Source organism: Ectobacillus sp. OTK (assembly GCF_059698935.1).
This window is the reverse complement of record NZ_AP048547.1, coordinates 2,817,217-2,874,887: the sequence shown is the minus strand read 5'-3', so window position 1 is coordinate 2,874,887 and position 57,671 is coordinate 2,817,217. Positions and strand designations below refer to the sequence as shown.

Genomic DNA, 57,671 nt, shown 5'->3' with positions numbered 1-57,671 from the left:
ATCCACAATATGGGAGAAAAATTCCTTTTATTTAAATCGAAAGTAAATAAATTTTTTATTCATTTCGTAGAAAACGTCTACTTACGACAAATTCGTGAAAACTTTACTTCCAAGTATTCATTTTTTCCATTACAATCATAGTGGATTCTTTTTAACTAAGGAGGGTAGTAAGAAAAAATGAACGAAATAACAAATCCGATTTTTATATTTATTGCAACTATTTTAACCTTTATGGCTTCATATACTTCTCTTGATTTACTTACTTTGATGAGATCCTCTGATCGAAATAAACACTTTTTATTTATCGGCGGAGCTTTTACTATGGTAACGGGCATTTGGATTATGAGTTTCTTTGGAACTCTTTCTATAGATACGAATCAGTTGCACCACTATAATACATTGCTTATTGTTATAGCTGTTGCAGTAGGAATCCTATTCACGTTAACGGCTTTTTATTTTGTATTCAGACAAAATATCACTGTGTTTAATATATTCACAGGAAGCACACTCATGACGCTTGCAACTGTATTCATCCATCTAACTATGATGTATGGAATGCATATGAGCATGAAATATGAACCAGTCATTTTTGTGATTTCAGTTCTGATGATTTGGGCAGCTTTCAGCTTTTCTTTATGGATGTTGTTCTGCTCTAGAACAAGCAGGGTTTTGTTTAAACCTATAAGCGCAGTCATTATTGCTGGATCTATTATGGAAAGCTATTTTCTATTCGCGAAATCCTCCAAGCTCTTCACGAGAGGAAGCGAAGAAATCGTCCATACATCTTATGAGACGCTTCTTATATATGTAACCTTGTCTGTATCCTTGCTCGTTCTTGCAAACTTAATTGGAACAAGCGTCATTGCAAGTAAACGTCTTGCGGCTAGCGATACAAATCTCACTGATATCAAAGATGCATTAAATGAATCATCCATTGTCGCAATGACTGATCCAAAAGGAACAATCACTTATATTAACGACAAGTTTATAGAGATTTCTAAATATACGAAAGAAGAATTGATAGGACAGAATCATTCTATCCTAAATTCTGGTTATCACTCAAAAGAGTTTTTCAGAAATCTTTGGAAAACAATTGGCCAAGGAGAGGTTTGGCGAGGTGAAATTCAAAACAGAGCAAAAGATGGAACCTATTATTGGGTAGATACAACGATTGTCCCATTCTTGAATGATAAAGGCAAACCATATCAATACGTATCGATTCGGACTGATATTACAAATCGAAAAAATGCAGAAAACCGCTTGAAGGAAACACTTAAAGAACTAAGTGATATTAAATTTGCGTTAGATCAATCTTCTATCGTAGCCTTTACAAATGAAAAGGGCATTATAACAAGTGTAAATGATAAGTTTTGTGAAATATCCAAGTATAGCCGTGAAGAGGTCGTAGGACAAGATCATCGTATTTTGAATTCCGGTTATCATCCAAAAAGCTTTTTTAAAGAAATGTGGAGAACGATTGGACAAGGACGGGTATGGAAAGGTGAAATCAAAAATAAAGCAAAAGACGGTACGTATTATTGGGTAGATACAACAATTGTTCCATTTTTGAATGAAGCTGGCAAACCATATCAATACCTAGCAATTCGAAATGATATTACAGAAAGAAAAGATGCAGAAACAATGCTGCGCGTACAGGATAAGTTAGCGGCTGTCGGGAAAATGGCAGCTGGTATTGCCCATGAAATTCGCAATCCGCTCACCTCAATGAAAGGATATGCTGAATTTTTGCAGCTTGATGAGGAAAGTGAAGAACGACGAGAATACCTGGATATTATTCTTGATGAAGTAGATCGCGTAAATTCGATTGTAGAGGACTTCCTTGTACTCGCAAAGCCGAAAATAGTTCAATTAAAGGAACAAAACATTGTTCCTGTGATTCAAAACGTCGTATCTTTGCTGGAGTTTGAAGCAAGAAAGAAGAATGTACGTATCCATTTTGACAGCGATCAAGAGCTAATTCAAGTTGAATGTGATGAGGATCGCTTAAAGCAAGTCTTTTTAAACTTCATTAAAAATGGAATTGAAGCAATGCCGAATGGCGGGGATATTTTTGTTAAGACAATTGTTGACGACAATCAAGTGCAAATCTCCATTCAAGATACAGGCGTCGGTATTCCAAAGGATAAGTTAGCCAAAATTGGGGAGCCTTTCTTTACAACAAAGAAAAACGGGAACGGTCTTGGTTTAATGGTTAGCTTTAAAATTATTGAGAGTCATCACGGCAAAGTGTATATTGAAAGCGAACTGAATAAAGGCACAACGTTTAGTATTATATTGCCATCTAAAACTGCGTAACACAGGAGTATTCTTACTCCTGTTTTTTTGTGTATAGGAGTCCAATATTGTAAAGCATACTAAGTGACGTACAACTAATGAAACGGAGGAAGCACACATGCAAGGTGAATTTCAAAGTTCCACGGAGCAATCCCTATATCAGTACAAGGAAGGATTAGGAGAATTTACGCAAAAAGTGCCTCATATTGCACAAGCATTCAATGCATTTACGGAGGCATGCTTCCAAGAAGGCACATTATCTCAACGTGAAAAACAGCTTATTGCTTTAGGGATTAGCTTATCCTTACAAGATGAATATTGTACCATCTACCATACAAAAGGCTGCATAGACCAAGGCTGCTCAGAAGAACAAATCCTAGAAGCATGCGGTGTTGCAGCTGCATTCGCAGGCGGAGCTGCAGTGAGCCAGACTGTTACGCTTGTACAAGAATGCATGAGGGAATTAAAAAAGCAGCAGAAACACTAAGAATCAAAGCTCCTTCAGTTTGGTGAAGGAGCTTTGATTCAGAGAAATGAGGTGCTATTTTGAACATTGATGCGGTAGCAAAGCAATACATTAAGAAGAAAGTAAAGGCTTTTTTAGTATTACAGGATGGTAAAATTACGAAGGAGTACTATAAGCAAGCAGAAGATGCGAATCAACTCCATAAAATCAATTCTATTACGAAAAGCATTACAGCTACACTGATTGGAATAGCGATAGATAAAGGATATATTCTAAACATTGAAACACCATTGACTCACTTTTTTCCTGATCTTCCTGAAAACAAAAGAAATCTGACCCTATATCATTTATTAACAATGACAACAGGAGAAAAATGGGAGGAGTTCGGAAATGGAGTGAAGTTTCCATCTTTTTTTGTAAAATCAAAAAACTGGATTCGATATGCGCTAAAGCGCCCTTTAATTGAACAACCAGGTACAAAAATGAATTATAATTCCGGTTCCTCTCATCTGCTCAGTGCTATTTTACAAAACGTAACAGGAATGTCGACAAGACAATTTGCCCAGCAACACTTATTTGATCCTTTAGGAATCACGCAATACGAGTGGGAGCAAGATCCTCAAGGAGTTTACATAGGAGGCTTCAGCATGAAAATGAAGACAAAGGACATGCTGAAGCTCGGCCGTCTATTTTTGCAAAACGGCAACTGGGAAGGGAAGCAAATTATATCCTCTGATTGGATCCATCAATCTACAATGCCATATTTTACAACATACGAACACATTGGATCATATGGCTTTCATTGGTGGGTTCTGGACCGCAGTAACTTTGATGTACCAGTTAATTTGTACTTTGCAATGGGATACGGAGGGCAATATATTATTGTTATTCCTGATTTTAAGCTCACAGCTGCCATTAACAGCTATATGCCGAGAAGCGGCCTGATTCCGCTACGTATTTTTATTGAGAGCTTAAAACAATAAACTAAGAGCTGCATGCGGGGTGGATAAAATTACCTTTTTATCAGATTTATATTCAATATTAAAGATATAACGTCTTGAAGATCTTGAAGAGAAGATCACCTGTTACAATATGACATTGTTTGATAACATTTTAAGAAAAAAACATGTCCGGCAATGCTAAGTTCAAAAACTGAAGTCAAACCTGAATTTTTGAAGATTAGAATGATGATAAATCAATGCATTTAAAAAATGGGGTTATTAGAAATATCTTTAAATTTCTTTTTCGTCTCAATATTTGAAGTTTACTTTTATTTTGAAACAATATTACTTTCACTTTTATAACTTCCGATAATATATATTATGTAAACTAGAAACGAACATAATCAGTGCAAGGGCTTCCCTCTTCAAGTTGATATAAAATGGGAAGGTCTAGCATAAAAGAGATCAATGTCTTCTACTCCAATGTTTGCACATGTATTTTTTATTTCTTCTTTTTTATTTTATGGACTGACGCATTTGCTTGATCAGATGACATGATTGGCATTGCGGATGTTACTACTAATATCGAGGAGAGATGTCCCGTTATGACCCCTCTCCTTTGTTCTTTCATAAATAGATGGTATTCTCCCCGACTGTTGAACAGACTCCCTAGGACATTAAACCAATATTTATATATTTTTCTCTGTCCCTTCGGCAAGCCTCCTTCTTTTTTTGTCTATTTCATCGTATCTTTGCATATTTGCTTGGATTTCTTTCAAACAAGAATCTGCAAAGATAAACATCTCGTCAATCTCCGCTTTGTATTCTTTAATGATGTCAATAAATATTTCTTCACTTTGAAATACAAGTGACTCAACATCTTCCCTTTGTACTTTTTCTAGATTATCTGGATCTACGCCTGAAACAAGTGCTTTTAATTTAATACCTCCAATCTCTGTTCTGTCTTTTTGTTCTATAACTTCACAATAGATTTTATATGTATTAAGGGTATTAACAAACTCTATGCGAAGTAATTCGTTAATACGTCTGTCCAACTTATCTGCAAATACTCTTAATTCGTATGTTTTTAAATATACCCTAGCAAGGATGTTAGTTTCATCTTTAAAATCTTCAAAGAGTCTTAAAATCGCAGCATTAATTGTATTTACGAGAACTTTACCCAAGTAAAGTTGATAGAGACTTAACTTCTCTTCAAACGAATCTTTTTCGAATAAACAATTATTTGTAATATAGATAGGGGTTCTCCCTTCACACTCACCACCATAACTTCTATAATGGTCTGAGAAAAAGCTAACTATATCCTTTAAATCCTGGTTTTTAATATTCCTCAATATCTCTTTTGCACCGCTATCTGTATATTGTGGAACTTTTACCTTGGTATGATAAAAATAGCTTAATGCCTCTCCTAGCTTATCTAATTCCTCGTTATAATGAGCATAATGTGACCACCGATAGTTAAATTCTAACAATGTTTTTGCATTGACAAGCAGCTCATTCATAGAGTTTAGCGCGCCCAAACTTCGGGGGATTTTCTGTAAGTATAGTTCCTTTTCTTCTCTATATGAGGTTTCACTTGCAATGTCAGTTGCATCTTTTGCGAATTGCGTTGCATTTTCTGAAACCTCATATATTTTCTTACTAAAGAAATATGTAACAAATAGGGAACCAACAGCCACAAATAGCCCTCCTATTGCAGTTCCTAAAGCTATAAAAGCCACCCATGCCTCACCATTTGGTTTTTTATTTATAGCTTGCTCTGTATTCTTTTGTTCTACAAGATCTTGCTTAGTTTGTTGTTCTTCAAATAACAAACTATCCACTTTTTTTGTTAAACTTCCACCATCAACTTTGACAAATAAGTATATGAGGAATGATCCTAACGTCAAAAATGTCATAATAGTGGACAGGAGAAGGATCATTTTTATTTTATTACTATTCCACCAAGTATTTTTTTCTGAACTTATTCCTGGCATATAAACCACCAACCTTATATATTTTTTGGTCTAATTACCCTTTATACATAGCAAAATAAATTATAGCCTTTTATAAGTAATTATACGGCTATATCAGAGAACTCTAGAAGTGACTGGCGAAATGTAAAAGCCCACTCCTTTTTGGAGCGGGATGTGCGATAACACTGGAAATGGAAAACCTTTAAATTCCCCTGCTTCAACTGTGGGATTTACTCTTATTTTTCTAAATATCGGTATTTGAAAGTTACTATACGAGGGTTCCGAGATAATCTATAATCCCATTGTATGCTTATGTAGTGTACGTTCGAAAAAGATATAAGACGCTCTGTAAAGGCTAAACTAAGCATAGCCCACAATAATAATGTTACCAAATAAATAACCTTATATAGTTGTTGTATGACTGTGAAACACTTATTTATGAAGAGATTGATATATTTGCTGTATAGATCTGCCTATGTTCGTACTTCTGTCAATATAAAAAGAGAGGAGTATGATTTTGGCTCATGTGGTTGCTAACCTTATAGTAAAAAGCATGAGATAAAAACGTAGTGTTTAAACTGCCGTATTAACATACGCAATATCCCGATTCAAGCTATCAGGGTCAACTACCTTGAAATTCGGAAACCGCTCTTTGATTTTATTTTGCCAGTTTGGATGTCCATCGATAATCACAACGCTTTTTTCTAACAGCAAATGTGTCATCTCTTCAATAGAAATAGAATTTGTATCTATCTCTGTTTGTTAGACGAATGATCGCAGAGCTTCTGTCTGTTCAGCTTTTTGTACCTTCTCTTGTGCCTCTTGATAGGTTGCTTTCCTTTCTTGCCTCCGCTTCACTCTCCTTTGCCTGTTACGGCCTCGCTTTTAATATCTTTCCATTTCCACAATAGACTAGGGTCCTTGATAAACTCTATGCCTGATGGAACTACTAATAAGGTAAGTACCCCAGCAAAAAAACCTATCATTCCACTTCTAAATGATCCTCCCTGTTTTTTCTTCTCGTTTCTGACAAAATTATTCCTCCAATACCACTTTTTATTAACATTATAACATTTGAATTAATAGTTGTAATGTTTTTTTGAAGATTAGAATAATTATATAAAATGTCTTATATTCTCGTAGCCACTTAGATATAGAAGATGGTGGTTTTGCCGAAGGACTTTAAAACGGGGTCAAATTTGTACTCCTGAAAAATGTGAAGAAGCTGCTTCATGAACTCTAAGGAGCCGCCTACTATATTTACAAAGTGCTTACTTTCGTAAATATACCCATCACCATTAAAATATCCTCTTACAAAATGAGACATATATATTGATCTGGTCAATAAAACAGTCCGTGTATTGGGAAAAGAAAAAAAGGAGTGCCGCCTCCTTCCCCTTCACTCTATGATTATTCTTCCCCTCGCTCACTATAAAGATTTTTTGCTAGCGCACCAGAAGCATCCAGCGAACCCGGTATTTACAAACAAGAATGGCAATAAGCTAGATCCACAGGAACTGCTTAAAATCTTTAAAGAAACGCTTAAGAAAGCCAGACCTCCACCTAAACACTTCTGTCCGCGACATTTCTGCTGCAGGAGAATCGCGAAAACGTGGATTTTGAACAAAAGAAACGTGCGATTGATTCTTTTTCCTTCTAAATAAGAAATAGATACATGTTGTTGCTTTTTTAATATATCTATTTAAGGTCAAAGTGCGAAAAATAACGGGTTTATACTAAGAATTTATTATATCAAAAAACATAATCCCTCCCTCCTTTTGCTTTATAATCGCATTCCTCAAAAACACGTAGTTGACAAACATGGGTAATCTTCAACTGCTAGTACATCATGTTGGTAATATGAGAAAAAATGATTATATGTAAAAATATAAAAATCTCCGTTGATATTCAAGGATTAATACTTTTGCCTTTTGTTCAATTAAAAGAAATTAGACTAATAAAATGAAAAAGTTCACTTTATTAGTCTAATTTCTTTTTCAATTCCTACCATTTTGTTTTTCTATAAACAATGAATACTTAAAGGCTTATTTCAAGTGAATAGGTATTCGATTTTAATAATTTGAGGGAACACCACCAACCAAATTGTTGCTATCCACGATACAGTCTCTAGAATCATCCCATGAAGCCGATTAAATGCCTCTTGTCACTTAGAGTCTACAAGATGATAAATCTTTGCATATATAGCTTCAAGTTCCTTGGTCTTTTTTTCTTTCCTCTCCAATGCAACTTTCAACTCTCTCTCTATTATTTTAGCAGATTCAACTATTTGCTTTGTAATCTTCGCTAAAGCTTCACTTGAATAAAAAATTACGTCCAATTCCTTTATAATCTTTGCTAAAGATTCGCTTGAATAACCTCTTACGTCGAATTCCTTTTCATTCATAATTGTTTCGTATAAAGAAGAAATCTTTTTACATTGTACCTTTATATCAATGTAAGCACGTACGGTGTCATTTGAAAGACTTACTTCACCAATATTACATATATCATCAACAAGAAAATCAATTGTTTGCTTTACCTCTCTTAAATAATAATCATTACTTGATGATGAATCTTTTGTGGATTCTAAAGTTTCTCCTACTATTCCAGTGAGATAGTTTAATTTCTTACTTAGCTCAACAATAGGAGTTGTCTTATTTTTTATTTCTTTAATTTCAGTTATTAACATTTCATATTTAAGTTGAAGTCCTAATGTTGATATAGACTGTTTGGCAGCGTTTCGGCCTGATATATATGCTCCTAACCAAGCTCCCGCAAAGGTTGCTATTATTGTGCCTATACCTATACATAGTGTAATCCAATCCGTTGTTTTCATGGAAGTCCTCCTTGTTTGTTACTTGATAGTAAGTTATGGTGTTTCGCTCTAAATTAGATATTTATTCCTTCCTTTTCAATACCAAATTCTCTCCCCCGTCACTCGTATAGGACTTCCTCAACTTCATAACCAGGTTCTGCTAGCTTGTCCCATAATACATGGGTGCGAAGAATACATTGCTCTCTTTTTTTCTGTCCAGCCATGACGTTTCCTCAGCGTTATAGCAATTCTTTAAGATCATGAATATCTCCTTTATACAAATTTATCATATCCATAGCGTATTCCGGCACAAAATCGCCATTTTAACGTAGCCCTTTTTTTGTAATAATTATTTATATCCACACAGCTTGTCTTGTTTATTAATAAACTGTATTAGTAGCGAAAGCTTAAGAAATTACAAAGGAGTTATTAGAATTGGCTGCTCGTACAGTTGCTGTGTATGCTTTTTTTGTCAATGGCGCTCACCCTGATACAAATATTAGTAGAATAAAACAAGACATTAGTAACGCTAATAGTACATGGAAAGGTTGTATAAAATTCGTTCTAGAAGGTATATATTTTAGCGAAAGTAAACTAATAGTAAATGCTGGTTCAATCCCGTCTGATAAGGTCTTTAAAAATAGACAAGTTGATTCCTTAATTAAATATGCTAGAAAGGCTGCCGGTCATAAAATTGGAATATATGTTTTTTATGTGAACGGAGATTATTTGGCTGAAGGCAGAGGCAGGAAAGTTGTAGGTGCTGGCGGGACAGAATTAACGTATGTTGAAAGTGATACGAATTATGAATTGTTTGGACATATTTTACTAACCGACAAGGCTGCTGGCCGTTATACATTCGCACATGAATGTGGACATGTTTTATTTAAGCGTTATAGTGTAACACGAAATATGTTTATACATGATGATCCCTCAGGCCCTTATATTAATTTTCAAACAGGAAAAAGAGATCCCGCTCATAATAATGATCCAAAAAACTTAATGTTTCCTATATCCCCCTCTGTTAATCCAATCGTCACATCGCAGCAATGCCAAATAGCTAAGCAGAGTAAGATAGTCAGAAATAATATTGATAAAGATTATGGTTTTAGAAAGATTAAATTTTTTTAAAAGCAACACTTCTTATATCGCTCTTCAAGCAGCAATATATTGTTTTTATTTAGCCCATAGAGGATCCTGCTGTAGTGAACGTGTCAACTCCTTCTCCTCCTCCCTTTCGGATCCGGTATCGTTGACACGACTGCCATTTAATATTTCTTAAAAACTATATTTGCCGGACATCTCCTTACGCTTTCAAACGTAACATGAATTCCAATTTTTTTGTTCCATACTCTCTTGTTTTAACTGCACCGATTTAGCCTTATCCGGCATACATATTCTCTTCTTCCCATCGAGCTAGTTCCACGACTGGATAATCTCTTTTATCTCTTTCTTTTTTATAATATTGACTGCATAATAAGTCAATGTATTGGATAGTTTCATCTTCCGTACCGGATGATGAGAAACGCCATGTAACGATGCCATGATTTCAATGTCAATTTCCGTAAATGCAACTAAAATAATGACGTTAGCTCCAGCTGCTTTCCACGTTCCTCTTGTACCAATGACAACCGGCAATGGATTCGGATGTTCCTCTATATATTTTTGTACCCATTGTTGTTCTGTTAATGGATTCAATCTATCACTTCCTGCTAAATTCTTTCTATTTTCATTATAGAAAGAATTATCTGATCTTAAACTATACTGTATGTTATACTGCTTACAATAGACGTTTGTTCTATTAGGATGACGTTTTTATTAGCCAATTAGAATTCCTCAAAAAAACAGTACATATATTAAGAAAAATATTTGGAGGAACTTTTATGATTATTGTGAGTGCTTGTATGGCTGGACTAGCAGTTCGTTATGACGGGAATCATTCCCGTGTAGAGGCAATTGAACGATTAGTCCGTGAAGGAAAAGCCGTATTGGTTTGTCCCGAACAGTTAGGCGGTTTCCCCACTCCCAGACATCCAGCAGAAATTCAAAATGGAGACGGTTATGATGTATTAGATGGAAAAGCAAAAGTTATCAACATTCAAGGAGAAGATGTGACCGAAGATTTTATTAAAGGTGCTCAACAATCCTTAAAAATCGCACAATCGGTAGGAGCTACCAAAGCTGTCTTAAAAGAAAATAGCCCATCTTGCGGAAGTCATTTGATTTATGCGGGAAAGTTTAATGGAGAGAAAGTCAAAGGAGTGGGTGTCACAACAGCCCTTTTTGAACGAAACGGAATTCAAGTGTTATCGGAAGATGATTTTGAGAAATTTCTTGGAAAATAGAGAAGAAAGTACAATTGGTTAGAAACGTTCTTTGCAAATATGAATCAGGGGAATTACTGATTTATTTCCTCGGCAAGCGCACATTTGGACAAATTATAACATCATTCTCATACGGATAAGTTAAATGGATATACTAGGTACACAGCCATTCGGCTGAATCTAACAACGAGGTGAATGATCATGGCAAACCGTAACAAATTGGTGGTTCCTGGTGCTGCATCTGCGTTAGATCAAATGAAGGCTGAAATCGCGCAAGAGTTTGGTGTTCAATTGGGTGCTGATGCGACAGCTCGTGCCAACGGTTCAGTTGGAGGCGAAATGACCAAGCGTTTAGTTGCAATGGCGGAACAGCAATTGCGCGGTTAACGGAAACAGGCTCTTCTTATCAGGAGAGCCTGTTTTTATGATAAACCATATAGAAGTTCAAAATCTGATCAAACTACTGTTGTTCGTTTGTATAGCTTTTTGTAGATTTTATAATTAAAAAGGATGGTTTTCTTATTTCATTTTTTAGCTTAGGCATAGCCTCTATCCCTGCTTTTATAGCAACTGGTTCTACGAGTTGTTCAAGTTGAAATCCGTTTATTATTAAGTGGTTTATGAGAGTGGAGAATGTACGATGATATTTTATTACTCCATCGATATACCAAAATTGTTTACGCTCCCCTTCTTCTTGATAGTTATCTATCGGAAAATACAGTTTGTCTCCATTCTCATCTTTTACCCAACCATCCATTTTCTTTCTTGCTGTAACAATAGGATGTTCCGTAGAAAAAATAAATGTTCCCCCCTTTTTCAAACAACTATTTATCTTTTTTATCACATTGCTATAATCCTTTATATAGTGAAGGGCAAGAGAGCTGATAACTACATCAAAATAATCCATAGGTAGTTCTAATTCTTCTATAGAACTGTTTATATAGCTGATTTCAGCATATGAATTATGTTGTCTTGCAACATCAATCATATTTTTAGAAATATCTATTCCAACTACCTCTATTGCCCCTTTTGTTACACAGTACCTTGTGAACTCACCCATACCACACCCTAAGTCTAATACCTTTTTATTTGTTAAATCCGGTAAGGTTTCTTTTAATGCTGGTTGTTCAACAAAATTATTGTAATTAATCCCTGAGTCACGTAATTTCCTATATCTTTCAAAAAAAGTAGGATTATCATAGATGTTTTGTTTCATCTCCAAACTCCTCTCTGTGGCATTAGAATAATTGAAGTATTCTCCTTTTGAACTTTCTATCTACATCATAATTTTGGCATGCTATACAAAAAAGAAATAGACTTATATTCCTCTTTTAGGTATGATTTAGATTAAATCATACCTAAAATCAATATCTCAAATTAAATATGAATTTTGTAAAATAAATGATTACATACATAAAAAAAAGGGAATTTCTCATAACGAGAAATTCCCTTTTTTTATACACATTTAAAACTTTTCTTTTCTAAAAGGGTATAAAGACGCCGAAATACCTAAACGAAAATAATCAAGTTTTAATCTTTGGCCAAAAAGTTCTTAAGTGTTTTCCTTCCCTCCATACTACCAAGTCATAATCCTCATCGTTTATTGTTATTGAAATAGTACTACCTTCTTTATTACTCTCATAAAGCATTGCAACAGTACCAATTGCCAGTAAACCTATAGGACTTAATCCAACGAAGAAACTGCCGGTCTCTTTATACAAGCGCATTCCTCTTTCATTTTCTTCGTCTTTAGCATCATATATATAGCGTATAGTAATAACTTCTGCTTTGCGACTTCGTTCTGAAAGATTAACCTCTACATGGTCAAGGAATATAATAGAATCTTCTACTTCATCTCGTGTATACGGGCCGTCGTGCAAATAGTAATGATACCAAAAATGATGGCCACCTAGCTTTTTTAGCTCTCTAGGTTGTCCATTACGCCTACATGGATTAGGATCATTACCACTACCTTCTTCGCCTACAAATACATGTTCAAAACCACAAGTACTATTATTATGAAAAGTTTCAAACCATATTGTATTTAGCTTTTCAATCCATTCATCACTTGAAGCTCCTCTGCTTATATGGCCATTATCTTCCGCGTATCTTTTAGCTAGATTCATTACCTCTGTTTGAATAGCATATTGTAAAAATTCAATTACTTCATTTTCTTTGTTTAAGTTGGATACATCTTCTGGATTTCTGCGTCTCAATTTATAATTATTAAGTAATTTTTCAACTAATTCGTATGATTTCTTTTTGCTTTCGGGAATATGCACTTCAATGAGAACTTTTACTTCCTTATTACCATTTGAATGATTACAATTTGAACTATTAAATGGTTCTGGATCTACAATTACATATCCTTGGGAATCATCCTTCTCGTTATCACTTATTCCTTTTATTAAAGGTACTAAACCATTACTAGCGATATCGGTTTGCCATATACAATTCCAATCCATCATCTCATCCCCTTTCGGATTTGCCTATAATATTATGTATCAACTGGAGGGCTTTCTATCCCTTGCTAAGCGTCGAATCTCCAAGACCTTAAGAATCAAACCTGAAAGATGGAATGAACTAAAGCCCTTTCGTTTTGTATGATTTAAGGTCTTATATCAAAGGCAGATATACTGGCACTAAGTAAAGGATTAAGATAAAGATAGTTAATACAAAAAGAAATAATCTCTTTGTCCTGCTGAATAAAGAGATTACTTCTTCTGTAAGACGAGATTATTCGAATAGTAACAGACATCCCCAAAAAACACGGCAGCGTGATATGCCATGCGGTCCGTCGTTTGTAGATCAGCTACTTTCAAGGTGGACCTTTACGGACGTTTTAAGCATAACAAAAAGACTTCCGAAGAGGTAAAATCTTTTTGTTATGGTTATAAAAATTTATTTATCCACATAAAACCCCACCAGCATGCTTATGGGTTTTATGTGAAATCTAACATTGTCGTTTTAAACAAACAGGTTTCCCATTTTGTAAGCTTTAAATCTACTCTAACGAACGCTCGAAATAGCGCATCGTAGTCTATCTTTTTAAAATGTTTGTAGTCGGTGAGACACTTCAATAATTTATCTTCGCGAATGTCCGCATAAAACATCCGATATTCCTCTTGCAAGGTTTTATACAGCCAGGCTTGCTTCATGGATCTGCTTATACTCATGGCCTGATGGTGCTTCTCATCAATATAGGTTTTATATCTTCGCTTCACTTTGGGGTGCATGGATGAAAACAGTATGCATTGCCTCTTAATACGAAAATATATATCTGTAATATCAAGATTGTGTTGTTTTTTTGATTTAAGTAAGCATCGAGTACCTTGATATGTTAATCGTTCCATCTCTTCAGCCGTAAAAAACAATGACGCTTCCCTTTTTGCTGATTTTGTACAATCTGAAGAGTGGAATAAATTAAATATCCCATTCATTGATCCAAACGTATGCCGTATTGTCCCTTTCTTTGCTTTTTCAGGTTTGAAGTTTCCTTTCAACTTCTTTTCAATCGTCTCCGAAACCGATTTGTACGGCGATTGTGGTGTACCTTGAACTAGCACGCATAAACTTTCTCCTAAATTAAGGAATTCGGCTTCTAATTCCCACCACCACTCAGAGTAATCTTTATCTTCATTATAATATAAAAGCTGGCATAGGTCCGGTGTAATGGTGATGTATTTGCAAGCAAGAATTTGAAAGCCTTTTCTCCGCAAAAACGATAGAATTTCTTGTTCTAAATGTAGATACACCGCATCCGGTTTGCATATCACAAATCCTAAGTTGTCCCAATTCAATATCTATATCCCCTTTTTACCATATGTAATAATATATGATAATAGAAAAGTAAGATTGCTTGTACACAACATAAATTGGGACACTTACAGGTTTAATAATATTATTACTTGAAGATGTTAAGAAACAGCTACATGGCTACTTCAGCAGTGTAAGAAATTTGATTTTTGTTACGAAGCATTCTATTGTCGAATGCCTCGTTTTACTGTTGTGATTATGATTTTTCATTACTTCTAAAAGTAAATCCTATGCATCTACGAACTTCATTTCTTTGATGTTGCAGTTTAAAAGGCACGAACGGATTGAATTCATATCTCCCTTTTTGATATGATAGTTCCTATGGAGAAGTACTTACCTCAGTTCTTCCTCAGGTATCAAACCAAGCTTCTTCGCTTTTGCAATGGTATCTACCCTTGTTCGCACTCCAAACTTTTGGTACAGACCAGTTAAGTTATACTCCAATGATCTCTGACTCATTGATAAGGTTCCAGCAATTTCCCTTGTACTTTTCCCTTTGGACAGTTCCAGAAGGATTTGTTCTTCCATAGACGTAAGGATGACTTTTTCTTTTGAATTGGAACCCTCAGTAATGATTCCGGGCCTTCTTAATTCCTTTACCAGTGAAAGCGGGAGGACAACCTGCTGTCTTAATGCACATCTTATACCTGCCACCAGTTCATCCCTGGATGAGGTTTTTGACAAAAATCCAGCGACACCAGCTTCAACAAGTAAATTAAAATGAGGTTTGATATCAAAACCTGTGTAAATTAACACTATCAGCTCTGGATTGTATGCCAAAGCCTGCTTTGACAGTTCAAGCCCATTCAGATGCGGCATGTACAAATCAAAAAGCAATACATCATAATGATTCAGCTTGATTTGATTCATAGCATTTAATGAACTGTTTTCAACGGTAATTTTAAAATCCGGCTCTTGTTCCAAAAGCATTTTTGTCCCTTCTATAATTGATAAATGGTCATCAACAATCAGGATGTTAATCATACTAATCTCCTTTCATTATTTATTGGCAGTTCCAAAACTGCTTTTAACCCGCTGCTCGGCTTTGAACGGAATTCAATCTTTCCGCCCAAGCTTTGCGCTCTTTGAATTATGCTTGTTAACCCCATATTATGAAAGGAGGGATTCAGCTTGGTTACATCGAATCCGACTCCATTATCACTGTATACCATCTTAAATAGGCCATCCCTGCTATGGATGTTGAAATTTAAGAGAGAGGCCCCTGAATGTTTTTCTGCATTGTTAAGTAATTCCTGGACAATACGGTAGATGCCAATCGTTTGCTCCTCACTCAGAGAGAGATTCAGAGTATTTTCTGAGGAAAAGACAATTTTAAAGGTGGATGTAACTTGGATATGCTCAAACAAATTTTCCAAAGCCCTTTCGAGTCCCAATTCCCTAAGCAGAGGAGGCCGCAGCTCATTGCAAGTCACCCTAATCTGGTGAATAGTGTCAAGCAACCCTTGTTCTATCTTTTTAAGCTTGGCTTTACTTTCCTCTTCTACTTCATATCGATTTAGAAGTGCTTCCAGTCTTCTATACAAATCAATTTGATCCTGTAAAACCGTGTCATGCAAATCACTCGATAAAGTCATACGTTGCTGTTCCTGCAGATTAAACAACAGGCGTAATACCCATTGCGGTGTTTCCCTGCTCCGTAAGGCAGTTTCCAATTGGTTCATTAAATTCGCTATTACATTTAAATTTTCAAAAACCATCACGGTATAATAAGCCAGCGTTTCCAGCCAAATGGATTCCATCTTTTCCTGAACGGCCTCAGCATTTATTGAAAGGATATATAAGCTATTCTGATGCTCTCCTAGTTTAATCAGCAACTTGTCAAGAACAGGCTCTATTTGGCCCACTTTTATTTGAGTAATATAGGATGCTAGCTTATGCGCTTCACTGCTCTGGCTTTCCAGAGGAATCCTAAGAAGGTCAGGATCAGATTCCGGAAGGATGATTTTCAGCTCTTTAAGTAATCTATCTTCAAGATCATCCAGTTTCATGACTAAAGACAGATTCTGAGAGAAAGATTTCAAACTCTTTTGCAGGGCTTCATAACGATTCTTTCGGCGCTCAAGTTCATTCTCCATTAATTTTCTTTCCGTTATATCCCTAACGGAAACAACCTGAAGGTAATTCTCTGTATCAGGAAGAGGTGTTGTTTTACATTCGAAGTGCCGTACTTCCCCATATTTATTAATAATGCGGTATTCGGTTGAAGAATTTTGTTGAGAAGAGAGCAGATTTCTATGCCTTTGAAGCATATATTCCTTGTCATCAGGATGAATGATATCAAAAATGTCCATATGTCGTAATTCTTCGGGACTATAACCAGAAATCTCGCTTAAATTAGGTGTTGAAAATAAAGTATGACGATTTTGATCAACGATAAAAAGGATATCCATTGTATGTTTCATCATTATTTCAACAACCTGATGGTAAGAATCTGTCTTTTCCATTATTACACCACCTATTAGTTGTCATAAATGTGACTTTTATATGTAAAGTTTACATGAAAGCTAAAGCGCGTGAACCGAAAAAATCTTGCGTGGTTCCACTTTTTCATTTGACATTTTCATTGTATAGGACCCTGTTTTGAACAAACCGCAATCTTTTCGAGTAAACCCGCAGTATTTTGTTGATGGTTTTGAAGGAATTTTTTCGCAAGGAATTTTCTCACAAAAAATAAACCACCAATGGTGGCTTTGGTATCTTTATTTATGTAATTTCAAAAATCTGAAGATGAATATATCTGTGCAAGATAAATTTGAAAACGGGAATTAGACTAGCATATGGAGATTAATTTCCAAGTGAAGATATTAAATATATCCTGTAAAAGCAGCTTACTATTTCAAACTCTTACACACGATAAAAATTTGTCTCAACCGCCAGTTGGAATATACATCTTAACAATTAGCCCGTTTCCAGGTTGTGAGTGAAACTCAATACTGCCGTTAAGGCTTTGTACCCTTTCTCTCATACCCGAAAGTCCCATACTATTAAAAGAAGGAGTCAATCTCCCTGCTTCAAAACCTATTCCATCATCAGAATATTCCAGCTTTAACATATCATCTAATTTTGTCATGTTAAAATTAAGATTAGAAGCCTGGGAGTGTTTTGCAGCATTGTTAAGCAACTCCTGTACAATGCGGTAGATGCCAATTGTTTTTTCTTCATTTAGTGAGAGCCCCGTTGTATTATCTGTCGTAAACATAATTTTAAAGGTTGATGATCCTTGGATATAATTAAATAAATTTTCCAGAGCCCTTTCAAGTCCTAATTCCCTAAGCAACGGCGGGCGCAGCTCGTTACAGGTCACCGTAATTTGGTGAATGGTGTCCAACAATCCCTGTACAATACCCTTGAGCTGGTCATCAATCTCTCTATCAAAATCATGCTCCTTAAGAATAGTTTCTAAGCTTCTGTATAATTCTATTTGATCCTGTAAGACCATATCATGCAAATCACCGGATAATTCCAGCCTTTGTTTCTCCGAAAGATTAAACAATAGCCTTGATATCCACTGGGGTCTTTCATTTCTTTGTAAAGCAGCTTCTAATTGCTTCGTTAAATTTTCAATTACATTCAAACGCTCAAACACCATGATTGTGTAGTAAATCAACGTTTCAAGCCAGATGGAATCCATTGCTTCATTGATAGATGATGCCTTTATCGTGAGAATATAAGCATGCTCCTTTCGGTCTCCTATCAAAATGAGAACCTTATCGCCTACAAACTCCATCTGCCCGACTGTTAATTTTGACAAACAGCCTACAGAGGGATTCCTTTCAACGGCTTGATTTTCGCGGTTATACACGATAATTTTTGGTGCAGAGTCTGGAATGACCATTCTTAGTTCCTTTTCAAGCCTAAGTTCAAGATCCGACACCTTCATTACTGATGATAAATCTTGTGAATAATTTTTCAAGCTGCTTTGCAGGTCTTGATACCGATTCTTTCTATTCTGAAGCTCAGCCTCCATTTTTTTTCGATCAGTAATATCCCGAATCGAAACCACGACTAGCTGGTCTGGATGATTTGGAACAGGCATCACTCGAGATTCAAGATATTTCATTTTCCCATTTTTATGGAATACTCGATATTCATCAATCTTAGGTTCGAGTGTTAGTAAAACTTCCCTGTGAGATGCTACAAGTTGAGCCTTGTCTTCAGGATAAAGAAGGTCAAACGCATTTTTACCAACTAAATCTTCTGGGCTATAACCTAAAACAGCTTCGAATGAAGGCGTAACAAATTTAACAATTTGATTCTGGTCAACAATTAGAATGATATCCAAAGTATGCTTAGTAAGCATTTCAAACTCCCAGTTTATATGTCCTGTTGTTTTCAAATTTTCACCACCTATTAGGTTAATTTTTCTATTATTAACATTGTACCTGATGTATTTAATATGTGAATAGAATATTTTTAAGGGTATACAGTACACCCTTGCCATTGTGAAATGTTGTATATCCTTAGTATTCAGCAATAACTTAAGCATCTACATCAGACTCACCTATAATAAATTGGATTTCATGAAGGCTTTCATCAATAAACTAATAACAGAAGGGCCTTACTTCCAAAAGAAGTAAGGCCCTTTATTTCTTATATTAATCAAAAATTACACTTGGAAACAATAATCCCCAAAGGGTTTAGTTTTGGTCGTAAGAAGATTTACTCATATTTGTAATGAACCGTCTGTCAATCAAGAAAGCCATTAGCACTGCGAGTAAACCAATCAACAGGGGTATTCCAAAAGCTTCAAGAGAAAACAGTTTGCCTTCCAGCTTTAGATTGTCTCCGCGGTATTCTAATCGTTTGGCCCCATATTTAGCAGTTAGAATATCCTCCTGCTTTGCTAAATCTTCAAGCGGTGCTTCAAATACAAATCTGTCTGGAGATTGGCTATGCAAGTATAAGAACTCCTTCGCGTTCCCCTGCTCCTTCCATTGTACCACATCTTCAGCAGCCAGGGACTTTGCCTCAGTTCCCGTAACCATCATTCTGTCTAATTTCAGAGCATCTGATGCTTGATATCTGGCAAGCAGGTTAAGATAATGTTTGGTAACAATAGGCTGTTCAAAGTTTGAAATTGTCAAGACCTTGGTTGTTCCAGAAGCGGAATAAGTATCAAATACTGATGCCAATGCCCCTTCCTCCATACCGTTATAAAGCAGCACACCTGTCTTTTTCTTGTTCCACTGAAATGCCTGATTGGCTATATAAATGACTTCACTTTTATCAATATAGTAAGGTACAATCCTTGGATTTTTAACGAAATGATAAGAAGGATAATCCATCTCTTTTGCAACTTTTTCTGCTATGGGTTCACCTAGCTTCTGTGAGATGACATAGAGTACGGCATCAATTCCTGAAGTGAGTCCAGCCGAGCCTATGGTATTTTCGTCAGAAACATACCGTTGGTCCCTTACCCAGTGAATGTCAGGATATTCCTTTTGAGTAATAGGAAAAAACTGCCAATGTGTGGTAGCTGTCTTTCCTTTCAATAAACCGGTATCGGCAAGATTAGCCGCTCCACCACAAATACTTAATAAAGTAGCCTCTTTATGTTTTTGAATCCATTTCCGGACGGGTTTGTATTTCTTTTGGTCAGCCATAGGCATGTTAGGAATCACGATAATATCGGGACTTTTTCCTAATAATTGGTCCATTTCTTTAAAAGAGTAATGCGGTATTAAATCCAAACCACCTGTTAGGGTTTTTACTTTATTGTCCGGGGCTACTGCAAACACATTGTACGCATCTGTCATAGCAAACATTTCGTATGGAACCATAAAATCGAATACTTCTGTGGTTAGATTCGATAATAGGACTGCCACTGTAGGTTTTTGGGGATTATATTCAGGTATTTTTATTTCATTAAAAATAGGAACAGGTTGATCGCGAACAGTGAGCCAATAATCCTTTTTTTCCTTAAGAAATCCTACAAATCCGATTCCTCCCACGAGTAAAACAAAACTAGATAAATAAACAGCAGCACGCAATAATAACTTCTTCATTTTGACCTCCCGAAAAATCTTTAATCTTATGGATGCTATAAACTGGTTATATATAATCAATATAACAATATAAACAGAATAATAAATTTAAGCAAAGAGCATAATTATATCTTCGATAAAACTTTGGCAGATTGATTGACAGCAGAACCGCCACGGCGGAAACAGCCATAGTTGAGTCAATCCTAGGAACGCATTTCTTCCTGTAACGCTAGAAAAATGCTAGAAAAATCAAAGCTGACAGCTTATAGTTATTTTTTCATCATCCTACAGACAATTTAAATTTATCTTCCCTCGGCAAATTTTGTTTCGAATAAAGTTCTTTATAATAACCATTTCTGTTTAACAGGCTTTTATGATTGCCGCTTTCTATGATCGTGCCGTTTTTCACTACAAATATCGTATCAGCATGCAAAATCGTCGAGAGTCTGTGTGCAATCATAATAATTGTCTTATCGTGATCAAATTGATTAATAGACTCTTGAACAAGCTTTTCACTCTCATTATCAAGGGCGCTGGTGGCTTCATCTAAAAAAATGAATGACGGATTCCTCAAAAATACACGGGAAAGGGCCACTCGCTGCTTTTGACCACCTGAAAGCTTAATCCCTCTTTCCCCAACTTCAGTATCGTATCCGTTTGGTAGGGCTGTAATAAAATCATGAGCGAAAGCCTTTTTAGCAGCGGCCATGATCTCCTCATCTGTCGCATCAAGCTTTGCCATTTTAATATTGTCCTTAATCGAAGTGCTGTACAAAAAGTTATCCTGCGTTACAATGCCCATATGCTCCCTGAGACTTGCTATCGAGTAATCTTTTATATTCACACCATCGATTAACACTTCACCCTTCGTTACATCATACATTCTGAGCAAAAGCTGTAAGATGGTACTCTTGCCACCCCCACTTTCTCCAACAAACGCATAGGTTTTCCCTTTTTCAAGCTTCAAAGAAACGTTATCAATAATTTTGTTCGTTCCATCATAAGAAAACGAAACATTACTTAGTTCAATAGAATCGATAAACTGCCTTAGTTCAACAGGATTTGCTTTTTCTTTAATCACCTGCGGCGTATTGAAGAACTCAAAGATCCTTTTTAAAGCAACACTCCCTTCCGTAATTGCAGGATATGCATTGACTAAAGCGGCAACAGGACTCCTCATTTTATCGACATAAGCAAAGAAGGCAATTAAACTACCAGTAGTTAAACTGCCCTCTATTACAAACAGACTGGCAATAATGGCAACGATAAATGGTGTCATATCACTTAGAACGTTAACCGAAGCTAACATTACTGCATTAATCCTGGCATGCTTATCTGTTAACATGTCAAAATGAGTTAAGTGTTGATCCAGTTCTTCTTTATCTCGCTTTTCAGAGGCAAATAACTTTGATAGGAAGGCTCCTTGTATTTTTTCAAAAATAAACCCGCTCATAACAGATCGGTAACTCATCATGATTCGGGTTGATCTTTTAAACCTTCTCGATAGAAGATGAGCAAGAATAAATTGAAATCCGACTAGCACGACAGAAAGAATTGTCAATTTAACATTAAGTGTCAACATGACGACTACAACGAACAGGAGGACAATCATTTCGATCCAAATGTTTCCAAAGACAGCAGTCAGGAAGCCTTTCATCTTTTCGATATCATAGAAAAAGTGGGCGCCAATTTCTCCGCTCTTATTTTCCACAAAATACTTTGCATCAAGAGAATGAACTTTCTTGAATGCATCTTGACGAAGGCATTTAATAATATTGTTGTTAGCCTTATGAATACAAAATTGTCTCACATATTCCATGGGTGTTCGGATAAAAAGAAAAACAACCAGCATACCAACGACAATATACATTAGCTGTTCTAGCATTTCCGAACGAGACAATGTTTCATTTTGCAGCAAATGATCAAAAATATATTTTAATATTAACGGAACAAATAGCGGGATCAGAAAACGAAACAGGCTCCCGACGAACCCAATTAAATATAATCTACTTACCCGTCGCACATAGGGTAAAAATAACTTAAAATCTTTCATTTTACAAAACTCCTTTCGAAAGAAAAATCAGTCTATCTAGAATTAAAGTGATCCCAAATGCAAGTTTCTAGTGTATTGTGATTTCATTCTACGGTGATTCAATGCTTTACAAACCGCATACTTTGTGAATCATGACCGCATGTTTTTTGAGTACTGCCGCAAATTTTTGTGGGAACCCTTGTTTTCAAAAAAATCCGCCCAAATGGCGGATTTTCAATTAAATTGGCAAAAACACGACGCCTATTGAATTTGTTAGGCTGATGAGCACAGTACCCAGCACTAATAAATGAAAAATGGGATGATACGCCTTTACATACCTTAAAAAGAGGTAGAATACACTGTTCTATCTCTCCTTTTTGTTTGATCCTAATGGACTTTTACAACATAAGATACCGTAAATACTTGGTTATCCTTTTGAAACTGTCCCCATATCTTGTAAACTCCGGCTTTCGGAAATTCTGTTTCAAAAAGTGCTTCTGGGCCGCTTCCCTGACCCTCTAATGCATGAACGTGCAAGTAACGCTCCCCGTCCTCCGACAAAACTACCACATGACCAATCGATCCTAAGTAAGGCTCGAGGTCGCTAATCGGTTGATTGGTTTTTTCGTCTGTGAATGTAAACTTAAGAGTAAGTTCCTTATTTGCCTCAACTGAATCCATTGATAATGTTACCCGCTTGCCATCCACTGTTTTCTCGAGCCTATCATCAACTGTGATTGGAGCAGGCCACTGCTCTTTTCCATCAATTTCAACCCACTCCATCTTGGTCATCGAACCGCCGTCTGCTGGCTTAAAGTCCGCAATCAGCCTATACTCGCCGCCTGTTGGAAAGTTATTCGTAATCTCGAACAAACCATTACCTTTGTACTCAGGATGCACATGATTGAAATAAGATAAATCGTTGCTGACGATAATCAAGTGCAGCAGTTTTTCGTGATTAATCTCAAATCTTTCAATCGGCTTTCCATTATTTTTCACGATTTTTAGTTGAATCCGCGCCTCATCACCTGATTCACTATCAACTTCCCATATCGCTTTGACGTCATCAGCGAGGATCCGAGTGCTTACTTCCGTGACTTTTTCATTCTCCCAGGATTTATTCGTTCCACAAGCCGATAGCAATAACAAAGGCAGCAACAGGATGAAAAGGATTTTACTCATATCGAAGCGCCTCACTTAATTTGATTTTTGCCGCCCTAGATGCTGGAGCAAGACTGGAAATAATGCTGACAACAATCCCGAACAAAATCGTTAAAGTGATAATCGTCCATGAGATTCCGAAATCAAAGGTTAGCGAGTTTATTTCCATAAAGGTAGAAGTAATATAGATTAACAAAACGCCAAACAGTGAACCGATGCCGGTTGCAGCCAGCCCTATACCCAATCCTTCTAATAAAATCATTCCGATAATCTGGCGGCACGAAACACCAACCGCACGCATCATCCCAATCTCACGAATTCGCTCCATAATACTAATAAGCAAGGTATTGGTAATCCCAATTCCTGAAACGATAATAGATAGGACAACTAGACCATTAATGATCGTGAAGGATCCTGTGTAGTTGGCACTAATTACAGTCACCCAATCCTCTGGTCCAAACATTTCTTCAATTCTTTCGCCAAATTGATCAAAAACTCGTTCCCTTAATTGCAGCGGACTAGTTTTCTCATCTTTAATGACAAGGGCATTTCTTTCATACTTAACTCCAAAGTTCTTTTTAAAATTATTTTCCTCCATAAAAGCTCCGTAACCGCTATTTTTCATTGTATCGACAACAGATACAACCTTAAAGAGTTTTGTCCCCTGAAGCGTATCAAGCGAGATCGACTCCCCAATGTTACCTCCCCAGATCTCGAAGGAGATTTTATCCAAAATGATCTCATCGCTCTTTAATCGTCTAATCAATTCACTGTGGGATTTCCCCGAAGTTGCAAACAATGGGAATTTATCAATCCATTCCTCTCCAACTCCATAGACAGGGAGTTTTCTCTCTTTTCCTTGATTGATCCAGACGATCGGTTGTAAGGAGTAGGCGGTCGCATCGGCTATGCCGTCAATATTTTTTAACCTCTCTAAATCTTCTTTTTCAACATGGTGAAACATGATGTCAAGATTCCCGCCGTAGGAGGAATAAATCACTTTTTCGTATGTCTGAAGGAGCGCGGAATTCAAAGAACTCATTAACACAATCATCGCAATACCCAAACTGAGAATGACTGAGGTCATCGAGGTCCGTCCTAAATTTCGATTGAGATTGCGTATCGCCATCTCACCAGAGAATCCAAATAATACCCTGTAGATCCTTCTCAAAAAGAAATCAAATAATTTAAACAAATAAGGAAATAGCATTATGATTCCAATCATTAACGGGACAATCAAGAGTAAATGTTTGATAAAAAAACCGGATAGGATGAGTAATCCTCCAAGGATCCCAATCCACTTTTTCGGAGAAGAAGCAGCTCGATTTTCTTTTAACACCTCAATCACGCTGACCTTTCCTGCTTGATGGATCGGGTACAAAGCGGCCATGATTGGAACAAGCATACCAGCAAGAACGGAGATGAGAATCCCTTTCGTCAGTATCATGCTGCTTCCTTCATCATTGACACCGCTAATCAAGAAGATTAGCGATTTTAAACCAAGACCAAATCCATAACCGAGCATTATGCCGGCGGCAGTACCAATGATGGAAAGCAAGATGACCTCCAACAAAACCATCGTTTGTATTTGTGATGATGCATAGCCAATTGTCTTAAGCACGGCAAATTCGTTCTTTCGTTCCTTTATACTGACATAAAGTGAATTGAAAATAATAAATGCGCTAAGGGCAATTCCTAAGAATCCAGCAATATAGAGTGCGAGAAAGAAAGAATCCAACATTTTGTACTTTGAATCGAAATCGATGACAACAGGCTGCATATAGATGCCATCATAGTCTTTAAGAAACCGGTCTAGCCGCTGCTCTGCCTTTTGCAAGCTCGTTCCGTCTTCCACTTTGAATTGCAAATTATCAATCTTACCGGATAAATCAAACCAATCCTGTACTACCACTAATGGGACAGCGACAGACCAATGGTGATATTTCGCCATCATCCAGCTTGATGGCCCCATGAGTTCGACCGTATATTTTACAATAGCCGATACTTTAATCTCTTTGATTCCATGGTCCGTTTCAAAGAAAATCGTGTCTCCGACATCTTTTTTCCATACTTTAGCGGTTTTTTCGGTAATGATTGCGCCACCCGAAGTTAAATTACCTTTAATCACTTTAAAATCCGTAATAGGTGTATCTAGATCACTATATCCGCTCAACGAGACCCTTCTTTGAATCGCCGAGATTCCCTTATCTTCAATATGAATCTTTGTGTTTTCCTTCAAGACTGCGACCGACTTCATATTTTTCAGTGTCCCTGCTTCCTTATACACCCTTTCTGAAAAATAAGCATCGGTTCCATTTACATTAAAATCTGCTTTACCAAAGGCAGACTTCAGATAAATTGGAAAGGATTTCTCGGCGGAGTCGACCGCTGTGATGACCGCAAAGGTGGAAGCCACTCCGATTATAATCGACATCATTGTAAGAAAGCTTCGAAGCTTTCTGCGCATTAAGTTACGCCAGGCTATCAGCCATTGATTCATATTCAACACCTCCTTTTTTGCGATTTCTTACAACTTCCCCGTCTCGAATCACGATTACTCTGTCTGCTGCTACCGCTGCCTGTTGATCATGTGTTACCATAACAATTGTGATTTGCTCCTCTTTGTTCAATCTTGAAAGAAGCTGCAAAATATCTTCACCATTTTTCTGATCGAGATTTCCTGTCGGCTCATCTGCAAAAATCAATTTCGGTTTCATCGCAAGTGCTCTTGCAATTGCTACCCTCTGTTGCTGCCCGCCGCTAAGTTGAGCTGGAAAATGGGATGCCTTACCCTCCAGGTTGACTTCCTTTATCAATTGTTGAACCCTTTTATTAATTTCTGCTTTAGAAGCCTTATTTGCCGAAAGCGAGAGTGCAATATTTTCAGCAACATTCATCATAGGAAGAAGCTGGTAGTTCTGAAATACAAAGCCGACTTTTGTGCGGCGAAATAACGTTCTTTCTTGTTCGTTCAGATTGTTTAATCGAATCCCATCGACGATAATGTCACCAGAAGTTGGCAGGTCAAGCCCCCCCATTAGCTGTAAAAGGGTACTTTTTCCCGAACCGCTGGGACCCATGATCGCTACGAATTCACCTTTGTTGATGTGAACGTTGTTGTTCTTTAAGGCAAAGAAATCACCCGATTCTAAAGTAAATACCTTTGAAACATTTTGAATCAAAATCATATAAATAACCTCCACTTTATTTTTATAAAGTCCTATGCATTATTCCAACTAAGATTTCTCAGATGTATTGGATGCTTTCATTCTACGATGACTTTATTGATTACAAACCGCAGACTTTTTGAGAACTGCCGCAGAAATTTTGGGTTGCACCGAACCTGTTTTGCTATACTGGTGTTAAAATCTCTAATTAAACAAAAAAGGCTGGTTCAGAAGTTTATTTAAATAAACTTCTGAACCAGCCTTCTCTAATTTGTTCTTTAAATTTGTTTTTTTTTAGATTAAGTACATACGGGTCATAGTGGTTTCTATCCTTTTTTATGTTAATGTGGGCTGAATTTACGGTATGTGAAATAATAAAAATATATATACATCCTAATAGATACGAAAACCATAAACCTTTAGTATCATCTGTTTGTGCGCTAAGAAAAACATGTGGAAAGATCTTCTGATTTAACTTGTGCGATTCAACCTTCCCTCATAACTTAGACTGTTTCCAATACTGATGATAGAATTTTCTACTCTTAGCGCTTCCTTCTCCTTCTTTGCTAGAATGATTAAGTAGGATCTTTCAATAAAATAAGGACGCCCATTCCAAGCAGTAACATCATCTGGGTTATGCTGTAAGCCTCATTAATGTTGTACAGTTTTTATATTTCATATCGATGACAATCAAGTACTGTAAAATTTATTGATTTTAATTTTCCATTCTTTAATTTTATTAAATAAATACAGTAATTGAAATTTAAAATCTGTTTAATATGTTCAGGTAAAATTCATATTACCGATATTACCATGAATTTTACGATTCTGATGCAAAAATAATCCTCTAGAACCATAGATCAGCAATATAGTCCTTATAACATCAAAAGAATATTCTAGAAGCAGCTCAAATAGATCGAGCTGCCTAATGTTGTTCTTTTAAATGTTCTTTCTCATAAATACCGTTTTCACTTCACTTCCATTCGTTTTTGCAACTACTTCTTCACTGAAAATCTCATATCCGACAGATTCGTATAACTTTATATTCTTTGGGACAGACGCACGTACTTGGCAACGAACTTCTCTCCTTCCATGCTGGCGAGCATATATCTCTAACCATGAAAGCATGGATTTTGCTATACCCTTCCCTCATCCCTCTGGACAAACAGAGAGACGAGAAAAGTAAAGGAAATTCTCGTCTAATTTGAATCTTACTGAACCCATCGGAATGTCACTTTGTATGTATAAACAGGCTTGCTCTTTGTTATCAGCTAAAGATTTCTGTATAGAACTCACGGTTTCGTTTAAGGCACTCGATGGAATATCTATATGCCGATACTCTTCAAATGCAGACATCATAACCGCATGAACCAAACATGCCTCTTCTATCTCTGCTAACCGAATCATCATATTTCTTCCAATCAATATAGCTCTCAACACTTGAAAGAGAGGAAATCGATATAAGAAATAAGATTCAAACTATCTTAAATTATATGCTTCAAGGACTAAGGACATATCGGCTTGCCTCATCATAATGTCCTCTGCTTTTTCCAGGGGACTAAATCCATATTGGCTATATAATCCATGAGCATCTGCGGTCGCCAACATAAAACGAGTGCCCTTAAGTTTAGGGTGATTCACAATGATGTCTAAGAGCCATTTACTTAATCCCTCACCTCTGTATTTTGAGAGGATGAAGACATCGGCTAACCAACTAAAACGAACAAAATCGGTAATAACCCTCGCAAATCCAACTTGCTGGAAGTCACTATTTATATCTGGTGTTTTCTTGTAAATACCGTAGCAAATAGATGAATTATTAATCATTTCATTGACTAACTCTTTTTTTATATCTTTTGCCCAATAAGATTGTATACTTAAAAATTCATGAATCATATCTAAGTCTAAGAGCTCTTTGCTTGTAGAGATGAAAAAGTGCTCTGTTTCTCCCTCAATTTTCTTCATTGAGAATTCAACCTCTCTTTCTGTAACAGCTAGTTTTATATCGCCAATATGCGGTCTATCTACGATTCGTGTAGTCGCTTTTCAATATCCCATAAATATCTACCTTCATATGTCCCACATTTCAATATGTCTTGTTTTAATGCCCCTTCATAGATCATCCCGATTTTCTTCATTACTTGTGTTGATGCTTGATTTTTACTCATTGCATGTGCCAATATTCGATTTAGATTAAGTTCGATGTTGGTTTTATTGTTGGCTTTCCTTAAACTTATCAAGGCATTCTTTACATATACATGATTTTCTCAATTGGTTAACTGGCACTAAATCAAAAATTCCACTTGGAAAAACCTCTTTACTGCACCAGCATGAATGGTTACCACAGTTATTGCTCTTACCACAGATTGGACATGTAAGTGATTTTTTAGTTTCATCATTCACATTGCTCCCCCACTTCCTAGTCTTAGAAATCTATGAATTAAGTCTCTTGAATATTGGATTTATTATAAAACTCTTTAATGTCCTACAAAACAATGTTTCTTTGTTTTTTAATAATATACTCTCCATTCACACCTTCAATAATCTTTAATTATTCCTTGTATCAGATGAATAATCCTTTTTAAATCACTCCTTACCAAACTTAACATTGCAAACATTCATGCTGTAAGGAAAAAGGGATCAAGAATTGATCTTAACCCCTTCTTAGTACCAAAACCAAATTTATCCTTCTTCGATCTCTTCAAAATCGAGATCAAGGTCCTTTTCAATTAGATATTGAATAAAAGCTTCTTTATTTTGATATGCATGTTGTTCTAAATTACCTTTTATCATCTCCCACATTTCTTCGTATTCCCTTAAATGCAGTTCATCTAGCTCCTGTTCAGTCAAGATAGCACCAGTATTCACATTTTTATATCTTTTCATATTCAACCCACTCCTTTTCGATGAACATCAATTACATTCTGACAACCATACTTCCCAAATGTAACTTTTTTATTCCCATTATGTATTACTTCAAAACCAACTAACTGAAAAGGAGCTGTTCATATAGCTTAAAATTTTAGTTTAATTAAGCCATTAGTCCCGACCTATTTGATTATAAAAGGCTCCTTTTCCATTACAGACTCATAACCATTTATTTCTGGTATGGGTATATAATAGAAGCAGAGCCTATTGAAAAAAGTATCATACTACTATAAATGAAATATTTACATTTGAATTCTCAATCCAACTTGCAGCAACTTTTCTACACCACTGCTAGTATTTTGTGATTTTGCAACGGCAACATGACAACTACTTTATAAATAATTCGTAAAGCTTCTCAAGACTGTACATAACAGCTCCAATTCCTGCCAAGCCTACGACAACCCAAACGATTTCTTTTACATTCTGTTTCGCCTTCGGATGAACAAGAGGCCTTTCACTTGTGGGTAATTTTTTGTGTTTTTCTGAGTCGCCCATAATCTTCCCCCCGTCAATTACCATTTACTTAAATATATTCCGAAGGTAATAGAACGGTATGGGCGTTATTATATTGTACTCGAGTGTATCATATGCATCTCTATTCAGAAAATTCTTTTACATGTAAGATAAATAGAATATCCTACACATTGATTATTACTTCTTTGGATGTTGTTTGTAAACGATGAAAATACAAAACAAGAAAACTGAGCTCTGCTTCAGATAGGATACTACTAGGAAAGAACTGTTTGAATATGTCAATGGCGATTTCCCTTTGCTCATTATATTCTATGCCAAGAGCAGTTGCCTGAAAGCAGGCTTTTCCTTGTATCATAGTATTACTGCATATTCTTTCAATTAATCTGCAAACATGACTTACATAAGAAATACTGACGATATCTGATTCATGAAGGATTCTATGTAGTTGAAGCTCTGTTTGCGAAATAATAAAAGGCAAATACATGCGAATCTGTGATAAGTGCTCAGTAGAATTTACGAATTTGGTTATTGTATGTTGAAATGGAATGAAAAACATACATACACCCCTTTTTTCTTTCGTATACCGATAGAACAGATTTTCAAAAACTGAAAAAGCTCCACTCGTCCGCAAGTAAAAAGTTAGGACCACTAATCTGTATGAAGAAAAAAGAAATGCTGATGTTATTAGTTCCATAATAGCCTTATTTAATAAACATATAGGATAATATAAAACATTCTTTTTCCTATGAAATATTCCTTTGCTCATTCTTGTTTATGGGCAAAGATACCTCGTCCCTTCAATCATTAATACTTCTTTTTAAATTAATGCCTAGTTATGATCCGATAAGCAAGGGTCTGTTTCATTGCTATAAGGAAGTCCTCTACACATTCTTTTATTTCCTTCCTTGAAGCCCCTCTTTGTATCATTTTATGATGAAGATATGCAATCATAGATTTGCTGCATACACAGATGTATAGTATGTCTTCAAGCTCCCCGTTCATGATTGATGTGACCCATGTACTTTCTTCAAAATCAAGTTCCTTCATATACACAAGGCGTTCTCCAATTAGCTGTAAAATATGCGTATGGCTCGTATCATTTTGTAAAATTGCCTCTACACATCCATCAACAAACAGCTCTTCAATTTCTTTGTATATAACCAAAGTTTCGAGTTGCATAGGTTATACCTCCCAAAAATGGCTTTGTATACATACTATATATACTAGATGTCATTTATGTAGAACCATAAGAATATTTGTAAACGCTAACTGAAATTCATGTAAACGCTTGCTGGTTTTTGGCGCATGATTCCTAATGGACCAAATTGTCCTTTTATCTTAGCATACTTAATCCTGAATGATTGTAGATTCTTTCGTATGAAGCATGCAGCATTTTTTAAAATTTTTATATTCATAATTTGGTCTAAATCGAACTATAATCATATATTTTATATGAAGGATACAATATGAGCATTTTTTATGTAACACATACCATATGAAATAGGTGAGACCAAAATGGTTAATGTTTATTTTAATGTTTATTTTTTCGAAAACAAAAATCTTTTATTAAGTCAGTTGCGTAAATATGTTCCATCCGTAGGTGAAGATTTAAAAATTAAAGGTCGTAAAGGAAAAGTGTCAAGTGTTACTAATATTGATGAAAAAAATATTTATGTGCAAGTTATCTTAGAAAACGTTAGTAAAAATAAAGTAATTGTAGATAATTCAAACAAGAAAAAAAGGTAAGTAAAGCGTGGCTTAATAGGGTTAACTAAGGCAAATGCAATTTGTCCGGCTTCAGTAATACACCAATGTTGACGAATCTTGAGAATGGAGTTTACATCAGGAAGAGCAACTTAGTTTGTAAAGAACATCTGCTGTGCCAGGTGTTCTTTTTATCTAAATCGAATTTTAATTATGGTAAATGAAATTCCCCCTACATTTATATGACCTGCAACGGAACTACTGCTATATTATCGCAATTAGTGCAAAATAACCCTTTTTACCGCCATCGAGTTTACATAACATTATTATGAATAACTGAACTCTTTCCTGAAGCAATTATGAAAAAGAATTCAACTAAGGACAGCGTCAGGAAAATACGGATTTACAACGATAAGGAACTCCAAATAAGAAAAGCCAAATTTCTCTCTTACGACGCTGAGAAATTTGGCTTTAGTGCTTCACAATCGCAACCTAAAAAGCTTCTGTCTTTAATTTAGAGTACTTCATTTGAGATGCGAAATTTCAAATTCTTCTTTCTCTAAGGGTTATCTTACATTTTTAATGATAATTTACCGAAGAAAATTCTCTATGATGGAGATCTGTTCTTCTGTATTTAAAGCCGGGGCATGACCTAGTTTTGGAATTGTTACCATTTGGCAGTTTGATTTTTGCGCCATTTTTACCGCTACATCTAGGGGCAATACATCTGATCTTTCCCCCCGAATGAGTAATATTTTAGATCGAATGGCTTCCCAATGGTTCCATAAGCTTAAATCCTCCGTGTGCTGAAATTGCAAAACGATGTTCGGATCATAATCAGGACTAATCCCACCCTCATCCCTTCGTCTGCAAGAATACTGGGTAAAATCAATCCATTCTTGCTCATTAGAAAGACCGAATGCGGCATAAATGGTCTTATAATAATTCTTTAGTTCGGTAAAGGTTTTGAATTGTGGAGGAGTCCCTACATAACTTATAATTCGTTTAATACCTTCAATATCTTGAACAGTATTGTCAGAAGCACCTGCTCCAATGTCATTTAAAACTAAGTGGGTAATGCGATTTTTGTGAAGCGGTGTTCCGGCAATACGCATCCCAATGGCTCCTCCCATCGAGGTTCCAATCCAACGGACCTGCTCAATTCCTAAACGGTCCAATAGTCCAATAGCTAGGTTACTGTAATTTTCAAAACAATAGTCCTTTTCAGGGGAAGAACTCCATTGGCTCCATCCTCGCCCAATCGTATCTGGACAAAGGATATAATAATCTCGGGATAAATGACGAGCCAAAATATCAAAGTCCCGCCCATTCCGGGTTAAGCCGTGCCAACAAACCACAGTTGGTTTCTGCGGATTGCCCCATTCAGTAAAATGAACCTCCATACCATTAATTATTTCAAATCTAGATTTAGGAGATAGCATACAACAACCCCATTCATTTATCATATTCTGTTAATTATATATTCACTATGCAGGAGAGTATCCCTTCTTCCATAAAACACCCTGATAATAGAAAAATAAGAACTATCTAAGCAGCTCTTTTGATATTCAATCCCTGCACTCCTTAATAGATTTTTATTGAGCATAATAGTGAATTTTAAATTGGTTTTTACCAATTATTACCTTATATCTCTATATTGTTAGATTCTGATATTTCAGTTATAATATAACTGTTGTTTAACAACAAAAAAGAGATGGTTTTATTGGTTTTACCATCTCTTTTTACCTTTTAGTGATAATTTTCCTGAATTTATGCTACTTGCTAGATCTCCATATACTGCACCGCACTACGGATTATAATTTTTTCAAATCCATTATGTCCTTACTCTTTATTTTATTGTGGAATAAAAGCTATATGGAGAGGTTGAGGATATCGCAGAGTTAGTTTTGTTCTTAACCTCCGATAAAGCATCTTTCATAACAGGAGCTGCCTATGATATTGACGGCGGTCTAACGATCCATTAATTCGCCTTAGTTTCACGAGGAACATCTGCTACGCCAGGTGTTCTTTTTATTTATTTGACAAATAAATTTGTATGTTCTTTTATTTTCCATAGCTCCCTACCTCATTAAAAACCCGTCTATTATGTAGATTATCAACAATAAGCTAGACAATTTTCTTAAGGTGTTCAAATTTGCGCTCGATTGGGCTTACATATACCAAAAGGATGAATACAACAATTCATATTATTCCATAAAGCTCCATTTTTAACCTAAAAAAGAAAGAGTGTGTTTTTTTCTTTTTAGGATGGGTAACATAAAGATATATTTAAATGTGGAAAGGTACCTGATTATTTGCAAACTTTTTAATATTACAGGTGTTGAAAACCTAAGATTAAGGAGAGTAGCACATGGAATGGAAACCGGAACAACATGTTGAATTACATAATTTCAACAACCTTACAAAAACACTTTCGTTCAATTTTTGGGATATATGTTGGTACAAAAACGAAAAAGAGCGTGCAGCTTATATTGAATACATAGATGAACAATACAATGCAGATAGACTAACAAATATTTTAAAAAATGTATCAGATATTATCGGTGCACATGTTTTAAATATCGCCAAGCAGGACTATGTACCGCAGGGAGCAAGTGTCACCGTATTAGTTTCAGAAGGACCGGTTGTGGAAGTGCCAACCGAATCATTCGAAGAATCACCTGGACCTCTTCCTGAAGCTGTAGTTTTAGCTTTAGACAAGAGTCATATCACAGTTCATACTTATCCAGAGTACCATCCAACTGATGGTATTAGTACATTCAGAGCTGATATTGATGTGTCTACATGTGGAGAAATTTCACCACTTAAAGCATTAAATTATCTTATTCACTCGTTTGAAACAGATATTATGACGATTGACTATCGTGTTCGAGGCTTTACTAGAGATATACAAGGGCGCAAATTATTTATTGATCATGATATTAGCTCGATCCAAAACTATATACCGGAAGAAATAAAACAGTTATATGACATGATAGATGTAAATATCTATCAAGAGAATATTTTTCACACTAAATGCAAACTCCGAGAATTCGACTTAGATAATTACTTGTTTGGGTATACAAAAAATTCGTTAAGTTCTGATGAAATAGAGAACATCACAAGAAAACTACAACACGAAATGAATGAAATTTTTTATGGCAAAAATATAAATTCTGGCTCAATAAGAGAACATTAATAAAGAGTGCGAACACGATCGCACTCTTACTCATTTAAAAACAAAATTCTATCATCTTTTATTTTGCATTGATAAAATTTTCGTCCATTATTTAATTCAATCATACAGATCGCAGCAAGACCTCCTTGGAAAAGTTCTTCAGTAAAAGCATGAACAATAAATACCCCACAATTCCCCATCCTCTTTTACCCTACATACAAGATTTCCATAAAGCTCAGGTAATTCCTCTAACTAATGATATTTATTGAAAATCAAAAAGGCTTCCCCCTTTTCAAAGAAGTTAAAAGACAGACACCATTTTGACTACTAAGCTGCAAAAGTCTGTACAGTTTTGCATGCACTTTACAGAGAATAATTTCAATGAATCCTTGTGAGGTATAAAAACTAATTTATTTCGAACCTCACGAATTTCTTATTTATTTAAAGACCCCATAATGTTAAGTGGATAAGAATTGTCCTCTTATACATATAGCATCATATGTATAAGATAAAAGCTGAAGAGTAAACCACGCTTTTTTGTGTACACTTCTTTGAGTTCTATATAATAACATGTTATCATGAGTGTACACTGTAACCTGTTGGGGGTGAATGTAAATGAAAAAACGCGAATTTGAATTTGTGTCCTTTGAGGCAGAAGCAAAGTTTTTAGATCGTGTTTATGGACAAAAGAAAAAAAACTCATTATCAAGAGCAAAAGCTGCTATGCTCTCTGCAAGACAAAGTACAGATATTAAATACTTAAGGAATATGGTTAAAAAGGTAAAGGGATAGGGGAATGTATAAGATTATGGAGCTGCCATTTATTCCATTTATGGATTTAACAGACGAAGATATAATCAATAACTTTTCTTGCGTTAAAGAGTCATATGACGAGGAGGAGCAGGATTTAATCCCCCTTCATAAGTCTATTGATGAGTATCTAAAAGAAAAAGCTTACAAACATCATCATGAACAACTTAGTAGAACCCACTTGCTCTTAAATGAAGACCAAACAAGAGTAATTGGGTTTTTTACATTGTGCAATGATAGTATCGACTTTAAAAAGCATTATGACAAAAAAGTAGAACAATTTGTAAAAGAACAAGGGCTGTTCCCGCAAACAAAAGATAATAAGCATCACTTTCCCTCCGTGATACTTTTGAACTTTGCATTAGATAAAGACTACCAAGGGAAATCTTGGCCGGTAACAGAAACGAAATACAGTGAGATTTTAATTGGTCATATGTTCCGGATTGTTTACGAAATTGCTTCTATTTCAGGATGTACTTTAATTACGTTACAAGCAACGCCTAATTCAGTTGGGTTTTACGAAAGTTATGACTTTAGTACCTTTAAAGATAGAGGTGTCATAGATCCATATAAACATATGCTTTATTTTGTAGATGATTTATTTTAGTTACATATATTTATTGGGATCAGGGAGCCCTTTCCCTGCTTTTTTATTCCCTTAAAATCAATTTTTAGTCTTTTATATGGGAAGTTGGAGGGGATCTTATGAATCAGAGTGTTGATAAACAACCTATTGCATTAGTTACAGGAGCTTCAAGCGGGTTTGGTTTGCTGACAAGTGTAGAACTTGCCGGCGAAGGATATCGAGTACTAGCTTCCATGAGAAACTTGGATAAAAGAGGAAAGCTGGAAGCAGCTGCTCGTGAAGCAAATGTAATAGATCGGATTGAGATAGTTCAATTAGATGTAACTGACTCTTCTGCCGTAGAAACTGTGATTGCGGATTTGATTCACTGTTACGGACGAATTGATCTGTTGGTGAACAATGCGGGGTATGCAGTGGGCGGCTTTACAGAGGAACTTGCTGTTGAAGAATGGCGGCGGCAATTTGAAGTTAATTTTTTCGGATTGGTGACTGTAACGAAAGCTGTTTTGCCGTCAATGAGGGAGCACCGAAGCGGCAAGATTATAAATATAAGCAGTATCAGTGGACGAATTGGATTTCCTTCTATGGGGCCTTATGCGGCGTCCAAGTTTGCGGTAGAAGGATTTAGTGAGTCTTTACGTTTGGAGATGCTGCCATACGGTATTCATGTAGTTTTAATTGAACCAGGATCCTATAAAACGGCTATTTGGTCAAAAGGTTTGGATTCAGTAACGCTTACTCCAAATTCCCCTTATGCTAAAGAGATGAAGGCAATTTTGAAGCATGTCAAGCATGTTGCAGATACGGCACCTGCTCCAGATGAAGTGATTCGACACATTGTACAAGCAGCAAAATCCCCTGCTCCGAAATTGCGGTATCCGCTTGGTAAAGGCGTTAAATTGGGGATCATCTTAAAACATATACTGCCATGGAAATGGTGGGAGCGTATCATAATAAAACGTTTTTAGAAAAGGAAAATGAGTCGCTAATATAAGCTTTGAATATATTAAAGGATAACGCCAATAGCATTGCAAGTTGTTTTGGTTTATTTTTGACGTGTGTTTCGCAAACAGCACACGTCAGATAGATGATAAATCTACCTCTTCCTATCAAGTGAAAATTGAACGCGCCATAGATCTTTGCGAAACACAAAAACAAGTAAAACATAAAAAGAAATAGAACAAAGCATCAAAGAAAGATGACCTCCATTAAAGGCGGTCATCTTCCCATGCCCTGTCGTAGTCTTTTATAGTGTTCTTTTTCTCTAAAGTGTCTTCCCATTGACTTTTTGTAAATTTCTCAGCTTTAGGCTCTTTCATTTGATCTCCCGGTATGATTTTTTCTTCTTTTTTCACTTCAATTCCCTCCTGCTGTTTGTTTAAAGCTAGTCATAATTGGTGTTAAGGGTACACTCATGCTGCAACTATTTATCAAAGAACCCTAAAGCACACTTTACCCCTTCTTGAATATCATTCGTTTCGTATGCTGCTAAGTCCTCAAAGGTAATTCTCAACTTTACATCTTCTAATTCATAACCGCTATCTAAATCAATATTTAAAAGAACCTCATACCCATCAGCATTAACGCTCGTTTCAATAATGTTAAAAGTTTGAATAGATGTACCTGTTTTATACTTAATGGGTTCTAGAAAATCCGACATAAAAACACCGCCTTTTTTCATTCAATCTAACATCTTCAATATAGCTTGCTCAAATTCTTCTTTCTTTATGAAACAGCCCCTTTTCTTTAAATGTTTATGTTTTACCTTCTTCAATACAGCTGATCCTTTAGTCGAACAAGAAAAAAAGCCGCCGAAGCAGCCTTTCTTTCTTGAATAAAATGTTAATATTCAGGAAAAATCCTGGCATACGAAATTCACGTTTTGCTCAGGAAAACCCTTTAAAGTAAAGGGCTGTGGGTACTAGAAGGTTTCATATACAACCATACCCGTCTGTGATAAATCATAGCCGCCAATTGCTTGCAACTCTGCTTGGAAACTTTCAGCATTTAAAACAGCCTTCATAGTCTGAATGATATCCTTATTCTCAGGTGTTTTCAGTATAATCAAGTCGTATCGTTCCGTTGTAAGAGGAATAAACTCCGCACCCACAAGCTCAGCAACTTTCTCTGTTCCAATTCCTGCATCGGCTTTTCCGCTTATCACACTGGAAGCAACTCCAATGTGATTGCTTTCCTCCCATTCGTATCCCTGAATTTCACTGGACAGTATGCCGTTAATACGCAGCTGTTCATCTATAAGTACACGAATCCCAGCTCCGTATTCGCGGTTCACAAATTGTACATTGCCTCTTCGTAAGTCCTGCCACGTTTGAATGTTTTTGGGGTTTCCTTTTCGTACATAGAAGCCGACCTTTCTAAAAAGAAGGTTGAATACAATAAAAGGGCGACCAACAAGAATTCGTTTCACATAGGGAACGTTATACTCTCCTGTATCCCCATCGAATAAGTGCAGGCTTACAATCCCTTTTCCAGTACGACAAAGATTCAGTAAACTCGTCAGACTTCCATTGTAAGCCCGTAAGATGGAGGAAGAAGGTATCTCCTTTTCTATGTACTTAGAGAGAATATCTAAAGACAAATCCTGCCCGCTAATCACAGTTGTATAGTGAGATGAAACAAGAGTTTCCGGAACAGAATCAGGTGAAAGCACATGAGGCTTTACTCCTGTTTTAAGCCGTTGGATGTACTGCTCTAAATCCTCCACATCAATACGCATTTGTCGGCCGACACGGTAGGCGGGAAGTTCCCCTTTCTTAATCAAATCATATATGGTCAGTTTAGATACCTTTAGCTGCTTTGCTACTTCTTCTGTTGTATAAGAGTCTCCCCTCATCTTTCGTTCCCTCACTTTCCCTATCTATTGTATCGAATATGACTGTGCATTTCTATGTGCATGACAGGGAGCGTGATATGTGTCATATTCAGCTTTCAATTTATCTTGTACAAATGAATAGCAAGTAATTATAATCAATTATATCTAGTTATATTTAATTATATCCAGTTATAATTTAAAAACGGAGAGGAAAGAAGGAAAGATGAACCGTTCTATTCGTGTTGTATTGACTATGCTCTTATCGCTCATTCTTCTAGCCAGCTTCGGCTGTGCGAAGCAAGAGACACAAACGGAGAAGAAACAAGAGTCAAAGCAGGAAGTAGCATTGACCATTTCAGCAGCAGCAAGCTTGCAAGATGCATTAACAGAAATTGAGAAACAGTATGAAAAAAAGCATGAAAATGTGAAATTGTCCTTTAACTTCGGAAGCTCCGGTGCCTTGCAGCAGCAGATTGAGCAGGGAGCTCCGGTGGACCTATTCTTCTCAGCAGCAGAGGATAAATTCCGTGTCCTTGTGAATAAAGGACTCATTGCTCAAGAAGAAGGAAAAAACCTGTTAGGTAATGAACTTGTCCTGGTGGTGCCAAAAGAAAAAGCGGACTCAATGTCAGGGTTTCAGTCGCTGAAGGACAGCCAGGTAAAGCAAATTGCGATGGGAACCCCGGAATCTGTGCCAGCCGGCAAATATGCGAAACAGGCACTAACGAAAATGAACTTATGGAAAGACGTAGAAGGAAAAATGGTGTATGCAAAAGATGTCCGTCAAGTATTGACGTATGTAGAAACAGGGAATGTAAATGCGGGGATTGTATACAAGACGGATGCACAGATGTCTGATAAGGTAAAAGTTACAGAAACAGCAGCAGACAGCACACATGATCCAATTATCTATCCACTTGGCATCATTAAGGGCACGAAGCATAAAACAGAAGCCGCGGACTTTTATCAATACTTGCAAACCAAAGAGTCCTTAGAAATCTTTAAGAAGTACGGCTTTACAATTGTGAAGTAAAAAGATGAGCCAAGCATTTTGGCAGCCTGTCCTGCTGTCTTTTCAAACCTCGATGCTCGCAATTGATGCTGGAAATATGGACTTAGCATGGGCACGGTTATGAGTAACACTAGGGTTGAAATCTAGGATAACATGAGGCGGTCCCATAGGTCAGTGCAGCTGACCTATGGGACCGCCTTTTTCTTTTGAATACTGAAATAAAATGGTACTATTTCGAACGATAGAATAATAGATATAGTATAAGTAACCAAGCCGATGATAAGGGGGAAGTCTTTCATGGAATCGGTAACTGCTGGTAATATCCAGAATTTTATCTTTGTAGTTTCAATTATTGCCTTTCTTACAGAATCGATCGTCGAGATCATAGCAAAGCCATGGGTAAAGACATATTTCAAAGGTACAAATAAGGAAAAAACTGATATGCTATTACACTTAATATCACTTTTTATTAGTATTATATTGGCTTTATCATTCAACGTAAGTCTATTTACTCAGCAAACTGGACATTTCGATTATATCGGCATCCTCATTTGTGGACTTGTTGCCTCACGAGGGTCGAACTATGCTCACAACTGGCTTGATAAGTTACCTAAAAATCAAAAACCAAAGGCAGGATAAAAATATACGTAAATGCAGTGAGTCAACTTAATCATTTTATTTGAACAGCAAATTCCCCTTATACTTAAGCAATACATACAGATCATAGACCAGGAACATCTGATTCCTGGTCTTTTTGTTTCGCCGTTTAGCAATTTTATAGGAAGCTGCTGGTGCCTCCCATTCCCGCAAGGAAGATTTTATTCAACATTATCAAATCTCTAAAATGTATAGCTTATTCAAAATAACTTTTCATGTTATAATTCATAACATGAAAAGTTATTGTATGCATCATATAGTTTTTATCTATACCTTTCAATATCTTTCTAAATACATTTCTCCTTAAATATGTTGGGTTTTCAAGAGAATTCAACCTGTTTTATAATCAAAAATAATCAAAAATAATCAAAAAATAAGGTTGAAATATTCAAGAAATTCAGATATATTATCATCATGTTATAAAATATAACATCAGATAGTGTTTCAAAAGAAGAATTAGGAGGAAACATTCGTGAGAAAGAAACTAGTTCCTAATCGGAAGTAGTACTGGTGAACATTTTATAGGGTACCTAATTAAATTCAAATTCAAATTGTTTTGATATCACTATATTTGGTATAGAAAAATAAGAACGAGAAAGGACGGTTAAGATGACCTATATCAAACCTGAACAAGTATTAGAAAGTATGATTCAGACGGGTACTAGAAAGTCAAATCTGTCAATTAAACATTTTCTTATGGGGGGATTTTTGTCGGGAGCATTGCTGGCCTTTGCTACAACGTTGGCTTTTACTGCGACAACTCAAACAAAGTTAGGAATTGTTGGGGCTTTAGTATTTCCTGTAGGTTTTGTAATCATTATTCTGCTTGGACTTGAACTTGTTACAGGAAACTTCGCTCTTATCCCGGTTGCAGTTCTAGAGAAAAAAACAGACTTTGCTAAAATGGCGGCCAACTTTTTTTGGGTGACTATCGGACACATACTCGGATGTTTATTTTACGCTACATTATACTACATTGCTATTACGCAACTTGGCCATGTTTCTACTGACAATAACGCAGTCGTTCAGATGATCATCAAGACTGCGGAAGCTAAAACAATCGGGTATGAAAAGTTTGGAATTGATGGACAAATCACTGTATTTGTCAAAGCAATGCTATGCAACTGGTTGGTGGCTTTAGGTGCTGTTATGGCGATGACTTCACAATCAACAGGAGGAAAAATCGCCGCAATGTGGCTCCCTATTCTTACATTTTTTGCTCAAGGTTTCGAGCATGCAGTTGTGAATTTATTTGTAATACCGGCTGGAATCATGTTTGGTGCAAAGATTTCTATTGCCGAATGGTGGATTTGGAATCAAATCCCTGTCTTAGCAGGAAACCTTACAGGAGGGTTTCTACTTACTGGTTTATTACTGTATGTCATTCATAAGAAAGATAAAAATACCTTGGAAAGAAAAAATAAGAAATCAGATGAAATTCATGTAAAACATGCCTAACCTAAATCTAGAAATAAAAAGAGGAACTAAACAATAGATTATTCAAAATATGTTAGCTGCTGGTTCTAGTATAAAAAATCTACATACGATCATCAAACTAGTAAAGAAAGCTTAATATTACAATAGGACCACAATGAGTTCCTCCGCTTCATGTTTCATAAGGCTTTCTTAATTAAAACAAAAAAGTTCTAGAAGAATAGCCTATTCCTTCTATCCTCTCATTCGGCCTTTTTCGCGTTCGAGATATAATTGAGGCTACAGTCGTCGTATGCACCGTTTATATGAAGACACCTTCTAGGAATGCGCCACAAGGCTGCTGAAATTCTAGCAGCCTTGTAAGATTAACCTCATGTTTTACTACTTTTGCAATTTATCTCCACTCTCCTATATCACTTTCATCACAAAGAAAGCTATCAGGCAGGAGACACTTTATTAAAACCTGGATTTGCGGGCCAAAGGCTCAACAATTGTTTGTAAAATGAAACGTAAGACCTTCCATATACGCTGTCGACGTTTCGGTAAATGCTGAACATAAACAAAGCTATATTCATTTTCCTGTTCCGCCCCCCGGCTTCTCTTAAATTGACCTGCTCCCGCACTAAAATGACCTATATAGTTGTTTTTGATGACTTCTTCAGTAATGAGATAAGACAGTATGCGATACAGTCCTTTCCTTTTATCAAGTGAGGTATCGTAACCTAGAATTGGAGTTGTCAAGACGCCATCTCTTGTAAAAAAGCCAATGACCCCCTCTATTTTCCCATCTTTTTTTAGCGCTCTAAATTGCAGTAAATGATTCTTCAAAGCATTTAAATAATACTCTTCTGTGAAAAGAGGATTGTGCTCTGAGTATTTTTCGATATACAGCTGATTGTACAGTTCCCTCACAATTTTCATCTCATCTTTGATCATGTCATTATTAGTTAAAATTTCATAACCGCTGTTCTTTAATAATCGTTTGTCATTACTCAAATCTTTTCGAGATTTCCGATTCATTTTTTCAAGCTTTTCTGGATAACAAAGATACACAGAACGAGAAAACAGCGAATAAAATCCTAATTTAGACAGAGTTAAGAAAATCCTAGGATATAGACGCTGATTTAGTGAACGAAAGATGATGGCATGGGATGGGAATCTCTCTTTTAGGAACAGGGTCATTTGCTCTAACTGTTTATCAGTCATCCGATGGTATAGGTTGGTAGATAAAAACCAATTATTTACTACAACTACTTTGTTAATCTCACTCCATTTGAACCAGTGTCCCATTACATGAATCGGGAATAACAAAAGCTTTTCTAATAAGGGATTCTTAAGTTCCCATAGCTCCTGTTTTGCATAGGAGATATAATGGGTATAAGGAGAACAAACATATGAGTTTTCATACTCCTGATCATTTACTGTAAGAGGCAGCATTAGGTGATCCAGTTCTAATATATATGTCTTTGTATCGACATTCTGTATAAAATACTTTGCTTCATTTCTAAGAATAGGAGTTAAATAATCTCTTATATAGCGGCCATCCTGCTTTGTAGACCAATCAATTTCATGCAAGGTAGATTTATCATGAAGTTTGATATGCATATGACACCTCAGCCTAAAAACCTTTCAATTCGTTTTAGTTTTTTTTCAGAAGGCAGTATATCATATTCCGAATAGAAGATTATTGGATCCTCGCACCCTTTATCCCGCCACAAACGAGAAAGTTCTTCACGCACAGTATTTTCAATAATAGCTCTGTCCTCCCCCGACTTTATCTTTAATTTTACTTCAATGAATAGGTTGGGATGTTGAATAACTTTGAATTCTTCAATATCTTCAGCTGCCAACATGATAGCTCTTCGGATAAAATCCGGGAATAAAATAATTTCTTCAGCGTCTGTTTTTCTCCCTATAAATATATCATCACATCGACCATCAATTCTCTCTAAGGCAAGGAACGATGATCCACAAGAACAAGGCTGTTTCTTTTCGATCAGCAGATCGTCCAAACGATAACGAATAATAGGCTGTGTTTTACGACTGAAGTCTGTAATAATCGGAACAAATATCCCCCGTTCCTTGTCTACATATTCCTTATCAATATATACAAGGTCTTCATTCATATGAAGGGTTCCTTGTTTGCATGTTGTAGCTAGAAAACCCTCTGTACACTGATAAATTTGATGTACCACTTGTCTAAAGACAGATTGAATATATTTTTTATCAAGGTCTTCAAGGACCTCTGCCACTGACACAATCTTTTTAGGCTGTATACGTACTTGTCCCTCCTCTTTCCACTCCGCAATTTTGCGCAGCATGGAGGGTGGAGCTACCAGTATAGTGGGTTGTATTTCGTTGAGCCTTTTGATATGGGCTTCAAAGTGATCTAATAAGTCAAAGAAATGGAATGAAATTCGTTTATTTTTTGTTGTTTCATATAGGTTACTATTTGCTCGTAAAAAGAAAGCAATCGTATGCTTCTTTAAAATACTGGATGGAAGAACTTTTGCCAAAACGCTCCCTGCCCATAAATAACGTTCCTCTTCTGAAACTAAGAATATACCTCTGTTTCCGCTTGTACCAGAGGACAATCCGATTGTGACCTTGTGAATCGCAGGAGAAAAATTTCTCGTACGTTCCGCTTCAAACGCAATTTCAAATGCCTGCTCTTTTGTAATTCCTGCCGTATTTAAGGTATCAAAGTGTTCCATCATTATACCTTTATCAATGATTGGAAGCTTGTCCCATTGCTGCGCCGCAATTTCATTCTTATATGGTTGATATATATTTTTATAGAAAGAAGAATGCCGCAACACAAACTGCATATGTTCTGTCATTCGTTCATGTTGAAATCTTCGAAGCTGCTCTTTTGTTTTGAACCTTGTTCCGTACTTGGTTTCGATGTATTTCTGAAGAATCTTCAAGCTATTCATACACGACACCTTCCTGAACCTTTTTCCATGTGTACTCACAATGCGTAGGCAATATTTCTAAATCCGCATTCTGCTTTGCTAAATGATGCAGCTTTATAATGTTCTCTTTATAAGCGGCTCGATCGGCAGTTAAAATATTGGCGACTATGCTTGGATAAATTAAGTTTTGGTACGTTTTGCTCAGCCACACCGCGTCTGCACAAAGGAATACCTGTTTTCCACTTTGCAGTGTAACAAATAACCCTAATTGTCCAATTGCGTGCCCTGTAACGTCTACTGCAAACATTGTACCGTCTCTCCATATGTCATATCCTGCAGTAAAGGGATGAAACTGAGAAGGAAGCCCAACAGAAGCTTTCTGATCAAGAAATTTCATTCTCTCTTCTATGTTAGCAGGAAGAGTATCCAGCAAGCAGCCCTTTCGTAAGGCTGCAAACCTGCTGATTCCTCGAATATCCTCATATGCTTTATGAAATGTCAGGATAGAGGCATTAGGGAAATCCTTCAATCCTGCGGTATGATCTCCATGGAAATGAGATAAAATGATGTACTGAATTTCATCTGGAGATATTCCATCCTGAAGAAGCTGGTTTTTAATAGATTGCTGTTCCTGAAAAAAGACGGGAGTTAATTTGGCGTATATGGAATAAGGAAAGCCTTTTGTTGCCTCTATAAAATGACTCGCATATCCCGTATCAAACAAAATGTATCCATGCTTATCATGATGGATCAATCCTGCAATTGCCGGAAATTTCACCTTCTTCCAGCTGCCTTTAACGTATGCAATCTTTTCAGGGTGTGTGCAATATCCGCATTCATATAACTTTAGTCTCGTGATGCTCATGTGTATTCCACCATTCTATAAAGTGTTGAATCCCCTCTTCTATGCTAACCCTTGGGGCGTAACCCAATTCAGTTGTCGCTTTCTGAATATCTAGTGTTTGGCTTTTTGACAAAACACTTACTGTATATTTGGTAAGAATCGGTTCTTTGCCAAACAATATCGTTTTGGAGAGCAGTTCTAACACGTTCGCTATCATAAAGGCCTTTCGAAAAGAAATATGTTTATATCGAAACTCTCTTCCAAGACGCTGCATGACACTTTCAATTACATGATAGAGATTTACACGTACACCATTTGTAATATTGTATTTTTGTCCCAATGTATATGCCGGGGAGTTCATACAAAGCAATAAAGCATCTACAACATTTTCTACATATGTGATATCCACTAAAACCTCTCCATCCCCAATTTTAGGGAAAACACCTTTTTCGCACACCTTGATCAAGCGCGGAAGAATGGAGTTGTCTCCAGGTCCAAATAAAGCTCTCGGGCGAATGGTAACAACAGGAAGTCCTTCCTGATAAGCTGCATCCACTTCTTGTTCTGCTAGATACTTGGTATGAGCATAATGATTTACAAATGCTGCAGGCAATATATCTGTTTCCTTTACATTTTGTCTCTCGTCATAGTAAAAATAAAGACTTGGCGTGGAAACATGAATAAGACGGTTCACACCAGCCCGTTTGCTTCCTTCAATGACATTCCTTGTACCAATGACATTCGAAAGATAAAAATCGCGATACTTTCCCCAAGGAGAAGAGAGCGCTCCGCTGTGGAACACATAATCCTTATCTTTACATACGGACACAACAGCTTCTTTATCTTCTAAGGAGCAAGGGATAAAGACAATTCCTTTCCTCTCAAGTTCACTTCCGACTTGTGTATTTCGTCCAATCGCTGTTACCTCATAACCCAAGCTATGAAGTCTGAATGCCAGCTTTTTTCCTAAAAAACCAGTCGCACCTGTTACTAACATTCTCACGCTTATTCACCGTCCCAGGAAATGTCATACGTCGTTTGCTCCAATAGGGAGATATTTCTCTTTCTACTTTCCGCCCAAAGTTTATATACACTGTAAAATTGATAAAAAAACGGCTTTTTGTCTCTATATAAATAGGTAATGTCTTGATGGGAAGTAATAACTTCAAACCAACGCTTTCGGGTCTTTGCATCCCGCAGGAACGAACTCCCGTACAATAGCAGTGCTAAAGTTAGGGCCATTTTTGTTTCTTCATTTGGAAACAATACTTTTTCTGTATCTGCTCCTACAAACAAAGGAACAATGGCGTTGGAAAACAGGTGTAACCCGCTGGTTGCTCTTGGATTGCACTCAATTGGATACACCTTGCCGTCCCCTGTTACAATAAAGTCAAAAGCAATTTGACCAGAATACTTCAACCTTTCAACAAGTATCGAAGCAAATGAAAAAATAAGATCAGACTCTATATGCTGAAACGCAATGGTTGCCCCAAGACCAGCCGTGAATTCTGTTTGATACGCAGAATGAGCAAGAAGCTTTCCATTTTTCGCGAGCGTATAAGAGCAATATTGATTTCCTTCTATCTTTTCTTGAATGATCCATCCTGCTCCTAAAGGTTCCTTCCGCGATAACAGCTCTGCTTTTGCGGCAAATTGAACTCTATCAGAGAAACGGGAGTATACTGGTTTCAAGACAAATTCTTTTATATTGAGATGTTCTATTTTTTTCTTATAGGAACAGGAACCATCCGTTTCTATTGTAACTGGCACATCCCAATTCAGTTCGTTTGTGAGATGAATAAAATCAGCCTTGTTGTGCAATATTTTTAGTGTTTCTATGTCATCTACAAGCACACTGCAATACGACTCAAAATGTTCCTTGTATTTTGCAATATAAAACGTTTCCTCGCAAGTAGGAATGATAAGGTCAATATGATAGTCTTCAATTAACTTTGTCATAGCTTGAACAAACAAGGATGTCTCAAACTTCGGGGAAGGAATCTGTAAGAATTTCGTCACCGCATTTGACACCTTTGTTAATACATAAGAGGAACTGTCCGCAGCGTATACTTGTAAGCCTTGGGATTGCAGCAGTCTGCATAAATGCAAAGTTACTGGTGCTCGTGCACCAGTAACCAATATGTTTTTAGGGCCACAATTAGTATTCAAGTAAGACTCCTCCAATAGATAATCCAGCTGATGTACCTAATAGGAATACTGTATCACCGCGTTTAATTCTGCCCTTCCTCACACCTTCGTAAAAAGCCAGAGGAATAGACGCAGAAATCATATTTCCATAGTCTTCAAGGATTTTCATAAATCTATCTTCCGGAATTCCTAGTTTCCTTTGAATCAACTTCATAGCAGGACCACTTGCTTGATGCGGGACAACCATAGAAACATCCCCTAGGGAAAGATTTGTATTCCGGAAGATCTTTTCTATAAAGCCAGGAAGGAGTTTCAAAGATAATTTGAATATGGCGGGACCGTCCATATCAAATAAGAAATCTTCTTTTGTTTCTTCACTATATTTTCTTGGATGAATCATAGTGCCGCCCCCACGAATTTCAGACAAATGAGCGCCTGCACTATATGTCTCCATATGGGAGGAGATGATGCCCGCAGTTCCGTCTGTCGATTTTGAAATCACCATGGCAACTGCACCGTCCCCGAACAACACACTGCTTTCATTCTGTCCCCAGTTTAATCCGATAGAAGAGATTTCCGAAGAAACCAGCACTACATTTTTGTACCTTCCTGCTTCAATTGCATACGAAATCATATCGAGTGCTGTTACCCAGCTCAAGCAAGTAGAGTTCACATCAAAAGACGGAATTCCAGAATGCTGAAGCCCCAGTTGCTCCTGAATGAGGGAGGCTGTACAAGGAATCGCCTGCTGCATAGTTCCGCTTCCCGAAACAATACAATCAATTTCATGAAATGTAAGTCCAGCATCTATTATCGCCTTCTTGGCTGCCTCGGCCCCCATAAAAGATGAAGTTTCTCCATCTACATAATACCGTGTTTTGACCCCTGTTTTACCCTCCGTCCAGCCTTCCTTCGTTCCAATGATGGCATCTACTTCAGCAGAGGTCACTTTTCTCTTTGGTAAATACGTACCCATACCTAATATCCTGATGTTACGTCTCATGGTTCAACTTCCTTTTCTGAATTCATAATTCCATTATATATAATTAGCAGAGAAATAGTTATTTTTAATGTTTCAAAAAGGCTAATAAGCCAAAAAAATCCAATTAACAGCCTAACATTAGGAAATTAAGAAAAATCGACATATTGAATCAATTTTTTTGACAGGATTGTTATAAAAACTGGAATACTTGTAATAATGTTCATATAGAAGCTGTTCTTACAACCAATTATCCAAACTTAAGGAATAGCAAATATTTTTCTTATAAAGGAAATTGGCTGTAAATCTTATGATGAGGTGAATAATATGACACTGCAACGTACATTCATTATGGTTAAGCCTGACGGTGTAAAACGAGGCTTAATTGGAGAAATTATAAAGCGTTTTGAACAAAAAGGATTTCATTTGTTGAGAGCTGAGCTTATGACAATCGAAAAAGAAAAGGCAGAATTTCATTATATGGAACACAAAGACAAACCGTTTTTCGGAGAATTGGTAGATTTCATTACGTCCGGTCCCGTCTTTGCAATGGTATGGGAAGGAGAAAATATTATACAGGTTTCTCGCCTTATGATAGGAAGCACCTCTCCTGAAAGCGCAGCTCCTGGAACTATTAGAGGAGACTTTGCAAACAGCAAGCAAGAAAATATTGTTCATGGTTCCGATTCCATCGTAAGTGCTGAAAGGGAAATTGCCAACTTGTTCGAACCATTATTAACACGTTTTTCTAACCAAGATTCGCCATACGGAGAACAAAGAAAAACAATATAGCTTATCACGTGGATATCCTTGAACAGGAACTTGACAACCCACTTAAAGACGTAAAGAAGGAGAACCCAAAAGGTGACTCCTTTTTTATTCATTGAAAAACTAATGAAGTTTTAGCTTTAAGATAAGTTTTGAGACGTGCCTTATTGTTACGCGATCTGGGACTCCTCGCCCCCCCCAATCAAATCTCAAATCACACCAATTTCCGAAAACAAAGCACCTTTAGGCATTTCATCGCTGCCTGCTGTGAATAAACCAGAACCAAGTATGCTTACTTATCTTATTAACAAATTACTAACAATATATGTATATAATTCTCATAAATTGGGAATCCTATAAGTAGGTGGAGTTTTTATCTCTACGTACATCTAAAATAAAAGACGGAGTGTTTAAACATGAATAAGACAGATCTTATTAATATTGTAGCAGGGCAGACAGAACTAACAAAAAAAGATGCAGCTCAAGCAGTTGATGCGGTGTTTGATACGATCTTAAACGCATTGAAGACAGGAGATACCGTACAGTTGATTGGATTCGGCAACTTCGAGGTGCGTGACCGAGCAGCCCGCACAGGACGCAACCCGCAAACAGGCGAAGTAATTGAGATTCCAGAAAGTAAAGTGCCGGCATTTAAACCAGGCAAACAGCTAAAAGATGCGGTTAAACAAATAATTGCATAGTCCAAAAGAGAAAAGCCTTCCATGTTAAAATTTGGAAGGCTTTTCTCTTTTGGAAAGGGTATCCCTGTTTCGTTTGTATCTAGATATAGCAGTTCTCTTTATTCGCGCCCGAAAGTAATAGGAGAGCCGTCGCCGATCTAATCAAGGCAAACGTAACCCGTCAACAAATTCCATCTGTACAGTTGTTCCGCCGCAATCCTTGCAAACGACTAATACAGCACAGGTGTTGAAGGTACTAAGCACCTCTAAATCATTAGGATGCCAGGTGCTGCATTCATGATGGGTAGTCTTTTCACAACTAGAACAATGTTTCTCTAGAAGCTTTGGAGCGGGACTGCGTTCAATCACTTTTTCCATTCCTATACTCCCCTTTCATTTGATATCCCCACACCTAAATTTTACCTTATTTTGGTTAATAAGAGATAGGATTCTAGTAAGATTCAGTGACAAAAAAGAGAGCTGCATCCGCAACTCCCTGCCAACCTACTTTAATTTACTTTTTGATTGATACCCAGCCAATGTTCATTACACAAACGCTATATAATATAGCCCTCGCTCCATTTTTAAAGCACGTATTTCAAATTCCCGTTCAATCAATTCATTAAGCCTATTAGAATTTGCATTCTGTTTATTTTTCCGGCCATTCTTTACAATTGTGTATTATTCAAGTCAATCCCATTCATCAACTATTCAGTATTTCCGCATAAAATCGGATTCGACTAGGAATCCTTTTATATCTTCCAAGAATCTTTGTACTGGAACCACTCTTAATTATCATGACAAAGACCTTAAACAGTAACTAAGGAAGAACACTCATCAGTAAAGTAAACAATCTCAGAAAGAATCTTACAGCCTTCAATGTTTTCGAAAGCTTCTCTCGCTTCTTCTTCTGTATGAAATTCAAACATAGTAATGTTCGAATTTCGATAAAGAGTGATAACCCACATAAAATTTCCCCCAATTTAAAGATAACTTTTCTTCTTTTCTCATAAATTGATAGATAATTTCAAAATCAACACAATTTTTTATGCATCATACTGAATCTACTTTTTATCGCTGCCACTATTATATTAAAACTTGATAAATTTCTGTACCTTAACCAAATTCAGCATGAGCTATATCAATCCCAAGGCTGATTCGTTGTTAAAAACGCGGCCAATTCTTTACTTTTTTGTTTTCTTTCTTTGCGTATTCGTGCCCGCTCTGGTGCAGTTTCATGTAATTTTCTCTCTTCTTCTGTTTCTGGAATGACTTGTGGAACACGTGCTGGATGTTTATGTTCATCAAGTGCGACAAATGTTAAGAGGGCGGTTGCTGCCATTTTACGCTCACCGCTTTTTAAGTCTTCAGCTATAATTTTTACAAACACTTCCATTGATGATCTGCCTGTCCATGTCACATAGGACTCAAAACAGACTGAATCTGTTGGTCGAATGGGATGTAAAAAGTCAACTGAATCCGTTGAGGCCGTTACACATTCTCTTCGGCTATGACGCGCTGCGGAAATGGAGGCAATCTGGTCCAAATCGCTCATTAACCGACCGCCAAATAACGTATTATGATTATTTACATCGTTTGGGAATACGCGACTCGTTCGTATCACTCGTGATTCTTTGCAATATTTTGCTTCCATATATATCTCCCTAAAGTATATCAAGCTGTTGATGTTATATTTACATTATTATAGATTCATCCTAACTCCCCTATAACGGAAAATAGGAATTCAAGACTTTCTTTTGGCTTTTCAGTAAGAATCTAGCGCTGCATCTTACTGAAAAGCCACCCCTAAAAACCTATTACATTCAATTTTTAACCCTCTAGCAATAAGGATTCAGGATCCTCTAGTAGCTCCTTCACCGTAACAAGGAAGCCAACTGCTTCTTTTCCGTCAACAATGCGGTGGTCATAAGAAAGAGCAATATACATCATCGGGCGGTTTTCCATGCGTTCCTCATCGATCGCGATTGGTCTTGTTTGGATCTTATGCATACCGAGAATTCCTACTTGCGGGCTGTTTAGGATCGGTGTTGACATTAAGGAACCAAAAACTCCGCCGTTTGTAATGGTAAATGTGCCGCCTTGCAGCTCTTTTAAAGTAAGGGCATTATCACGTGCCTTTTTGCCAAGATGGCTAATTTCACCTTCGATTTCAGCAAAGCTTTTTTGATTTGCATCGCGTACAACTGGTACAACCAATCCTTCCGGTGCTGCTACTGCAATTCCGATATCATAAAATTTCTTTACGATAATCTCATCGCCTTGAATTTCTGCATTGAGAAGCGGATATTTCTTAAGTGCTGCTACTACAGCTTTTGTAAAGAATGACATGAAGCCAAGGCGAACACCATTCTTTTCAAAAAATGCATCCTTACGTTTTGCACGTAGATTCATTACTGCAGACATATCTACTTCATTAAATGTAGTTAACATCGCTGCTGTGTGCTGCACTTCCACAAGACGCTTTGCAATGGTTTGACGGCGGCGGGACATTTTCACGCGTTCCACCGGCTTTGCAAACTCTGTTTCTACTTGTGCAGATGCAGGCTTTGGAGCAGACTTTTCTGCTTTTGGCACTTCTGCCGCAGGAGCTGGAGCAGTCGATGCTTTCACATCATGCGGTCTAATTCTGCCGAGTGGATCAGTGCTTCGTACCTCATTTAAATCAATCCCTCTTTCGCGTGCTAGTTTTCTAGCCGCCGGTGAAGCAACAGGCTGACCTGTGCTCGGGAAGCGATGTAAGGGTTGACCAATGGCTGGGGCAGCTTCTTGTTGCTGCACAGCAGGTGCGCTTGGAGCTGGGGCTTGTTGGACAGCAGGCTCAGAAGCAGGTACGCTGGCATCTGCATTTTCTTCTAAAATAGCGATAACCTCCCCAACCTCTACTGTGTCGCCAGGCTGCTTCAATAGCTGTGTTAATACCCCAGCATGATCTGTGTTTACTTCGATATTTACTTTATCTGTTTCAAGCTCGACGACGCTTTCCCCTTTGTTTACTCTGTCGCCAACCTTGATGAGCCAGTTTGAAATGGTTCCTTCTGTAATAGATTCTGCAAGCTCTGGTACTTTAATTTCAATCATGTGTCGCATCCCCCTGTTTTTTTTCCTATTAAATAAATTTTTTAACTAGGCGTTTCGCTTATGACAATTGTTAGCTTGTAACTAATACTTTTTTTTGTTCTTGGCTATCTACTGAACTCTCATTTTTCAATGCTTGATGAACAATGCGTTCTTGTTCTTTCTTATGAACAGTCGGGTCGCCGCCTGCAGGGCTTGAACGATCCGGCCGTCCAATGTAGCCTACTGTTAGGCTTCCAGAAGCTAGTTCAAAGAGAAGCGGAGCAATATAGTGCCATGCTCCCATATTTTTGGGTTCTTCTTGTACCCAAATAACCTCTTCCAGATTGGGATAACGTTGAAGAATGGCTTCTACCTTTTTCTTCGGGAAAGGATACAACTGTTCGATACGAACGATGTGTACCTCATCCAAGTTTTGACTTTCCTTACTTGACTCGATCTCCGCTGCCAAATCGATGGCCATTTTTCCTGTGGTTAATACTAAACGCTTTACCTTATCCACCTTTCCTCCAAGCTGCGGCTGTTCCACTACTGTTTGGAAATGTCCTTCGCTAAGTGCTGTACCTGGAGATGCGGTCAGTGAATGACGCAGCAAACTTTTCGGTGTCATGATTACCAATGGCCGAACAAACTGTGTTCCTAAAATTGCAGCTTGGCGACGCAAAATGTGAAAATATTGAGCCGCACTTGTTACATTCGCAACCGTCCAGTTATTTTCAGCTGCCAGTTGTAAAAAACGTTCCGGACGAGCGCTGGAATGCTCAGGACCCTGTCCTTCATAACCGTGAGGCAATAGGAGAACAAGCCCTGATTTTTGTCCCCATTTCGCTCTTGCAGCTGACACGAATTGATCAAAGAGAGGCTGTGCTGTGTTGGCAAAATCCCCGTATTGCGCTTCCCACATCACGAGTGTTTCAGGAGCAAATACATTATAGCCATATTCAAAGCCGACAACTGCTGCTTCCGACAGCGGGCTATTATGAACCGCAAACGAAGCACGAGCCTGCGGAAGACGCTGCAGGGGTGAAAATGTCTCATTTGTTTCTGTGTCATGCAGCACAATGTGACGTTGCGCAAACGTTCCACGCTCCGAATCTTGACCTGTTAGACGAATTGGTGTGCCTTCTTTTAATATCGTTGCGAATGCTAAAGCTTCAGCTACTGCCCATTCCACTTTCCCGTTTTCTTCTAACGCGTTTTCACGGCGCTCAAGAATACGCTTTAACTTTGGATAAACACTAAATCCTTCCGGCCACTTCAGCAATTCACGGTTTAATTCGCGAAGAGTATCAAGTGACACGCTCGTTTCTATACTTGGAATTCCTTTGGCAATGACCTCTGGCACCCTTACTTCAGCGGTTGTAACATTCTTTTTCTCTGAAACTTTGTCATACTCAGCCTGCAGTGTATCTTTCACAGTACGATTGATTTGTTCGACTTCTTCTTGGCTTAGAATGCCTTTTGCTTGTAGTTGATCGGCATATAAAGCTCTGACAGTTGGATGCTTCGCCAATTTTTTGTACACCTGCGGCTGGGTAACCGCTGGATCATCCATCTCATTGTGTCCAAAGCGGCGATAACCAACTAGGTCAATCAAAAAGTCTTTTTGGAAACGAGCTCGGTATTGGTAGGCAAGATAAACAGCTGCCAGACAGGCTTCTGGATCATCTGCATTTACATGTACAATCGGAATTTCGTATCCTTTTGCCAGGTCACTTGCATATCTTGTGGAACGGGAATCATGGCTGTCTGTTGTAAAACCGACCATGTTGTTTGCGATGATATGAATGGTTCCTCCTGTTTGATATCCTTTTAATCTGCTTAAATTCAAAGTTTCTGCTACAATTCCCTGGCCAGGAAAGGCGGCGTCACCATGAACTAGGATAGAAAACGCTTTCGAGAAATCCTGTTCAGGGTAACCAACCTTATGCCGTTCTTCCTGGGCAGCTCTCGCAAACCCCTCAACGACTGGATCCACAAATTCAAGATGGCTCGGATTATTTGCCAGTGTAATGCATGTACGAACAGTACCGGAACCCTCCATGAATCGATCGCGTCCTAAGTGATATTTCACATCTCCTGTCCAGCCTTCACTAAGGTCTACAAGATCATTGGATGTACCCTGTTGTTTAGTGGAAGAATGCAAAAATTCAGAGAAAATCTTGCTGTACGGCTTTTCTAATACATGAGCCAGAACACTTAAGCGGCCGCGATGCGCCATTCCAATCATGATATTACGCGCTCCATCCTCGGCACCTTCACGAATCACTTCATCTAGCATAGGGACAAGCATATCTACCCCTTCAATGGAAAATCGCTTCTGACCGACAAACGTTCGATGTAAAAATTGTTCAAACCCTTCGACCTCCGTCAGCCTTTTCAAAAGGCTTGCGCGCTTCTCCTTTGATAACGGCTGATGTAAAGAACCCGTCTCCACCATCTGAATTAACCATGTTCGTTCTTCCATATGATGCACATGATCAAACTCGTAGGCTAGCGAGGAGGTATAAACATCTTTTAGTCGGTTCATAGCATCTAATGCGGTTTGAATGCCTTCCGGCGCCTGCTCCCAAACGACCTTAGCAGGAATCGCCTTCAAATCATGCTCACTTAATCCGTATTCTTCTGGATTCAGCAAACGATGATCTTTTGTATTCATCTCTAATGGGTTTATGTTCGCCTCTAAATGTCCAAGTGAACGAATGTCTTCCAGCAGTTTTACCGCTTTTATTACTTTTTCTATATTTGCCGTATTAGCAGGAGTAACAGATACATGTTCGGTATTTTTCTCCGTATGGCTTGCCTCAAAAGACAGAGGTGATCCCCATTTAATAAAAAGTTCCTTCAATTCCGGATCAACGTTTCCTGTGCCGTTCGTATACCGTTCATATTGTTCCATCACATAGCCAAGGTTTGGACCATGAAAGCTTCTCCATGGATTTTGTTGGTTGTCCTGTATCCCCATTCACAATACCCCCATGATTGTGTTTCTTCTTAATATTTTTGTGTCACATAATTAAAAAATAATCTTAATATTGTGTGTCACATAATTAAAAAAGTAATTAACAATTGCCTAAGGCTAATGATAGTGTAATAATTGAAATAAATAAAATGCTAAAAAATTATAATTACCTATAAAAAACTTTTATATGGTATAGATTTGGGGAGGAATAATGGATTACCGTGATTGGGAAATACTAAAGGTTCTCTATAATCAAAAAAATCTAACGAAAGCAGCCCGGCTTTTGTTTATTACTCAACCTGCATTAACCAATCGTTTAAAGCATATGCAGGAAGAACTAGGTGTTAAAATAGTAACTCGTGAAAGCAGAGGGGTTCATTTTACCCCGCAAGGAGAATATCTTGTTCATTGTGCTGAAGAGGCCCTTTCTCATTATCAAAAAATAAAAGAGAATGTCCTCAAGATGGGGAATAACGAAAGTAATGAAGTTGTAGGTACATTAAAATTGGGTGTATCCAATTTTTTTGCCAATTATGAACTTCCTTATATTTTGAAATTATTTAAAATGCAGTATCCTCATGTAGAATTTAAAGTGATTACAGGATGGAGCAAAGACGTAACTCAGCTTATACACAATAGGGATGTTCATGTCAGCTTTGTTCGGGGGA

General features: G+C 37.1%; 56 protein-coding genes and 1 pseudogene (1 of these 57 running past the window's edge). 18 read left to right on the top strand and 39 right to left on the bottom strand.

Translation table 11 applies throughout. From position 1 onward, the window contains the following. Positions 1 to 177 precede the first annotated feature (177 nt). The 3 genes from AC6HZ4_RS14445 (at position 178) to AC6HZ4_RS14435 (ending at position 3,744) form a co-directional block, all read left to right on the top strand. A complete protein-coding gene (locus AC6HZ4_RS14445) occupies positions 178 to 2,316 on the top strand; it encodes a PAS domain-containing protein (RefSeq protein WP_497490273.1) in 2,139 nt (712 codons plus the stop codon). Between the two features lie 97 nt (positions 2,317 to 2,413). Then, a complete protein-coding gene (locus tag AC6HZ4_RS14440; protein WP_497490272.1) occupies positions 2,414 to 2,782 on the top strand; it encodes a carboxymuconolactone decarboxylase family protein in 369 nt (122 codons plus the stop codon). Positions 2,783 to 2,841: 59 nt separating this feature from the next. Beyond that, positions 2,842 to 3,744, top strand: coding sequence for a serine hydrolase domain-containing protein (locus tag AC6HZ4_RS14435; protein WP_497490271.1), 903 nt, complete (start codon positions 2,842 to 2,844; stop codon positions 3,742 to 3,744). Between the two features lie 647 nt (positions 3,745 to 4,391). Here the strand turns inward: AC6HZ4_RS14435 and AC6HZ4_RS14430 are convergent. The 4 genes from AC6HZ4_RS14430 to AC6HZ4_RS14415 all read right to left on the bottom strand — a co-directional run bounded on the left by AC6HZ4_RS14430 (position 4,392) and on the right by AC6HZ4_RS14415 (position 8,511). After that, positions 4,392 to 5,696 carry a hypothetical protein gene (locus tag AC6HZ4_RS14430; RefSeq protein ID WP_497490270.1) on the bottom strand — a complete coding sequence of 435 codons (1,305 nt, stop codon included), beginning with the start codon at positions 5,694 to 5,696 and terminating at the stop codon, positions 4,392 to 4,394. Between the two features lie 552 nt (positions 5,697 to 6,248). Continuing rightward, positions 6,249 to 6,389 (bottom strand): hypothetical protein, encoded by a 141-nt coding sequence (locus tag AC6HZ4_RS14425; RefSeq protein WP_497490269.1) that lies wholly within the window; start codon positions 6,387 to 6,389, stop codon positions 6,249 to 6,251. Positions 6,390 to 6,822: 433 nt separating this feature from the next. After that, positions 6,823 to 7,002, bottom strand: coding sequence for an LAGLIDADG family homing endonuclease (locus AC6HZ4_RS14420; protein WP_497490267.1), 180 nt, complete (start codon positions 7,000 to 7,002; stop codon positions 6,823 to 6,825). Positions 7,003 to 7,839: 837 nt separating this feature from the next. After that, positions 7,840 to 8,511, bottom strand: coding sequence for a hypothetical protein (locus AC6HZ4_RS14415; RefSeq protein ID WP_497490266.1), 672 nt, complete (start codon positions 8,509 to 8,511; stop codon positions 7,840 to 7,842). Positions 8,512 to 8,925: 414 nt separating this feature from the next. On the opposite strand from AC6HZ4_RS14415, the gene AC6HZ4_RS14410 reads away from it, so the two are divergent. Beyond that, positions 8,926 to 9,621: a hypothetical protein gene (locus AC6HZ4_RS14410; protein ID WP_497490265.1), complete on the top strand. Its 696-nt coding sequence runs from the start codon at positions 8,926 to 8,928 to the stop codon at positions 9,619 to 9,621. Positions 9,622 to 9,906: 285 nt separating this feature from the next. Here AC6HZ4_RS14410 and AC6HZ4_RS14405 read toward each other — a convergent pair whose 3' ends face one another. Then, positions 9,907 to 10,188 (bottom strand): hypothetical protein, encoded by a 282-nt coding sequence (locus AC6HZ4_RS14405; RefSeq protein WP_497490263.1) that lies wholly within the window; start codon positions 10,186 to 10,188, stop codon positions 9,907 to 9,909. A gap of 185 nt (positions 10,189 to 10,373) precedes the next feature. Here AC6HZ4_RS14405 and AC6HZ4_RS14400 point away from each other — a divergent pair, with 185 nt between their 5' ends. Next, entirely contained in the window at positions 10,374 to 10,835 is a 462-nt protein-coding gene (locus AC6HZ4_RS14400; protein WP_497490262.1) for a 2-thiouracil desulfurase family protein, read from the top strand. Between the two features lie 180 nt (positions 10,836 to 11,015). Next, positions 11,016 to 11,201 carry an alpha/beta-type small acid-soluble spore protein gene (locus AC6HZ4_RS14395; protein WP_497490261.1) on the top strand — a complete coding sequence of 62 codons (186 nt, stop codon included), beginning with the start codon at positions 11,016 to 11,018 and terminating at the stop codon, positions 11,199 to 11,201. Between the two features lie 73 nt (positions 11,202 to 11,274). Here AC6HZ4_RS14395 and AC6HZ4_RS14390 read toward each other — a convergent pair whose 3' ends face one another. The 19 genes from AC6HZ4_RS14390 to AC6HZ4_RS14300 all read right to left on the bottom strand — a co-directional run bounded on the left by AC6HZ4_RS14390 (position 11,275) and on the right by AC6HZ4_RS14300 (position 31,576). Next, the gene (locus AC6HZ4_RS14390) at positions 11,275 to 12,030 is read right to left on the bottom strand and encodes a class I SAM-dependent methyltransferase (protein WP_497490260.1); all 756 of its coding nucleotides are present in this window, start codon (positions 12,028 to 12,030) and stop codon (positions 11,275 to 11,277) included. A gap of 307 nt (positions 12,031 to 12,337) precedes the next feature. After that, the gene (locus AC6HZ4_RS14385) at positions 12,338 to 13,282 is read right to left on the bottom strand and encodes a hypothetical protein (protein ID WP_497490258.1); all 945 of its coding nucleotides are present in this window, start codon (positions 13,280 to 13,282) and stop codon (positions 12,338 to 12,340) included. Between the two features lie 474 nt (positions 13,283 to 13,756). Next, positions 13,757 to 14,614 (bottom strand): nucleoside-diphosphate kinase, encoded by an 858-nt coding sequence (locus AC6HZ4_RS14380; protein ID WP_497490257.1) that lies wholly within the window; start codon positions 14,612 to 14,614, stop codon positions 13,757 to 13,759. 349 nt (positions 14,615 to 14,963) lie between these two features. Next, the gene (locus tag AC6HZ4_RS14375; RefSeq protein WP_497490256.1) at positions 14,964 to 15,614 is read right to left on the bottom strand and encodes a response regulator transcription factor; all 651 of its coding nucleotides are present in this window, start codon (positions 15,612 to 15,614) and stop codon (positions 14,964 to 14,966) included. After that, a complete protein-coding gene (locus AC6HZ4_RS14370; RefSeq protein ID WP_497490254.1) occupies positions 15,611 to 17,095 on the bottom strand; it encodes a PAS domain-containing sensor histidine kinase in 1,485 nt (494 codons plus the stop codon). The genes AC6HZ4_RS14375 and AC6HZ4_RS14370 overlap by 4 nt, the downstream gene beginning before the upstream one ends. Before the next feature lie 422 nt (positions 17,096 to 17,517). After that, entirely contained in the window at positions 17,518 to 18,987 is a 1,470-nt protein-coding gene (locus tag AC6HZ4_RS14365; RefSeq protein ID WP_497490253.1) for a PAS domain-containing sensor histidine kinase, read from the bottom strand. Positions 18,988 to 19,288: 301 nt separating this feature from the next. Then, the gene (locus tag AC6HZ4_RS14360; RefSeq protein WP_497490252.1) at positions 19,289 to 20,656 is read right to left on the bottom strand and encodes a DJ-1/PfpI family protein; all 1,368 of its coding nucleotides are present in this window, start codon (positions 20,654 to 20,656) and stop codon (positions 19,289 to 19,291) included. Between the two features lie 259 nt (positions 20,657 to 20,915). After that, a complete protein-coding gene (locus AC6HZ4_RS14355) occupies positions 20,916 to 22,688 on the bottom strand; it encodes an ABC transporter ATP-binding protein (protein WP_497490251.1) in 1,773 nt (590 codons plus the stop codon). A 366-nt stretch (positions 22,689 to 23,054) separates the two neighbouring features. Then, entirely contained in the window at positions 23,055 to 23,849 is a 795-nt protein-coding gene (locus tag AC6HZ4_RS14350; protein WP_497490249.1) for a DUF8832 domain-containing protein, read from the bottom strand. After that, complete coding sequence (locus tag AC6HZ4_RS14345; protein ID WP_497490248.1) at positions 23,842 to 26,328, bottom strand: FtsX-like permease family protein; 2,487 nt, start codon at positions 26,326 to 26,328, stop codon at positions 23,842 to 23,844. Before AC6HZ4_RS14345 ends, AC6HZ4_RS14350 begins: the two co-directional genes overlap by 8 nt. After that, entirely contained in the window at positions 26,300 to 27,016 is a 717-nt protein-coding gene (locus tag AC6HZ4_RS14340) for an ABC transporter ATP-binding protein (RefSeq protein ID WP_497490246.1), read from the bottom strand. Before AC6HZ4_RS14340 ends, AC6HZ4_RS14345 begins: the two co-directional genes overlap by 29 nt. 918 nt (positions 27,017 to 27,934) lie before the next feature. After that, positions 27,935 to 28,135, bottom strand: coding sequence for a GNAT family N-acetyltransferase (locus AC6HZ4_RS14335; RefSeq protein ID WP_497495717.1), 201 nt, complete (start codon positions 28,133 to 28,135; stop codon positions 27,935 to 27,937). 9 nt (positions 28,136 to 28,144) lie between these two features. Beyond that, positions 28,145 to 28,405, bottom strand: coding sequence for a hypothetical protein (locus tag AC6HZ4_RS14330; protein ID WP_497490245.1), 261 nt, complete (start codon positions 28,403 to 28,405; stop codon positions 28,145 to 28,147). A gap of 69 nt (positions 28,406 to 28,474) precedes the next feature. Further along, complete coding sequence (locus AC6HZ4_RS14325; RefSeq protein ID WP_497490244.1) at positions 28,475 to 28,960, bottom strand: GNAT family N-acetyltransferase; 486 nt, start codon at positions 28,958 to 28,960, stop codon at positions 28,475 to 28,477. Positions 28,961 to 29,206: 246 nt separating this feature from the next. Next, on the bottom strand, positions 29,207 to 29,398 hold the full coding sequence (locus tag AC6HZ4_RS14320) for a cysteine-rich CWC family protein (RefSeq protein WP_497490243.1): 192 nt from the start codon (positions 29,396 to 29,398) through the stop codon (positions 29,207 to 29,209). A 279-nt stretch (positions 29,399 to 29,677) separates the two neighbouring features. Beyond that, a complete protein-coding gene (locus AC6HZ4_RS14315; protein WP_497490242.1) occupies positions 29,678 to 29,881 on the bottom strand; it encodes a hypothetical protein in 204 nt (67 codons plus the stop codon). Between the two features lie 369 nt (positions 29,882 to 30,250). Next, entirely contained in the window at positions 30,251 to 30,418 is a 168-nt protein-coding gene (locus AC6HZ4_RS14310; RefSeq protein WP_497490241.1) for a hypothetical protein, read from the bottom strand. Positions 30,419 to 30,560: 142 nt separating this feature from the next. Further along, positions 30,561 to 30,953, bottom strand: coding sequence for a hypothetical protein (locus AC6HZ4_RS14305; protein WP_497490239.1), 393 nt, complete (start codon positions 30,951 to 30,953; stop codon positions 30,561 to 30,563). Positions 30,954 to 31,219: 266 nt separating this feature from the next. Beyond that, a complete protein-coding gene (locus tag AC6HZ4_RS14300; protein WP_497490238.1) occupies positions 31,220 to 31,576 on the bottom strand; it encodes a hypothetical protein in 357 nt (118 codons plus the stop codon). Positions 31,577 to 31,912: 336 nt separating this feature from the next. On the opposite strand from AC6HZ4_RS14300, the gene AC6HZ4_RS14295 reads away from it, so the two are divergent. Next, positions 31,913 to 32,143 (top strand): hypothetical protein, encoded by a 231-nt coding sequence (locus tag AC6HZ4_RS14295; RefSeq protein WP_497490236.1) that lies wholly within the window; start codon positions 31,913 to 31,915, stop codon positions 32,141 to 32,143. 548 nt (positions 32,144 to 32,691) lie between these two features. Here the strand turns inward: AC6HZ4_RS14295 and AC6HZ4_RS14290 are convergent. Next, entirely contained in the window at positions 32,692 to 33,543 is an 852-nt protein-coding gene (locus AC6HZ4_RS14290) for an alpha/beta fold hydrolase (protein WP_497490234.1), read from the bottom strand. A 447-nt stretch (positions 33,544 to 33,990) separates the two neighbouring features. Here AC6HZ4_RS14290 and AC6HZ4_RS14285 point away from each other — a divergent pair. The 5 genes and pseudogenes from AC6HZ4_RS14285 to AC6HZ4_RS14265 form a co-directional block, all read left to right on the top strand. Next, a pseudogene (locus AC6HZ4_RS14285) lies at positions 33,991 to 34,086 on the top strand (SDR family oxidoreductase); the annotation flags it as partial. 386 nt (positions 34,087 to 34,472) lie between these two features. Next, positions 34,473 to 35,300, top strand: coding sequence for an adenosylmethionine decarboxylase (speD, locus tag AC6HZ4_RS14280; protein ID WP_497490232.1), 828 nt, complete (start codon positions 34,473 to 34,475; stop codon positions 35,298 to 35,300). A gap of 594 nt (positions 35,301 to 35,894) precedes the next feature. After that, entirely contained in the window at positions 35,895 to 36,071 is a 177-nt protein-coding gene (locus AC6HZ4_RS14275; protein WP_497490231.1) for a hypothetical protein, read from the top strand. A 16-nt stretch (positions 36,072 to 36,087) separates the two neighbouring features. Next, positions 36,088 to 36,696, top strand: coding sequence for a hypothetical protein (locus AC6HZ4_RS14270; protein WP_497490230.1), 609 nt, complete (start codon positions 36,088 to 36,090; stop codon positions 36,694 to 36,696). A gap of 98 nt (positions 36,697 to 36,794) precedes the next feature. Next, positions 36,795 to 37,643 carry an oxidoreductase gene (locus AC6HZ4_RS14265; RefSeq protein ID WP_497490229.1) on the top strand — a complete coding sequence of 283 codons (849 nt, stop codon included), beginning with the start codon at positions 36,795 to 36,797 and terminating at the stop codon, positions 37,641 to 37,643. A 240-nt stretch (positions 37,644 to 37,883) separates the two neighbouring features. Here AC6HZ4_RS14265 and AC6HZ4_RS14260 read toward each other — a convergent pair whose 3' ends face one another. The 3 genes from AC6HZ4_RS14260 to AC6HZ4_RS14250 all read right to left on the bottom strand — a co-directional run bounded on the left by AC6HZ4_RS14260 (position 37,884) and on the right by AC6HZ4_RS14250 (position 39,529). Then, positions 37,884 to 38,030, bottom strand: a complete 147-nt coding sequence (locus AC6HZ4_RS14260) for a hypothetical protein (RefSeq protein WP_497490228.1) — start codon at positions 38,028 to 38,030, stop codon at positions 37,884 to 37,886. A gap of 68 nt (positions 38,031 to 38,098) precedes the next feature. After that, positions 38,099 to 38,335 carry a hypothetical protein gene (locus tag AC6HZ4_RS14255; protein WP_497490227.1) on the bottom strand — a complete coding sequence of 79 codons (237 nt, stop codon included), beginning with the start codon at positions 38,333 to 38,335 and terminating at the stop codon, positions 38,099 to 38,101. A gap of 261 nt (positions 38,336 to 38,596) precedes the next feature. Further along, on the bottom strand, positions 38,597 to 39,529 hold the full coding sequence (locus AC6HZ4_RS14250; RefSeq protein ID WP_497490225.1) for a substrate-binding domain-containing protein: 933 nt from the start codon (positions 39,527 to 39,529) through the stop codon (positions 38,597 to 38,599). A 202-nt stretch (positions 39,530 to 39,731) separates the two neighbouring features. Here AC6HZ4_RS14250 and modA point away from each other — a divergent pair, with 202 nt between their 5' ends. The 3 genes from modA to AC6HZ4_RS14235 all read left to right on the top strand — a co-directional run bounded on the left by modA (position 39,732) and on the right by AC6HZ4_RS14235 (position 42,635). After that, positions 39,732 to 40,541: a molybdate ABC transporter substrate-binding protein gene (modA, locus tag AC6HZ4_RS14245; protein ID WP_497490224.1), complete on the top strand. Its 810-nt coding sequence runs from the start codon at positions 39,732 to 39,734 to the stop codon at positions 40,539 to 40,541. Positions 40,542 to 40,817: 276 nt separating this feature from the next. After that, complete coding sequence (locus AC6HZ4_RS14240; RefSeq protein WP_497490223.1) at positions 40,818 to 41,159, top strand: hypothetical protein; 342 nt, start codon at positions 40,818 to 40,820, stop codon at positions 41,157 to 41,159. A 627-nt stretch (positions 41,160 to 41,786) separates the two neighbouring features. Further along, positions 41,787 to 42,635: a formate/nitrite transporter family protein gene (locus AC6HZ4_RS14235; protein WP_497490222.1), complete on the top strand. Its 849-nt coding sequence runs from the start codon at positions 41,787 to 41,789 to the stop codon at positions 42,633 to 42,635. Between the two features lie 432 nt (positions 42,636 to 43,067). Here AC6HZ4_RS14235 and AC6HZ4_RS14230 read toward each other — a convergent pair whose 3' ends face one another. The 6 genes from AC6HZ4_RS14230 to AC6HZ4_RS14205 are packed head-to-tail and all read right to left on the bottom strand — an operon-like array spanning position 43,068 to position 49,521. After that, positions 43,068 to 44,216, bottom strand: coding sequence for a hypothetical protein (locus tag AC6HZ4_RS14230; RefSeq protein ID WP_497490221.1), 1,149 nt, complete (start codon positions 44,214 to 44,216; stop codon positions 43,068 to 43,070). An 8-nt stretch (positions 44,217 to 44,224) separates the two neighbouring features. Next, positions 44,225 to 45,547 (bottom strand): F390 synthetase-related protein, encoded by a 1,323-nt coding sequence (locus AC6HZ4_RS14225; RefSeq protein ID WP_497490219.1) that lies wholly within the window; start codon positions 45,545 to 45,547, stop codon positions 44,225 to 44,227. Next, positions 45,540 to 46,391, bottom strand: a complete 852-nt coding sequence (locus AC6HZ4_RS14220; RefSeq protein ID WP_497490217.1) for an MBL fold metallo-hydrolase — start codon at positions 46,389 to 46,391, stop codon at positions 45,540 to 45,542. The genes AC6HZ4_RS14225 and AC6HZ4_RS14220 overlap by 8 nt, the downstream gene beginning before the upstream one ends. Then, positions 46,363 to 47,373: an NAD-dependent epimerase/dehydratase family protein gene (locus tag AC6HZ4_RS14215; protein WP_497490215.1), complete on the bottom strand. Its 1,011-nt coding sequence runs from the start codon at positions 47,371 to 47,373 to the stop codon at positions 46,363 to 46,365. The genes AC6HZ4_RS14220 and AC6HZ4_RS14215 overlap by 29 nt, the downstream gene beginning before the upstream one ends. Positions 47,374 to 47,375: 2 nt before the next feature. After that, complete coding sequence (locus tag AC6HZ4_RS14210) at positions 47,376 to 48,539, bottom strand: ATP-grasp domain-containing protein (RefSeq protein WP_497490214.1); 1,164 nt, start codon at positions 48,537 to 48,539, stop codon at positions 47,376 to 47,378. After that, a complete protein-coding gene (locus AC6HZ4_RS14205) occupies positions 48,529 to 49,521 on the bottom strand; it encodes a beta-ketoacyl-ACP synthase III (RefSeq protein WP_497490213.1) in 993 nt (330 codons plus the stop codon). Before AC6HZ4_RS14205 ends, AC6HZ4_RS14210 begins: the two co-directional genes overlap by 11 nt. A gap of 303 nt (positions 49,522 to 49,824) precedes the next feature. Here AC6HZ4_RS14205 and ndk point away from each other — a divergent pair, with 303 nt between their 5' ends. Next, the gene (gene ndk, locus AC6HZ4_RS14200) at positions 49,825 to 50,289 is read left to right on the top strand and encodes a nucleoside-diphosphate kinase (protein WP_497490212.1); all 465 of its coding nucleotides are present in this window, start codon (positions 49,825 to 49,827) and stop codon (positions 50,287 to 50,289) included. Positions 50,290 to 50,681: 392 nt separating this feature from the next. Next, positions 50,682 to 50,966, top strand: coding sequence for an HU family DNA-binding protein (locus AC6HZ4_RS14195; protein WP_497490211.1), 285 nt, complete (start codon positions 50,682 to 50,684; stop codon positions 50,964 to 50,966). Between the two features lie 141 nt (positions 50,967 to 51,107). On the opposite strand, the gene AC6HZ4_RS14190 is transcribed toward AC6HZ4_RS14195, so the two are convergent. From AC6HZ4_RS14190 to AC6HZ4_RS14170, 5 genes are all read right to left on the bottom strand, one after another. Continuing rightward, positions 51,108 to 51,323: a hypothetical protein gene (locus tag AC6HZ4_RS14190; RefSeq protein ID WP_497490210.1), complete on the bottom strand. Its 216-nt coding sequence runs from the start codon at positions 51,321 to 51,323 to the stop codon at positions 51,108 to 51,110. A 431-nt stretch (positions 51,324 to 51,754) separates the two neighbouring features. Beyond that, the gene (locus tag AC6HZ4_RS14185) at positions 51,755 to 51,913 is read right to left on the bottom strand and encodes a hypothetical protein (RefSeq protein WP_497490209.1); all 159 of its coding nucleotides are present in this window, start codon (positions 51,911 to 51,913) and stop codon (positions 51,755 to 51,757) included. A 173-nt stretch (positions 51,914 to 52,086) separates the two neighbouring features. Next, positions 52,087 to 52,599 (bottom strand): acyl-CoA thioesterase, encoded by a 513-nt coding sequence (locus tag AC6HZ4_RS14180; RefSeq protein ID WP_497490208.1) that lies wholly within the window; start codon positions 52,597 to 52,599, stop codon positions 52,087 to 52,089. A 176-nt stretch (positions 52,600 to 52,775) separates the two neighbouring features. Next, on the bottom strand, positions 52,776 to 54,044 hold the full coding sequence (odhB, locus tag AC6HZ4_RS14175) for a 2-oxoglutarate dehydrogenase complex dihydrolipoyllysine-residue succinyltransferase (RefSeq protein ID WP_497490207.1): 1,269 nt from the start codon (positions 54,042 to 54,044) through the stop codon (positions 52,776 to 52,778). Positions 54,045 to 54,114: 70 nt separating this feature from the next. Then, positions 54,115 to 57,006, bottom strand: coding sequence for a 2-oxoglutarate dehydrogenase E1 component (locus AC6HZ4_RS14170; protein WP_497490206.1), 2,892 nt, complete (start codon positions 57,004 to 57,006; stop codon positions 54,115 to 54,117). Between the two features lie 208 nt (positions 57,007 to 57,214). Between AC6HZ4_RS14170 and AC6HZ4_RS14165 the strand changes: the two genes are divergently transcribed. After that, positions 57,215 to 57,671, top strand: partial view of a LysR family transcriptional regulator gene (locus AC6HZ4_RS14165; RefSeq protein ID WP_497490205.1) — the 5' portion only. Its footprint extends 428 nt past the window's final position; the window shows 457 of its 885 coding nt (coding positions 1–457); its start codon is at positions 57,215 to 57,217; the stop codon falls past the right edge of the window.

Excerpts from the sequence above, each read along its gene's own strand:
- AC6HZ4_RS14445 (WP_497490273.1), top strand. The coding sequence starts at position 178 with ATGAACGAAATAACAAATCCGATTTTTATATTTATTGCAACTATTTTA.
- AC6HZ4_RS14440 (WP_497490272.1), top strand. The coding sequence starts at position 2,414 with ATGCAAGGTGAATTTCAAAGTTCCACGGAGCAATCCCTATATCAGTAC.
- AC6HZ4_RS14430 (WP_497490270.1), bottom strand. The coding sequence starts at position 5,696 with ATGCCAGGAATAAGTTCAGAAAAAAATACTTGGTGGAATAGTAATAAA.
- AC6HZ4_RS14420 (WP_497490267.1), bottom strand. The coding sequence starts at position 7,002 with ATGTCTCATTTTGTAAGAGGATATTTTAATGGTGATGGGTATATTTAC.
- AC6HZ4_RS14415 (WP_497490266.1), bottom strand. The coding sequence starts at position 8,511 with ATGAAAACAACGGATTGGATTACACTATGTATAGGTATAGGCACAATA.
- AC6HZ4_RS14400 (WP_497490262.1), top strand. The coding sequence starts at position 10,374 with ATGATTATTGTGAGTGCTTGTATGGCTGGACTAGCAGTTCGTTATGAC.
- AC6HZ4_RS14395 (WP_497490261.1), top strand. The coding sequence starts at position 11,016 with ATGGCAAACCGTAACAAATTGGTGGTTCCTGGTGCTGCATCTGCGTTA.
- AC6HZ4_RS14390 (WP_497490260.1), bottom strand. The coding sequence starts at position 12,030 with ATGAAACAAAACATCTATGATAATCCTACTTTTTTTGAAAGATATAGG.
- AC6HZ4_RS14385 (WP_497490258.1), bottom strand. The coding sequence starts at position 13,282 with ATGATGGATTGGAATTGTATATGGCAAACCGATATCGCTAGTAATGGT.
- AC6HZ4_RS14375 (WP_497490256.1), bottom strand. The coding sequence starts at position 15,614 with ATGATTAACATCCTGATTGTTGATGACCATTTATCAATTATAGAAGGG.
- AC6HZ4_RS14370 (WP_497490254.1), bottom strand. The coding sequence starts at position 17,095 with ATGGAAAAGACAGATTCTTACCATCAGGTTGTTGAAATAATGATGAAA.
- AC6HZ4_RS14360 (WP_497490252.1), bottom strand. The coding sequence starts at position 20,656 with ATGAAGAAGTTATTATTGCGTGCTGCTGTTTATTTATCTAGTTTTGTT.
- AC6HZ4_RS14355 (WP_497490251.1), bottom strand. The coding sequence starts at position 22,688 with ATGAAAGATTTTAAGTTATTTTTACCCTATGTGCGACGGGTAAGTAGA.
- AC6HZ4_RS14350 (WP_497490249.1), bottom strand. The coding sequence starts at position 23,849 with ATGAGTAAAATCCTTTTCATCCTGTTGCTGCCTTTGTTATTGCTATCG.
- AC6HZ4_RS14345 (WP_497490248.1), bottom strand. The coding sequence starts at position 26,328 with ATGAATCAATGGCTGATAGCCTGGCGTAACTTAATGCGCAGAAAGCTT.
- AC6HZ4_RS14340 (WP_497490246.1), bottom strand. The coding sequence starts at position 27,016 with ATGATTTTGATTCAAAATGTTTCAAAGGTATTTACTTTAGAATCGGGT.
- AC6HZ4_RS14330 (WP_497490245.1), bottom strand. The coding sequence starts at position 28,405 with ATGATGATTCGGTTAGCAGAGATAGAAGAGGCATGTTTGGTTCATGCG.
- AC6HZ4_RS14325 (WP_497490244.1), bottom strand. The coding sequence starts at position 28,960 with ATGAAGAAAATTGAGGGAGAAACAGAGCACTTTTTCATCTCTACAAGC.
- AC6HZ4_RS14315 (WP_497490242.1), bottom strand. The coding sequence starts at position 29,881 with ATGAAAAGATATAAAAATGTGAATACTGGTGCTATCTTGACTGAACAG.
- AC6HZ4_RS14310 (WP_497490241.1), bottom strand. The coding sequence starts at position 30,418 with ATGGGCGACTCAGAAAAACACAAAAAATTACCCACAAGTGAAAGGCCT.
- AC6HZ4_RS14305 (WP_497490239.1), bottom strand. The coding sequence starts at position 30,953 with ATGTTTTTCATTCCATTTCAACATACAATAACCAAATTCGTAAATTCT.
- AC6HZ4_RS14300 (WP_497490238.1), bottom strand. The coding sequence starts at position 31,576 with ATGCAACTCGAAACTTTGGTTATATACAAAGAAATTGAAGAGCTGTTT.
- AC6HZ4_RS14295 (WP_497490236.1), top strand. The coding sequence starts at position 31,913 with ATGGTTAATGTTTATTTTAATGTTTATTTTTTCGAAAACAAAAATCTT.
- AC6HZ4_RS14290 (WP_497490234.1), bottom strand. The coding sequence starts at position 33,543 with ATGCTATCTCCTAAATCTAGATTTGAAATAATTAATGGTATGGAGGTT.
- speD (WP_497490232.1), top strand. The coding sequence starts at position 34,473 with ATGGAATGGAAACCGGAACAACATGTTGAATTACATAATTTCAACAAC.
- AC6HZ4_RS14275 (WP_497490231.1), top strand. The coding sequence starts at position 35,895 with ATGAAAAAACGCGAATTTGAATTTGTGTCCTTTGAGGCAGAAGCAAAG.
- AC6HZ4_RS14270 (WP_497490230.1), top strand. The coding sequence starts at position 36,088 with ATGGAGCTGCCATTTATTCCATTTATGGATTTAACAGACGAAGATATA.
- AC6HZ4_RS14265 (WP_497490229.1), top strand. The coding sequence starts at position 36,795 with ATGAATCAGAGTGTTGATAAACAACCTATTGCATTAGTTACAGGAGCT.
- AC6HZ4_RS14255 (WP_497490227.1), bottom strand. The coding sequence starts at position 38,335 with ATGTCGGATTTTCTAGAACCCATTAAGTATAAAACAGGTACATCTATT.
- AC6HZ4_RS14250 (WP_497490225.1), bottom strand. The coding sequence starts at position 39,529 with ATGAGGGGAGACTCTTATACAACAGAAGAAGTAGCAAAGCAGCTAAAG.
- modA (WP_497490224.1), top strand. The coding sequence starts at position 39,732 with ATGAACCGTTCTATTCGTGTTGTATTGACTATGCTCTTATCGCTCATT.
- AC6HZ4_RS14240 (WP_497490223.1), top strand. The coding sequence starts at position 40,818 with ATGGAATCGGTAACTGCTGGTAATATCCAGAATTTTATCTTTGTAGTT.
- AC6HZ4_RS14235 (WP_497490222.1), top strand. The coding sequence starts at position 41,787 with ATGACCTATATCAAACCTGAACAAGTATTAGAAAGTATGATTCAGACG.
- AC6HZ4_RS14230 (WP_497490221.1), bottom strand. The coding sequence starts at position 44,216 with ATGCATATCAAACTTCATGATAAATCTACCTTGCATGAAATTGATTGG.
- AC6HZ4_RS14225 (WP_497490219.1), bottom strand. The coding sequence starts at position 45,547 with ATGAATAGCTTGAAGATTCTTCAGAAATACATCGAAACCAAGTACGGA.
- AC6HZ4_RS14220 (WP_497490217.1), bottom strand. The coding sequence starts at position 46,391 with ATGAGCATCACGAGACTAAAGTTATATGAATGCGGATATTGCACACAC.
- AC6HZ4_RS14205 (WP_497490213.1), bottom strand. The coding sequence starts at position 49,521 with ATGAGACGTAACATCAGGATATTAGGTATGGGTACGTATTTACCAAAG.
- ndk (WP_497490212.1), top strand. The coding sequence starts at position 49,825 with ATGACACTGCAACGTACATTCATTATGGTTAAGCCTGACGGTGTAAAA.
- AC6HZ4_RS14195 (WP_497490211.1), top strand. The coding sequence starts at position 50,682 with ATGAATAAGACAGATCTTATTAATATTGTAGCAGGGCAGACAGAACTA.
- AC6HZ4_RS14190 (WP_497490210.1), bottom strand. The coding sequence starts at position 51,323 with ATGGAAAAAGTGATTGAACGCAGTCCCGCTCCAAAGCTTCTAGAGAAA.
- AC6HZ4_RS14185 (WP_497490209.1), bottom strand. The coding sequence starts at position 51,913 with ATGTGGGTTATCACTCTTTATCGAAATTCGAACATTACTATGTTTGAA.
- AC6HZ4_RS14180 (WP_497490208.1), bottom strand. The coding sequence starts at position 52,599 with ATGGAAGCAAAATATTGCAAAGAATCACGAGTGATACGAACGAGTCGC.
- odhB (WP_497490207.1), bottom strand. The coding sequence starts at position 54,044 with ATGATTGAAATTAAAGTACCAGAGCTTGCAGAATCTATTACAGAAGGA.
- AC6HZ4_RS14170 (WP_497490206.1), bottom strand. The coding sequence starts at position 57,006 with ATGGGGATACAGGACAACCAACAAAATCCATGGAGAAGCTTTCATGGT.